The sequence below is a fragment of the Vibrio sp. R78045 genome (genome assembly GCF_042466085.1).
Taxonomy (GTDB): Bacteria; Pseudomonadota; Gammaproteobacteria; order Enterobacterales; family Vibrionaceae; genus Vibrio; species Vibrio cyclitrophicus.
The window spans coordinates 1,095,761-1,153,431 of the sequence record NZ_JAXHBS010000008.1 but is presented as its reverse complement, the minus strand read 5'-3'; the positions used below and the strand labels follow the sequence as shown (position 1 = coordinate 1,153,431).

Here is a 57,671-nt window from a genome sequence, read left to right as displayed (position 1 = left end):
AGTCTACTGGTTAACTGAAGAAGATAGCCAACGACTAATTAAAGACAAAGGCTACGACGTAGCACCGGATGCGCCTTTAGCCATCATGGTGATCAGTGACCGTATCTCTGCGTTTGATTGTATCTGGCGCGGTGAAGGGAATCTTAAAGGTGTTCCGGGGAAAGGAGCAGCTCTGAATGCTATCTCTAATCACTGGTTCAAATTGTTTAAAGACAACGGGCTTGCTGACAGTCATATTCTTGATATCCCTCACCCATTCGTATGGATTGTTCAAAAAGCTCGTCCAGTAATGATTGAAGCGATTTGTCGTCAATACATCACAGGTTCAATGTGGCGTGCATACGCAAACGGCGAACGTGAATTCTGCGGCATCGAGATGCCTGAAGGCCTAGAGAAAGACAAGAAGCTACCTGAACTGCTGATCACACCTTCAACAAAAGGGATTTTGAAAGGCATCCCTGGCGTACCAGAAGCTGACGATGTGAACATCACACGTAACAACATCGAAGACAACTTCGCTGCGTTCAACTTTACTCAAGCCAGTGACATTACGCATTACGAAAAACTTCTAAAAGAAGGCTTCAACGTAATTAGCCAAGCACTCGCAAACGTCGATCAAATCTTTGTTGATACTAAATTTGAGTTCGGTTATGTAAACGATGCTCAAGGTAAAGAAAAGCTTATCTATATGGATGAGGTCGGTACACCTGATTCATCTCGTATTTGGGATACTCAAGAATACAACAAAGGCAACATCGTCGAGAACTCAAAAGAAGGTTTCCGTCAGTTCTTACTTAACTACTTCCCTGATGCAGACATTCTGTTGAACAAAGAGCGTATGCCAGAACGTGAAGCTCTAGCTCGTGACAATGAACTTCCTTTGGATGCATTGATGTCTCTTTCTCGTACTTACCTTGATATCGCAGCGAAAATCACCGGTGCAGAGATAGTACTGAGTGAAAACCCTAAGCAAGAGATCATCGATGTATTACGTGCCGACTACGGACTGATCGATTAATTACGCTAGATGACTAATACAGCTTGGATACAAAAAGGGCCTCAACATTGAGGCCCTTTTTATGTCTGTTGATAAGTTGCCGAACACTTTTAGTGTAGGTTAAAACTGATGGCTGAAACTGGTCGCTAAAGCTTAATGGTAAGCTCTTCTCCAGTATTTCCCGCAATCATTAAGTGACTACGTGATTCGATATATTCGATCTGCTCTTCTTCAAGAGAATAAGGCATCACAACTTTGAGTTCGTTGATCCCTTCTAGTTTGGCAAGTTTAAGCAAGGTAACAATATTTGATTCATCGCTTTTACGTGTAGACATTGATTTCAATGCCATCTGCCATAAACGATCTTCTGGGGTGCCCAACTCTTTGATGCTATCTCGCCAGACGGTACTGAACACTGGCGCAATTGTGGTAAGAGCTTCCAGAAAAGTCCACTTTTTACTGCATGAGGCGCCAAGAAATGTTGTGTAATCGAACTCTACACGCGTCTCTTCCTGTTTATCCATGATGTCCCCCGACACTTTGGCAACACAATATACTCAATATCTATCAACTTTTTCTTTATAGCAATAGGATATAGAAGAATAGTCTTTTATGACCTTTTGATTGGTTAAAAAGGCATATAAAAATCAAAACCGTAACATAATAAGCACTGAAAAATAATATATGCGCCTATTTGATTAATATTTTAGAGATAAAACTTATCCATCTATTTTATATCAATTATTCGGCTCGCTTTTTTGTACTGAATACGCCATCCAGACCATGTAGGCAACTCCCAGCGTTTTGGTGATAACTTCCGACTACCCGATTGATAATGCACGTAAATCAGCTTCCTTCCAGTCAAGTATTCCACCTCAAGCTGCAAGTCGGCAAGGCACAATGAAAACGGATATTTTTCTGAGAACTCGTTATACAGCCAAGCAGGTATACCATCAAAGGGAATGTCGTTATGTTCAAACATTTCCAGCTCGCTGACATCCGTCACGCCTAACACTTCCAGTTGTTCTATAAGCCATAGTTCAAAGCTCAATTGCTCGATCTCTGGTGTAAATTGAGTCTGCTCATCTAGCCCGAGTTTGACGTAAAGCTGCCAATGCTTAATCTCTTGAGTACGGGCCTCTGCAAAACCAGGAAGCTGAGCACCGCTTACCACGAGATCAACGATAGGCTTTAAAGACAACGGTCCTTCTGCCTCTACCAGCTTAGTCGTAATCGTGCGGCCAGCGTACACCAATGCCATTTCAGTAAACACGCCCTCGTCATTGACCACGGTTTCACTTTGCTGCCATTCACCCAAATCTGCTTCAACAACGAGTTCTAAAGGAATAGGCGCAGTGGTCGTAGCTAAGATCAGTGTTTGCTTCACACCACGACCCGGTAAGCTGTGAGTGTCCAACACCAACATAGCTTGCGCATTGTCAGGGAAACGATTCTGGCGACCGAGTACTACTTCTAACATCCCGTTGGCAAAGGCTTCTTTCCTCTTCAGTCGGCGCACAAACACGAGCTCAGGATGTAAATTAACAATAGTCTTAAGCAGTTCAATGCGTTGGAAACGTGACGCGACTTCTAACTGAGGAAGCTCAAACACCTCACGCATTTGCGTCGCCAACCCTTGAGCTTCATTCAATGCCTGCTTATCTATTTCTAAATGTGGATAATCACGACCGCGTACAATCTGAATTAACAGGGATAAATCACATCCTTCTTTCTCTTGTTGAGCGAGTGCTTCCAAATGGTCTGCATTATTAGGTAATTGGTATAGACGAGCCGGAACTGAAAGCGCTGCCGTGAGATCCACCATCGCCTCTTTTAATGCTTTGTTTTTAATTCGAGTAACAATATCGGCATACAAGGCATCAATTGGCAGCGGGTAAAGTTTCTTTCCATGCTCGGTAATTTGATGGTCGGTATTAATCGCCTCCATCGTAAGCAAGGTTTGAGTCGCGCTATTTAATGACTTCTCTGGAATAGGGTCAAGGAAGGACAAGCTCTCAAGCGGAGCACCACAACATGCCGCGGCCAACATAGGTTCTGTTAATTCTTCACGTTGCAGTTCAGGTGGTGTGACTAATTCTAACGCCGCATGCTCGCCATATAGACGAACACAGACACCATCCATCACCCTACCCGCGCGGCCAGCTCGTTGCTTGGCACTCGCTCGTGATATCGATTTAAGCATCAGTGTCGTTCTTCCGTTTCGTTGAACGGTGCGTCTTTCTAACCCTGAATCTATCACCACACCTATGTCGGGTATAGTTAGTGAGGTTTCAGCAACGTTGGTCGCCAAAATGACTTTTCGTAAACTGTCGCCGTCATTTTTAGTATCGATATTACGACCAGAGAGCGCTAAACCTCGTTCTTTATCACTCACTGATGCATGCAATTTAACAACTTGGATATCTGGATTCTTTGCCAAGGTTTGCTCACAATGCACGATCTCTTTTTTACCCGGCAGGAAAACCAAAATATCGCCACGAGAAGCGATCAGTTGGTGATTCACTTCTTCAGCAATACGTTGCTCTAGATGTCGAATATCGGGTAATACTCTTGATTCATTCGCCCTATTTTCAATAGCAACTTGATAAGTTCGGCCTTCACAGCTTATTCGATTCGCATTCAGATAGTGAGCAAGGCGCTCACCTTCAATGGTGGCAGAAGTGATCACCAAACGATGACTCGCTTTTTGTTTCAGAATCGCCACCAGCAGATCAATATCCCAGCGCCTCTCGTGAAATTCATCCACCACAATGACATCGAAACTAGCAAGTCCATCTTCAGATAACCAACGCAATGCGATTCCGGGAGTCACAAAAACCACATCGGTTTGCTCGCTATATTCAGATTCAAGCTTAATGGCGTAGCCGACCTTGCTACCCAACTTCTCACCCGATTGCTGTGCGAGGTATTTAGCTAATGACGTACAGGCGATTCGTCTTGGCTCTACCACAAGTACTCGCCCATGCTGAGACGCCCACACCGGTAAACGTGTTGATTTGCCCGATCCGGTTTCTGCTTCGACTACGAGGTGAGAACTGCCGATTTGATCGTGGAATGCATTTTGATAAGAATCGATGGGAAGTAGAGACATAAAAAGGAAGCGTCGCGAAAAAATGTGAGCAAAGTATAACGAATTATGGCATTCAAATTCGATAAGTGTGGGACATAGGTAAGAATATCATTTTGTTTGCTCAGATCGGAGGGAAACTATTTACAATTGAATAACTAAACCGTTATCATTTTTCAGTTACCCTTTCTCCCATATTAGGCATCCAATGAACAACGATAAACGCCCTCTGTATATCCCTTATGCTGGTCCTGCTTTACTAAGTACCCCTCTTCTTAACAAAGGCAGCGCATTCTCTGCTGAAGAGCGCAGTTCTTTCAACCTTGAAGGCTTGTTACCGGAAACAACCGAAACAATCCAAGAGCAAGTTGGACGTGCATACAAACAATATTGTAACTTCGAAAGTGATATGGATAAGCATATTTACCTACGTAACATCCAAGACACTAATGAAACGCTTTTTTATCGTTTAGTTCAAAACCACATCTCTGAAATGATGCCTATCATTTACACGCCAACAGTTGGCGCAGCATGTGAGAACTTCTCAAATATTTATCGTCGTGGCCGTGGTCTGTTTATCTCATACCCGAATCGCGATCGTATCGATGATCTACTGAATAATGCGACAAACCACAACGTTAAAGTTATCGTGGTTACGGACGGTGAACGCATTCTTGGTTTGGGAGACCAAGGCATCGGTGGCATGGGTATTCCAATTGGTAAGCTAGCGCTTTACACAGCTTGTGGCGGTATCAGCCCAGCTTACATGCTACCAATCGTGCTCGATGTGGGTACTAACAACCCTCAACGTCTTGCAGATCCAATGTACATGGGTTGGCGTCATCCTCGTATTACAGGTGCCGACTACGACGCATTCGTTGAAGAGTTCATCCAAGCGGTTCAACGTCGCTGGCCAGATGCATTAGTTCAGTTCGAAGATTTCGCACAAAAGAACGCAATGCCTCTACTTGAGCGCTACAAAGATCGCATCTGTTGTTTCAACGATGATATCCAAGGCACAGCAGCAGTAACGGTAGGTTCTCTACTTGCAGCATGTAAAGCAGCAAACAGCAAACTGTCAGATCAACGAATAACCTTCTTAGGTGCGGGTTCTGCAGGTTGTGGTATTGCAGAAGCGATCATCGCACAAATGGTATCTGAAGGTATCAGCGATGCACAAGCTCGCTCTCAAGTTTACATGGTTGACCGTTGGGGTCTGCTACAGGAAGGCATGCAGAACCTGCTTGATTTCCAACAGCGCCTAGTTCAAACCAACGCGAATACTAAAGACTGGGAAAGCGATGGCACTGGCTTCTCTCTACTAGACGTTGTTCGTCACGCTAAACCAACTGTATTGGTTGGTGTATCTGGTGCGCCAGGTCTGTTCAGCAAAGAAGTTATCAAAGAGATGAACCTTCACTGCGAACGCCCTATCGTGTTCCCACTGTCGAACCCTACTAGCCGTGTTGAAGCAACACCAAACGACATCATTCGTTGGACTGATGGCCAAGCACTTGTTGCAACAGGTAGCCCATTTGAGCCAGTGGTTCACAACGGTACTACTTACCCAATAGCTCAGTGTAACAACAGCTACATCTTCCCTGGCATTGGCCTTGGTGTACTGGCTGTGAACGCTTCACGCATTACTGACGAAATGCTAATGGAATCAAGCCGTGCGCTTGCAACGTGCTCTCCACTAGCAATCAACGGTTCAGGCGCTCTACTTCCACCATTGGAAGAGATCCACACAGTATCTAAGAAGATCGCTTTTGCTGTTGGTAAGAAAGCGATTGAACAAGGTGTAGCGCTAGAGATCACAGATGAAGCTCTTCAACAAGCAATTGACCAACATTTCTGGCAACCGGTTTACCGTCGCTACAAGCGTACTGCGTTCTAATAAATTGAACTGTATTCTAAATAAAGAGCGTTAACGACTCTTACTAGAGCCTCTGCCAATGCAGAGGCTTTTTTCTTTTCACTGTCTTGTCTTTTTAGCTGATTTTTCTCATTTTTATTTGGTATTATCGAGCACTCAAAAATTAATGCTCAGCCAAAGGACCATACCGAGAGTGAAATTTGATTCTCACATTTTCCGTAGCTACTTAAAAAAAGCTTACAAAAAACTACAAGGTTTTCTGTTTGGCGCTTTCCTCGTGTTCTTAGTAGGTAGTGCTGCGGTTATTGCGATTGATTATTGGGTTTCATGGCAAGCAAAAGATCGCATCATCTACCATATCGATGATGTGCCAGAGCGCGAAGTTGCCGTTGTACTTGGTACCAGTAAATACCTAGGTAGAACACTCAACGAATACTACAAACATCGAATTGACGCTGCTATTGAGTTATTCGATCGTGAAAAAGTAGAGCAATTTCTACTGAGTGGCGATAACGCTCATCGTTCTTATAACGAACCGTGGACAATGAAACGTGACTTATTAAAAGCCGGTGTGCCCGATGAACGCATCAATCTCGATTACGCTGGTTTCAGAACTTTAGATTCAATTGTTCGCGCCAAAAAGATCTTCGATACCGATAACTTTTTAATTATCACACAGGAATTCCACTGTGAAAGAGCACTATTGATCGCAAGCTCTTACGATATTCACGCCCAATGTTTAGCAGTTTCAGGTCCGACTCACCACTCTGGAACAACCATACGTTTACGTGAAGTGTTCGCGCGAACTAAAGCGTTCCTTGATTTGTATATTATTGGTACTGCACCCAAATTCCTTGGACCTAAAGAACCAATTCAACCCAGCCCTAAGCAAGAAACACTGCCTATTCCTAGCCCTATCGCAGACCCTTCAGATCCCGATGTGTAGAAACCTACACATTTTGAATTTGTTGCCTCACATTTCCCTACTGTTACACAAAAACACACCAACGCTCCTTTCTTAACTTAAGTAACATTCCCCCAACAAAGTCCGACCCTACATCAAGCTATATACCTCGTACAGAATAAGCACTACTCAATGAAGTCAGTACACCAATAAAACGAGGATAAACAAAAGGAGCGTCTTATGACGGCACTTGTTACTACACTGAAACACTGGTTGTTTACCCGCAACAGCATGATATTAATTGGTAATTTCACACTATTTGCACTCTTGCTCAACACCTTACCATTCGAAGCACAAGTGAATACGGGTTTAAGTATTCTCGTGTTCGTTGCTATTTTATGGTTAACCGAAGCGATTCACGTCAGCATCACCGCTTTGCTTGTTCCTCTATTGGCTGTCTTGTTTGGTGTGTTCAATACGCCCGCAGCACTGGCTAATTTTTCGAACCCAATCATCTTTTTATTCATGGGTGGCTTCGCACTGGCAGCCGCACTGAACAAACAGGAGTTGGATAAAGCGATTGCCGACAAAGTATTACTGATAGCAAAAGGCAGAATGTCGGTCGCCGTATTCATGTTGTTTGGTGTGAGTGCTGGTCTATCAATGTGGATCTCCAACACAGCCACCACAGCGATGATGCTTCCTCTTGTTCTTGGTATCATGAACAAAGTCGACCAAAGTGAAGACCGCAACACCTACGTGTTCGTGCTACTTGGTATTGCTTACTGTGCTTCAATCGGTGGTATTGCAACCTTGGTTGGTAGCCCACCAAACGCTATTGCGGCGGCAGAAGTTGGCCTAAGCTTCACTGAGTGGATGGCGCTTGGCCTACCAATCTCAATGATCTTGTTACCAATCGCGATGATTATTTTGTACGTCATGACTAAGCCGAAACTTGACCACAAATTCGAATTAGACCATGCCCCTGTTGAGTGGACAAACAGTAAGAAAATCACACTGTCTATCTTCCTTCTAACGGTAACGCTTTGGATATTCGGTAAACCAATCAATGCTATGATCGGCGGCTTCTCTAAGTTCGATAGCTTGGTAGCGATTGGCGCAATTGTACTACTTGGCGCTTCTAGAGCGGTTGAATGGAAAGATGTTGAGAAGACAACGGACTGGGGTGTACTTATCCTGTTCGGTGGTGGTATCTGTTTAAGTAACATTCTTAAAGCGACAGGAACGAGTGTATTCCTAGCGCACTCTCTAAGCGGATTTTTAGAAACAGCTGGTGTTCTTCTTACGATTCTAGCGGTGGTAGCGTTCGTGGTATTCCTAACGGAATTTGCGAGTAACACTGCAAGCGCAGCACTGCTTGTCCCTGTATTTGCGACTATTGCTGAAGCGCTAGGTATGTCTCCAGTTATCTTATCGGCGCTAATTGCCGTTGCCGCTTCTTGTGCTTTCATGTTGCCAGTCGCGACACCACCTAACGCAATAGTGTTTGGCTCGGGTCACATCAAGCAGAAAGAGATGATGCGAATCGGTATGGTATTAAACCTAGTTTGTATCCTAGTTCTGACATTGTTCGCTTGGATTTTCTGGTAAGCATAAACGCCTAGTTGGTGATACTCCAACTAAGATGATTACTGTTTCCCTGATACAGCCTTTCTAAAACAGCCCGCTCAACAAAATTCGCTACGAACGAGGGCGTTGAGCGGGCATCGTAAGAAAAATAAACGTTTTTACCTTTTGGTGGCTCTTCGTCACCTTTTTTGCTTTTAGAATGGTAGCCATAGCGATGCCACATACTCACTTATGGTTTTTTCACAATCGGAACAACCTCAGATTAGTGACTCAAGAACACCTGATTTCGACCCGAATGTTTCGCTTGATATAAAGCTTCATCAGCACGAGCAATAGTCTCTGTCACCCGCTCTTGCTTCATCTCGGCAAGACCAACACTGCAAGTAAGAGGGTCGCCATGAACCCATAGGTGTTGACTAACCAAAAGCCTTATTTTCTCTGCCTTTCTTTGCGCTTCTCCAGCGTCTGTCTCAGGACAAAAAACAATAAACTCTTCCCCGCCCCACCTCACCAACTTGTCGGTAGCGCTGATCGAGCTACCCACTACCATGCTAAACTCACGTAAAATATGGTCGCCCATCTGATGTCCGTACTTATCGTTCACACTTTTGAAGTAGTCAATATCGAGGTACAGCATACTTAGCTTCCCATGCCCTTGCTTCACCTGTTGAGACTGCATCTTCAACCAATCACGGATCGCGTGTCGGTTAAGTATGCCTGTTAACTCATCTCGGTGAGCCATCTCTGAAAACTCAAAGTTTTGCTCTCGTAATGCACGGTTAACACTCTTAAGGTGGTGGTGCCTTTTTTCTGCAATCACCATACGCTTGCGTGAGTGATGCAATTCAGAAAGTAAAAATACAGTACCTGTGCCTACCCAAATGAACAGCAAGATTAAGAACAAACTTTCTGCTGATATATAGGATCCTTCAAATTCAATACTGCGAATAACAATTCGATGATGACCTAATTTTGCTCCAGAGGCGGTCGCAAATTCAACCATATTGACATTTGAATATTCTGGAGCCGAATGTTCTAGCGCAATATCGTTATCGGCAAGCCACCATGTCATCACCTGCAGGTTAGCAATAGGAATCTCAATCACACCGCCATCTACACCAGGTGAAAACTCCATACCATTATACTTATGCGTGTATTCGTCATCAGATACAGAGTAAGCAGGATTATAATTGCGTAGATAGGTTCTCAAACGACCGCTAGAATCCGCTTCCGCATGATAATCAATATTGACTCTGAAGGTATGGTATTGGGAAAGATCAAGGCCAGCGGTAATGTCTGGATTGATACGAATTGACAGGCCACAATAAGGCCACGGATACTCAGACTCTTTCAATTCACAGTCGAGAATATACTGGCCATTTTTAAAAGATATTTGAGAGGTACTGATACCCCTGTCAACTTTATCGCTAGTTGCGACAAATTCATATTTATCAGGAGTAATAGCAGTTATCACACGACTCCCGCTCACACGGTAATACTGCACAATGGCAAGCGTTGTGATAACGAGAAAGATAACAATCTTATGAATCCACTTCACGTCTAAACTTCCGGCTAAGGTCCCTATAGTTGGGATTTCACGATATAAAATAAGTTAAGTAAATCAGTGATCTTCATTCCAACAACTCACTGAAAAACGTTATATCACGCCAGAACAAAATGTCATACTATATTTTCATGTGCATGTTGACTGGTAATTATTCACGCCGAGAATCAAGTAATATTGCGTATAAAAACAAACTCTATTTGTTATACTCATCGCATAATCATCGTTAACCGTAGCGCCTGCTTAAAGAGCATCCGAGTCGACGAAATAATAATCAAAATACAACGAGTAATGTCATGTCTTTATTAGCAAAAGGAACACTCAAGAAAATGAGTGCTTCGCTTGATGGTGCGGTTACCTACCGTTTATCTGTCGGTGAAGAATTTGTAGAGCTAAACCCTCTGATTGGTAAAACCATTAACCTCTCTCACACCGGTAATATTTTTTGCTGCTCGTGTGGCAAAAAAACCAAGAAAAGCTACTCGCAAGGACACTGTTTTGTGTGTATGAGAAAGCTGGCAAGTTGCGATATGTGCATCATGAAGCCAGAGACTTGCCATTACGATGAAGGCACTTGTCGTGAGCCTGAGTGGGGTGAAGCGAACTGCATGGTTGATCACTTCGTTTACCTGTCGAACACATCAAGCCTTAAAGTGGGTATCACTCGTCATACTCAAATACCTACTCGCTGGATTGACCAAGGCGCAACTCAAGGCCTGCCTATCTTGAAGGTGAAAACACGTCAGATTTCTGGCCTGATCGAAGTTGAGTTAGCAAAGCACATTGCTGACAAAACTAACTGGCGCACGCTACTCAAAGGCGACGGTGACGATATGGAATTGATAGAAAAAGCCAAAGAACTATTGCCATTGGTTGAGGATAAAATCCAAGAGATCAGAGCGAAGTTTGGTGACGATGCTATCGAGATTCTGAGCGAAAACATCACTTCATTGAGCTACCCAGTTGAACAGCACCCAGTGAAAATTGTATCGCACAACTTTGATAAGAACCCAGAGGTAACTGGTGTACTTCAAGGTATTAAAGGCCAGTACCTAATCCTAGATACTGGTGTGATTAACATTCGTAAATTTGGCTCTTACGAAGTAGAAGTTTCTGCTTAGTAAGCCAACGGTTTTATAAGCAACTGCTTTTATTAGACACTACTTTGATAAGCCAAAGCTGAGTTCATTTAAGCGGTGAAATCTAAACAACTTTGACCAGATTACACTGAACTTATCATGACGATAGAAACTAAAATGCCCTCAGCGATTGCTTAAGGGCATTTTATTATCAATACGATTCTATGCTAGCCGCCTAACTAAACCATGTTTAGTCAACATTAAGATGTGCTCACTTCTCCGCATACACAATTTTTTCCACTCGCTTTAGCTTGGTACAGAGATTGATCCGTTAAGTTCACGAGCGCATCAATGGACACTTTCCCTTCGCACGATCGGCTGTCACTGACTCCAATACTGACGCTCACATTAAATCGAACATGTTTGCTGATGTTAAACTGAGTTTGATTAAATTGCTGGCGAATTTGGTCAGATACTGCGCGTGAAATTTGAGGAGAAGCATTTGGGAGAAACACGATAAACTCTTCGCCACCCCAACGCCCTGCAACACCACCAGCTTGCTCTACATTACGCTTGGTAATACTAGCCAAAGCACAAATAACTTCATCACCTACCATATGACCGTAAGTATCATTGATCGATTTAAAGTCATCGATATCAAGTAGCATACATACAACATGATTATCGGAAGCAAGATACGCTTTCAGCCAATCGTAAATCGCTCTTCGATTGAGCAAATTGGTCATTTCATCGTAATTCGCTTGATGAAGTAACTGTTTCTCCAACATTACTTTTTGAGTCACATCTTCGAGCACCACCTGAACCGCTGGCTGACCTTTCCAAGTAATCGCATTGTCGTAAATATTGAAGAACCGGTGAACCTCGTCGAACCCTATATTTTCAACCACAGTACTAGTTCCTGACAACTCACCAGACACAATCGCTTGATAATGCTTACTGATACCATCCGTATTCTGTTTTGGTACCAATTCAAGAATCGACTCTAGCTCTAATACTTGCTCGATGGACGTGCCGCCTTGCATGTTGACCCAAGATTGATTGACCATCAACGGTTTGAAATCTCGATGAACCAAGATGCCCTGTCCTGATTGCATGATCATATCGTGATACATCTTATCTTGCTCACGCACCGCATTTTGCAACTGAATAGCAGGAGATAGATCGATAACCGTGACTTGCAGTGCAGGTCTTCCCTGCCACTCCGTAACATGGTCGATAGAAAACACTGTGAACTCTCTACCGTTACGATCAACATTGGTATAAGTATGAACCTGAGGATCTCGTTGACCGCTGACCGTTTCAAGGTAGTTTTGATAGGCTAAAACATGAAATTCTTCTGATATAAGATCTAAAAAGCTATCTATATTAAGCAGTAGTTCTTCGGGTGATTGGTATCCATAAATACGCGCATAATTAGCATCAACGCTAACTACATTCATATCTTGAATAGTTATTACACCGTATGTGGATTCGAAATTTATTGACGACATTGCCCACTCCGCACTAGAGCTATACTTCGTAAATTGGAGTATAACGACATATCCTACTAGCGACTTAACACAATCTATCGCACGCCAGACACATTAATATATCAACTAGTATATCGTACTGCTTCACGCTTCTCTACAATTCAATTGCTTACACGAGACATCAAAAGCTAGCAAGAACATCAATCTTGTTACGCGTGTCAAAAAACAAAAAAAGATAACACCTATCAATGTAAACGTTTCCTTAGCCTTGCTCTCGTTTACTAAACCTGGGCCGCTGAAAGCATCAAACTCTTTTCCTTAATCGCTTTCTAACTATTCTTGCCAGTCAGAAAAGTAAGAGACGAGAAAATCGATCGCAAGCCGTGCTCTCTGTGGTAGAAAGCGACGGTTTTGGTAAACAATCCAACTGCTGGTTCCTGCTCCCCAATACTCTTCTAGTACTGGAACCAGTTTTCCATAAGCAAGAGCGCCATTGAAACTGCTTTTTGGTAGGTAGACAATGCCAAGCCCCTGTTCACATGCTTTAATCACTGCGCTTGAGTTATTGCTTCTCCAGCGACCATGCACTCGTACTGCATTAAGCGGTTTTCCATCTTTTTCAAATAGCCACTGATCACTGTTGGCAATGATGCAACTGTGTAATTTCAACTGTTCTGGGTGAACTGGTGTACCAAATTGATCAAGATAAGCTTTGCTGGCTGCTGCCGCCATTGGGCGATCAACGAGCTTTCTTGCCACCAACCCCGAATCATCCAACCGACCATATCGAATCGCGAAATCGATGCCATCTTCGATGAAGTTAACCATCTTGGTATTAAAGTTCATCTCTATAGTTAGATCTGGGTGGTCTTTGGCAAATTCCATCAACGCAGCAGCCACATGATTTTCTGCAAACGCGCCTGCGGCACTCACTCGTAATGTGCCACTTAACTGAGCTTGTTGAGAGGTCACTTGTTCATTTGCCTGTTGCAGCCCAATAACTAGATCTTTGCACTGCTGATAATAGGTGTGACCCGATTCAGTTAAGCTTACCATGCGTGTAGAACGAGCAAGCAAGGCAACACCTACCCTTTCTTCTAACCTTGAAACTTGGCGACTGACATGACTGGTACTGCAACCTAACTGCTTTGCGGCCGCAGAAAAGCCGTGACACTCTGCTACCGCAACAAACTCATTAATACCTTCAAAGCTATCCATACTTCACCTGCTTACATCTAACGAATTCACATCGACTAATTCATATCTAACTATTGCTATATAGCAATAATGTTTTGCCTATTCGGTATATTATCACTCAAATGGTTTGCTACTAGTATTACAGATAACGAAACAGCGGTATCTAAATTGAAAACTTTGGTTTTCTAAATAAAAACCACGATACCTAAAGCAAAAAAACGACGCTGAAACCAAACAAACGTGCTCAAAGGGACGAATCATGAAAAAAATACTAATACCTGTGACTAACCACGCAACACTTGGCAATACAGATCAAGCGAACGGTACTTACGCTCCTGAACTAACTCATGCTCTCAAAGAGATCATTGCTGCAGGTTTTGAATACGACATCGCTTCTATCAAGGGTGGTAAAGGTCCACTGTATGGAACCGATATTGAAGGGGATTCAGTAAACGCCGAGATCTTGGCTGATGATGACTTCCAGAACCGCATCAACAATACGATTCCTGTAAGCCAAATTAATGCAGAAAGCTACGATGCTATCTTCTACCCCGGTGGATTCGGTTTGCTTTCAGATCTAGCAACCGACGAGCAATTCGCAACCATCGCCGCTAAGCACTATGAAGATGGTGGCGTTATCTCATCAGTATGTCACGGCCCTGCAGCACTGCTTCCGATTGTCCTAAGCAACGGCGAGAAGCTATTAAGCTCTAAATCGGTGACAGGCTTTACACGTGAAGAAGAAATCGACTTTGGGACCATCAATGACATCCCATTCCTATTGGAAGAATCGCTTACTCGTAGCGCAGCGCGTTTCAACAAAGTTCAACCTTGGCATGAGCTTGTGATTGTTGATGAGCGAGTGATTACCGGTCAGAACCCAACCAGTGCGCACGCAGTAGGTGCAGCTCTGGTTAAGCTGTTGTCTTAGTTCAATCACGGGCTTAATCGAATAGCGGTTTTAGTCGTAGTAGACTTTGCTAAACAGATATAAGTTCATGAAACAAAAAGAGCAGACTTCCTACTCAATATTATTGAGAGAAGCATGCTCTTTTCTAATTTCTATAACAGCCAAAATTGTTAGCTATTGCTACGTAAAATCCCTTCAAGCACATTGAACAGTAAGTCAATCTCATCAATCGAGTTATAATGCATACATCCAATACGCACCACGCCCTGCTCTTCAATACCCAACTGCTTCACTAGCCCTAATGCATAGAAGTGTCCATTCCACACACAGATATTATGCTCGCCTAACTTCTTAGCGATGAACTCTGGAGAGTGATCTTCAAAGGTAATCGCAAATGTAGGGGTTCTCAGATTCGAATCAAACTCAGTTTTACCATAAAGTTTTGCACCTTCAAGATCGGACAAGCGTTTAAGGAAGTATTCACTGAGTTGGCTCTCATGCTTATTATACAGCGCGTAACTTTGCTCTAAACGAGAACGCAATGAATCGGCTGGATCGCCTAACTGCGCCAAGTAATCCACCGCCGCAATCACACCGGCAAGGCCTTCAAAACTTTGTGTTCCTGTTTCAAATCGACCTGGGCCGATATTGGTTGCAGGTTCAACCTTGTAAGGCTTTAAAGTATGCAGCCATTGAGGCGCAACATAAGCAATACCGACATGCGGGCCGAAGAACTTATAAGCAGAACACGCTAAGAAATCACAATTCAGTTGCTGAACATCGATCAAATGATGAGGTGCGTAATGAACGGCATCGACATATACCTGAGCGCCATGCTGATGTGCAAGCTCAATAACTTTAGCCATATCGACAATAGAACCTGTCGTGTTCGAAGCAAACGTCACCGCGACAAGCTTGGTTTTCTTATTCAGCAGCGATTCAAAATGCGCCATATCCAAACTGCAATCGGATTCGTCGACACTAACTTGGCGAACAATCGCGCCTTTGTCGTCTGCCGCTTGCTGCCAGCTCGATACATTTGAGTAATGGTCTAACGCAGTGACGATAACCTCATCGCCCTCTTTCCAATCGCGGCTGATCGCTCGGCTAAGTTGGAAGGTCAACGATGTCATGTTCGCACCGAACACCACATTGCCAGAAGACTCCGCATTGAGTAGTGCTTGGGCCGCTTCTCGCGCTTGCTGCATTAAGCTTGTGGTCTTTTGGCTAGAAAAGTAGTGCCCGCCTAGGTTTGAATTGAAATGCCCTAGGTATTCCGTCATTGAAGCTAAAACATTCTCAGGTACCTGAGACCCACCGGGACCATCGAAAAAGGTCACAGGCCTGCCGTTATGATATTGGCCTAAAGCACTAAACTGTTGGCGTACATCATTAAGAGTGAAGGACATTACGCGCATCCTTAGCCGTTAGTACAAACACATCCATATAGCCCATCTTACCGTGGTCTATGGTACGAATTGGTTGTGCGTTGTGCCAAAGCTTACTATCAGCAAGCATTGCCACCTCGCCATCGCCTAACACCTTTCTAAAGAATGGTGCTTCGTGGCTATCTTGATAAAGCATCACTTCACCACCCACGATGTTATGGCGAGTAACACCAATAATCGCGATGTGGTCAAAGCCATCTTGATGAACACCTTCTGGTGCTACTTGAGTCTCTTCAAAAATAGCAGCAATGCGAATCTGATGGATTTCGATTTCTTGCCCGTCTTCAAGTCCATTGGTCTCAATAAACAGTTCACACATTTCTTGCATGCCTTCACTGCTTAGAATCTTCGCTTCAATCGGCTCGAACTGGCGAACGACGTCACCTTGAAAGTGATTAATGTCTTCAGACTGAACAAAGTTATGTTTGTCTTGCTCAACGACTTGTCCATTACTGAATTGAACCACCGAGTATCTTCTCAATCGAAACTGGCCATCCGCATGCTCTGTGCTTGGTAGCTGAGAGAATGACGGAGACAACTCCTTAACAGCATGGTTACTGAGATGGGTAATATGTAGGGTATTTTCGTGAGCATGTAACATCATCGACTCCTTAATGATTGTTAATTTACTTTCAATATTTAACGTTTTATTTACATAAAGGATACTTGAAGATCTTGTCAAATCAACATTAAACAATCATTTATCCCGTCAGATTTAATAATTCAGACACTAAATCCAATCTAAAATTAAAAAGCAGTGTATAACACCAGAATAAAAGATGACCAACTCTTAAAACTAGCACACTCCACTAGCTAGTTATAAATCCCTATAAATTTAAATTTAACGACATTATTAACTAGGAAGTGGTGTTTCATATTGTGTCAGCCCTTGCGCTCCAACAAACCAGCCTCCTGCATAAGTTCAGGTATCACGCTCGCCACCATCCATTTCTATGCTTTTGCACAGCGAAATACGACTTACCTATCAGTCACCAAGCTATTGATTATTTACACAACAAACTGAAATTGGTTAATTTATGAGTACGCCAGAAACCAAACGCCTTTGCTTGCGCGTCTGGAACAGGTCGAGTTCGGGGGGAACTCGGCCGCCCTCAAATAGAGTGCTTTCTAATAAAACCTACAATTATAAATGATGCGTTTATTTGGAATATGATGGTCTGCCTTTATGTCCTAACTTAGAATTCGTTAAAAATAGGCGACTATAAAGATTGGGAATGTTCTACACAAAACAGATGAGAGGGTAAGCAAGCTTGAAAGGTTGGTTGCTAAAAAAGCCACCTTTGGTGACATTTACACCAAAAGTCAAAACGAAAATAAGTTAACTAGACTTAAAACGATTCACTTAGAAAATAGGGAATTTAGCTAACACTCAATTTCACTGGACTGATTTTTAAAACCGTTCTTCGAGCGCTTCTGCTGGTACATTCGCTGGTCAGCTAAGCTCAAACACTCAGAAAAATTGACACATTCAAAACTAGATGCGCTTCCAAAACTGAGGCCAGACTGAGGCCAATCAGCACTGCGAATTTGCTCTTCCACCTGAGTCACTCTAAGCTCAATCTGAGAATAGAGAGCCTCAACTTGTTTCTCTTTATCCACTTTCAACAACCAGATAAATTCGTCGCCACCAGCTCGATAAACCATTCCAAGGTCTGTAAATTTTTCTCGCATCATGCGGCTGGTGTATTCTAAAAAGCGATCCCCTTCATCATGACCATAAGTATCATTAATCGATTTAAGGCCATCACAATCGATGAAAACGATACAATAGGAATGATGTACTAATTGTTTACTGGCATCATTAAAATCCAGCCGGTTTCCAAGCCCCGTTAAACTATCCACCCTCGACTGGATATAGGTTTTCTGATGTTGATGTTGTTGAATCCGCAACCATTCAGTCAGTGACAATAAAATGCAGGCACAATCTATTGCTAATGCAACAACAACGATAACTTCTGTCGATCTCTGAGTCGGCAATGGTGCAAAATGCGCAAAAATGTAATATACCAAAGCCGTGCCATAACAAAGACCACCGATCAAATAATATTTAGCGACAAAGTTTCGTTGATAAACCATCAATACGCCAGTCACTATCATTGTCGGCACCCAGATTGCCGCAATCAAATGGGACATAACAAAAGTCAACGAAAACGGGGCAAAGACATTAATAAACCCGATAATGACACACAGCCAACTAAAGGCCTGAAAGGTAAGATTAATACGAATAAAATGCTGCGGAAATCCAAACAATAATCTTGTGTAATAGCAAGAAAAAGCAACCGCAAACGGAAACAATACCATTCCAAAATAAACTGGGTTCCAGCTTTGGCTTGGTAATAAGTACCCCCAAGCGCCTGAAGCGGCGAACCATCCCAGGCCATGTAGCCCAACATAACCAGCACAAGCCAGTGTGACTGGATGTTTAGTTTGAAAGTAACAAAAAAGAGCGAAAACTCCCAACGTTAGCATGACAGTAATAGAAGCTAATGTGAGCGTATTGTTGCGGAAAACGTGAATATAAAATGGATATTCAGGTTGAAGAGTGAAGTTAACTGCCTTTGGAAATTTCTTTGCTTCCAAGTAGAGCCAAAGTGTTCCAGATTCCTCCGCATTCAATATTAACGGGAAGCTTTGCCTATGCAGATGCAAGATACTCTTGTTACTTAATTGGCCAAAATCAAGTATTCGCCTTACTTGACCATTTGTTGATTGCCAGTAACCCCAACCTTGATCCAAATAGTTTGCACGGAGTGTAACTATTTGTTGTGACGACTTGATATCGGAGTTGGCCAAATCAACTCTCAACCCAAACGCCCCTTCACCACCAAATATCGTTTCAATCCTTGGAGAGGATTCAATGTGTTTTTTTAATATGGGAAAATCGACTGGATCAGATAACAAAGGCATTTCATACCATCTTACAGCTTCATTAGCTAACACAGATTGTTCCCCGCTGACCTGCAGCGGAGAAGCAAAAACCGAATTCAGGCACACAATAAACACATTGATAAAAAGGATTAGAATCTGCATAGAGTTCAAATAATTCCGCGCAATATATAAATATCAATAATAACACATACAAAAAAATAACAACTGAGAAACACTCAACAGTTCAAGTATTAACCAACATTACACCTGTTTGTAATCATGCCGTTCATACTAAAAGTGCGTCTTGTGGTCGTTTATCTGCACGCTAATTTTGATGAGTTCTTACAGCGTCTTTTAACTCAAACTTTTTAAAATAAAACATAGGATTCAGGTTCTCTTGTTTTTCTACTCATCAATGTATACGCAAAAAAGTAAATACTGCTATAGAAACACCATGATCAAGAAGACCCTAAAAGTGAGCAATATGCATAGCTGTTTGCAAGAGCACTTTCCTTGACTTATCGCTATTGATCTAAGACACAGGATTACAAGACCATCATTTAGTTCGGTTATGTTCTAACGTATAACGATTAATTACACTTCTACCCTTGTTTAACCTTTTATTGCCTCCATATTTTCCATACAATCCTAATCGATTATAAATAAAAACAAATTCAATTTCGGAGTCCTCATGAGCGACGTAAAGCACTGTAATTTATTGATTCTTGGTTCTGGCCCTGCTGGCTATACAGCTGCAGTTTACGCTGCTCGTGCAAACCTAAACCCAGTACTTGTTACCGGTATGCAGCAAGGTGGTCAGCTTACAACCACAACAGAAGTGGAAAACTGGCCGGGTGATGCTGAAGGTTTAACGGGTCCAGCACTGATGGATCGCATGAAAGAGCACGCAGAGCGCTTTGAAACAGAGATCCTGTTTGACCACATTAACGAAGTAGACCTATCTAACCGCCCTTTCCGTCTTAAAGGCGATTCAGGCGAGTACACGTGTGATGCGTTGATCATCTCAACGGGTGCATCAGCTAAGTACCTAGGTTTAGATTCTGAAGAAGCATTCAAAGGCCGTGGCGTTTCTGCTTGTGCTACGTGTGATGGTTTCTTCTACCGCAACCAGAAAGTAGCGGTTGTTGGTGGTGGTAACACCGCTGTTGAAGAAGCACTTTACCTATCTAACATCGCGTCTGAAGTTCACTTAGTTCACCGTCGTGACACGTTCCGCGCTGAAAAGATCCTAGTGAAACGTTTAATGGACAAAGTAGAGAACGGCAACATTGTTCTTCACACTGATCGCACGCTAGACGAAGTTCTAGGCGACGACATGGGCGTAACGGGCGTTCGTATTAAAGATACTCAGTCTGATAAAACAGAAGAGATCGAAGTAATGGGCGCATTCATTGCTATCGGTCACCAACCAAACACTGAAATCTTCAAAGGCCAAGTCGACATGAAAGATGATTACATCATCGTACAGTCTGGTCTTGAAGGTAACGCAACACAAACCAGCATCCCAGGCGTGTTCGCTGCAGGTGATGTAATGGACCACAACTACCGCCAAGCAATCACTTCTGCTGGTACAGGTTGTATGGCTGCACTGGATGCTGAACGCTTCCTAGATGGCCTTAACGATAAGTAAATCTGAGATTGCAGATTTAAATATCGAAGCCCTCACCTCAATAGATGCAGGGCGTCATCACATTTTGTTGTAAATCCCTAGAGCCCAGCGGTATATCCACTGGGCTTTCTTTTGTATACTAGCCGCCCTCAACAAATAATAATTATCATTAAGCCTTCATAATGGATAAGAAAAAACAACGCAGCTTGAACAAGTGGCTTAAGCAACAGAGTAAGTTAGCGAAACGCTGGCTTATGATTGCGATTGGCCTTGGCGTACTTTCAAGCGTGTTTTTAATTGCTCAAGCAGCTCTTCTCGCCTCTATTCTTCATCAGCTGATCATCGAGAATGTCGATAAATCTGAACTGGTTGGTCATTTCGCAGGCTTGGCACTATCGGTCGTTGGCCGTGCAGGCTGTACATGGGGTCGTGAAATCGCCGGCTATCGCTGTGGTGAGCAGATCCGTATCTACATTAGGCAGCTCATTCTCGATAAGTTACGCGAACTTGGTCCTGCCTACATCAAAGGCAAACCTGCGGGTACGTGGGCAACCCTGTTGCTAGAACAAGTAGAAGACATGCAAGACTTCTTCTCTCGTTATCTACCTCAGATGTCTCTGTCGGTAATGATTCCATTCATTATTTTGGTTGTGGTGTTTCCAGTAAACTGGGCAGCTGGATTGATCTTTTTGCTTACGGCTCCACTGGTGCCGATGTTCATGGCACTTGTTGGTATGAAAGCAGCCGATGCCAACCGTAAAAACTTCAAAGCGCTTCAGCGTCTTTCTGGTCACTTTTACGACCGTTTGCAGTCAATGACAACCATCCGTCTATTTGATCGCACCAACGCTGAAACAGAAGTACTCAAAGGTGCATCTGAAGTGTTTAGAACGCGTACCATGGATGTGTTGAAAATCGCTTTCTTGTCTTCTGCTGTACTTGAGTTCTTCACGTCGATCTCTATCGCGATGACAGCGGTTTACTTTGGTTTCACCTACATCGGTGAGCTTAACTTTGGCCACTACGGCGTCGGCATTACGCTATTCGCTGGTTTGTTTATCCTTATCTTGGCGCCAGAGTTTTACCAACCTCTGCGTGACTTAGGTACTTTCTACCATGCGAAGCAACAAGCGGTTGGCGCTGCGGAAAGTATTGTCGAGTTCTTAGAAACAGACATCACTAAGGTTAAATCAGGCGACACTCAACTCGATCAGGCTCAAGGCATCAATATTGAAGCTCAAGCTCTAAAAGTGTTAAGCCCTGAAGGTGTTCAATTGGTTGGCCCTATCTCGTTTGCACTTAACACTCGACAGTCGACTGCGTTAGTTGGCCCAAGTGGGGCGGGTAAAACAAGTTTGATCAACGCTATTCTTGGTTTCATGCCTTATGAAGGAAGCTTGAAAATCAATGGCATTGAATTGCGTGACCTAGACTTAGCCTCTTGGCGTAAGACGATTAGCTGGGTTGGTCAAAACCCGTTGCTACTGCACGGTACAATTCGTGACAACGTCACTCTAGGTAAGCTCGATATCACTGACCAAGTTGTCGAGAATGCGCTTGAGCAGTCTTTTGCTAACGAGTTCGTTAGCGAGCATGGCTTAGATTATATGATCTCTGATCGCTCTGGCGGCCTGTCTGTTGGTCAATCTCAACGTTTGGCTCTGGCTCGCGCCATGATTCAAGACGGTCAGTTCTGGTTGTTAGATGAACCAACAGCTAGCCTAGATACTCGTAGCGAACAGTTAGTAATGAAAGGAATCAATAGCAATATTGAAAGCCGCACAGCCCTGCTTGTAACGCACCAACTTGCCCCTCTTAAATCAGTCGATAATATTCTGGTTATGCGCGATGGTGGTCTGGTTGAACAAGGTCATTACTCTCAGCTATCGACTGCGGGTGGTTTGTTCGAAAAGATGCTTAACGCGAACTTAGCTCAACAAGATAATAAGGGTAATTTAGATGCGTGATTTACTGCCTTACCTGAAACTCTATAAAAAGCATTGGTTTAGCCTATCGCTAGGCATGCTATTAGCTTTTGCTACTCTTTCGGCTTCTATCGGCTTGTTAACGCTATCAGGCTGGTTCATTTCAGCTTCTGCGGTTGCAGGCCTTACGATTGCACGTGAGACCTTCAACTACATGCTACCGGGCGGCGGCGTACGTGGTTTGGCAATGAGCCGTACTGCGGGTCGTTGGGGTGAACGTGTTGTCAGCCACAATGCCACATTCAAATTGTTAACTGATTTACGTATCTTCTTCTTCAAGAAGCTAGCTCCGCTGATCCCAGGCCGTATTTCGAACCTTCGTGATGCTGACCTTCTCAACCGTTTGGTTGCTGATGTCGATGCAATGGACCACGTTTACTTGCGCTTAGTAAGCCCAGTGACGGTTGGTGTGTTCGGGATCTTCTTCCTTACTATTTTCTTGATGTGGTTCGATAGCTCACTAGGTTTGATCTTGGGTTCTATCCTTCTGATCATGCTGTTGGTTTGGCCAATCTTGTTTTACAAGCTAGGTAAACGTAACGGCGGTGAACTGACACAAAACAAAGCGGATCTTCGTGTTACCACTCTGGATTGGATTGAAGGCTACAGCGAACTGACTCTGTTTGGTGCTGAAGAGCGTTACCGCAATGCGATTCTAGAAACGCAGCAGAAGCTGATGGCGAATCAGTTTGTGAATGCTAACCTAACTGGTATGGCGTCAGCAGCACTGATGCTGTTCAACGGTTTGACGTTGGTTCTTATGCTTTGGCTTGCGGCTGATGGCGTGGGTGGTAATGTACCAGACCCGTTCATCGCGCTAATGGCATTCGCAACCATGGCAAGTTTTGAGCTATTAATGCCAATCGCAGGCGCGTTCCAGCATTTAGGTCAAACTCTGTCTTCAGCACGTCGCTTGAACGAAGTTATTCTGTCGGAGCCTGAAGTTCAGTTTGCTGAAGAGAAACTCGACATCAACAAGCCGCTTGATATTACGTTCTCAAACGTGACGTTCAACTACCCTGATTCTGAACGTAGTGTTCTGAACGCTGTTGACCTAACGATTCCTGCAACGCACAAGGTTGCGATTGTGGGCCAAACAGGTTCTGGTAAGTCGACTTTGATTCAGCTGCTGACTCGCTACTGGGATCCTAAAAAAGGCGACATCTCAATCGCGGGAGTTGAACTGACGCAGTGGAATGAATCACAGCTTCGTGAATCAATCAGTGTAGTAAGCCAACGTGTCGACATTCTCAATGGTACTTTGCGTGACAACTTGTTGATTGCAAGACCAGAAGCAACCGATGATCACTTAGCGAACATCCTTAAAGACGTTGGTCTAGAAAAGCTGCTTGAGAACAACGCGCTTGATAGCTGGTTAGGTGATGGTGGTCGTCAACTGTCTGGCGGTGAGAAGCGCCGCATTGGCATCGCACGTGCCATTCTTCATGATGCTCCTATCCTGCTTTTAGATGAGCCGACAGAAGGCTTAGATAAGCAAACCGAGCAAAGCATCATGACTCTTTTCGAGAAGCACTTCGAAGGCAAGACGGTTATCTTCATCACGCACCGTTTGATTGGTCTGGAATCGATGGATTCTATCGTTCTGATTGAACAAGGCGAGATTGTTGAAAACGGCTCTCATGAGAAACTGTTAAACGAAGCAGGACGTTATTTCCAACTGCGTCAGGCAATCTAGCGCCTTCATCAGTTATAAAGATAACCGTTCAAAGCCCGAGTTTATGCTCGGGCTTTTTTGTGTCTTTAATTATTCTGAGCTACACCCTTCTTCAATCAAGTTTAACCCGTCACTTCCACTTCCACTTCCAATAGGTGGCTGACCTTGATGTAAAAAAGAAAATAGCTTAACAACGACAAGCTAGAGCCCCTGCGATGGTGAAATTTATGGAGCACTGCTTTCCTACTAGCGCGGCCCTCAAAACTAAGTTCCCAGGTTATCCAAACAACTAATTAGGGTTCATAACTTTAACTAGAACGCACAAAAAAGCCGAATGTGATAATCACATTCGGCTTTTTGATAACGTTATCGCGAATTATTCGCTAGTCGTTTTAGCTATCAAGTTATCGCTATTCGCTCAGAACTTAGTACTTAAAGCTTGAAGCGGCTAATTTCGCTTTCTAGCTCGTGAGACAGTTCAGATAACTGAGCAGCTTGTTCCGCAGCTTGGTGCGCTTCGTCTGCTAGCTCATTAGATACGTCACGGATTCCTTCAGTGTTACGAGTGATCTCAGACGTTACTGATGCTTGCTCTTCTGCAGCGGAAGCAATTTGTGTCGCCATGTCGCTAATGCGTTCAACAGCTGCATGGATTTGCGTTAGGCTCGCTGCGGCTGAGTTTGCGTCATCAACACTGGTTTCAGCAAGTGTACGGCTATCGTTCATGATATTAACCGCTTTGCCTGTTGTACCTTGTAGCAACTCAATCGTTTGTTGAATTTCTTGCGTTGAGCCGTGTGTACGTTGGCTCAGAACTCGAACTTCATCCGCTACTACTGCGAAACCACGACCTTGCTCACCAGCACGTGCAGCTTCAATCGCAGCGTTAAGTGCAAGTAGGTTCGTTTGTTCTGCAATACCTTGAATGTTAGACAAGATAGCGTTGATGCTGTTGCCGTGCTCTTCAAGTTCTAGGATAACGTTCGTTGCGATTTGAACTTCTTGAGCAAGGTTTTGGATAGAGCTTTGCGTCTGTGTCACTTGACCAGTACCGTGCTCACACGCGCCAACTGCTTCTGATGAGTTCTGTGCAGTGTGGTCAGCGTTACCCGCGATCTCTTGTGTTGCTGCAGCCATTTCGTTGACGGCTGTTGCTACCATGTTGATCTCGTCTTGTTGCATTTGGATACGAGCACTACGTTCTTCAGCTTGAGAAGCCGTTTGACGTGCTTGGTTGCCTAGCGCAGCAGATACTTCGCTTAGCTTGATCACCATGGTGTGCATATTGCCTACAAAACGGTTGAAGTTTTCAGCAAGCTTACCAATTTCGTCATCGCTCTTAGGCTCAAGGCGTTGAGTAAGGTCACCCTCACCTGAAGCAATTTCTTCAAGTGCCGCTGAAACACGGTTCAAATCACGGAATAGGAAGCTCACTAACCAAGACACTAATACGATTACGATTAACGTAATAATAACAGCCGTTGTGATCAATTGAGTAAGCAGTGTTGAGTGGTTCGCCTCTTCTGTTGCCTTGTCCATCTGAACCGCGAAGATCCAGTTAGTGTTAGGCACCTTCGTGAAATAAAGCAGCTTCTCTGCGCCACGTTGCTTAATAATCTCGATGCTACCCGTACGTACTGCGTTCTCGATAATAGGCATAGAGATATCGTTTGAAAGCTGGCTTACTGGCTTCAAGCTTAGCTCTGAATCTGGGTGTGCTAGGAATGTACCGTCAGAGGCATCAATTAGCATGGCGTAAGCGTTGTCACCAACATCAAGGCTGATTACATCGTTAACCAATTGGTCGATAAGTACGTCAGCACCCACGACACCAACAAGTTGGCCGTTGTGACGAACCGGTTCAGCAATCGTTACAAGAAGAGCTTTGGTGATCGCATCTTGGTAAGCGGTTGTGATGATTTGCTTACCTGCAGCGTTTGCTTCTTGGTACCAAGGGCGTTGACGAGGGTCGTAATCTGCACGATTACGTTCAGGGTGTGAACGGTACATTCCACCTTCTGGAGTACCTAAAAAGATATCGTCAAAGCCACCCGCAACACGAGCTTGCTTAAGGAAAGGAACAACATCATCCTCTCGTGAAAAGTCATTAAATGCTGATGCGATATCTGTACGGATATCAATCCAGTTTTTAATACCTTCAGATGCTGCTTCAGATACGCTTTCAGCTCGTAGGTATACGCCATTGCGAGTCTGTTCGAATAGTTGGTTTGCTGATAGCCAGGTCAACGCTGTTGCCATAACCACAACAGCAGATAGGCTAGCACCTATCAACTTCTGCTTTAGTGTTAGTTTCATGTCAAAGTTTCACGAGTGGTGGGAAATCTCGCGCATACTACCCAAAATCAGTATTAAATTCGAGCGATTTCACAATTTAATATCGGAATATAATTTTAGGTAAACCATAAGCTTAGCTAATGCCAATTCCTTGTCATTTCGCCAAATTTAAGGCGGTATTTTATATATGGTTATTAGAATTTATATCACATCTCATATGTTAAAGAGAGGCGGACACATGATAAAGAAGAAACAAAAAAGGCAGAAGAGTTTCCTCTTCTGCCTTCATACTATTTACCGCTCTATCGCATATAAGCTTCGATAGATTTCGGCTTTAGAGCCTAGCGTTTTTCTGTACGCATACCCATTAGCAAGCTAACACACATCAGCAATAGAATGATGGTGAATGGTAATGCCGTCGAGATTGCACCCGCTTGCAGAGCTTGCACTGCTTCAGTACCACCAACCCACAATAGCGCTACAGCAATCGCACCTTCAAGGAATGCCCAGAACACACGTTGAGGAACTGGTGTATCAACTTTACCACCTGCGGTGATGCTGTCGATAACTAGAGAGCCTGAGTCAGACGATGTAATGAAGAATACTAGAACCAATACAACCGCAATAATTGATAGCAGAGTACCGAACGGCAGAGCATCAAACATTTGGAACATTGCTAGTGATACATCCGTTAGGCCGTCTTGCCCAAGAATACCAACGTTATTCACGATTTGATCAATTGCCATCCCACCGAACACTGACATCCAAATGATAGTCACTGTCGTCGGTACAATAAGTACTGCTGTAATGAACTCACGGACTGTACGACCTTTAGAAACACGTGCGATAAACATACCTACGAATGGTGACCATGAAATCCACCAAGCCCAGTAGAATACAGTCCAACCGTGCAACCAAGCTTCATCTTCACGACCGTGTGGGTTACTCAGCGGGATGATGTTCTCGATGTATGCCATCAATGTTGTCGGGATTGAACCCAGCGTCACAGCATAGCCAATTAATGCCACTAAAATCAGCAGTAAGAAGGCAACCAGCATGTTGATGTTACTGATAACTTTAACGCCGCCATCAATACCGCGAAGTACTGATACTACCGCCAATAAAGTCACCGCAGTAATCACAATAACTTGCAGCCCTAAGCCCGCTTCAATGCCGAATACATGTTGAATACCACTTGCTGCTTGTTGTGCACCTAGTCCAAGCGATGTCGCCAGACCAAACAGGGTTGCAAGTACAGCAAGAATATCAACAATGTGACCCGCCCAACCCCAAGCTCTATCACCTAAAATTGGGTAAAAGATAGAACGGATAGAAAGAGGCAACCCCTTGTTGTAAGAGAAGAAAGCAAGTGACAATGCTACTACGCCATAAATCGCCCAAGGATGCAGACCCCAGTGATACATGGTTGCACCTAGCGCCAACTTAGCCGCTTCTGGTGTATTCGCTGCAACATTAAGCGGAGTTTCGTACCAGCCTGTATAATAAGCAGCAGGCTCAGCCACACTCCAGAACATCAAACCGATACCCATACCTGCGGCAAACAGCATCGATAGCCAAGACATAAAGGAGTAATCTGCCGTCGCATCAACACCACCAAGGCGAATTTTACCATACGGAGAAACAATCAAGCCTAAGCAGAAAATTACGAAAATATTACCCGACCAGATGAAGAGCCAATCAAACGAATTGATAATCTGGCCTTTAACGCCATCTAGTGCAGCCTTTGCTGAAGCGGTATCTGTAATCAGAACCCCGATGAGGAACAAAGCAATAAGTCCCGCACTGATACCAAATACTGGGTTATGAACATCAAAACCCCATTTTTGGACATTATCTTGACCGACAGTGTAATCCGTACTGTCGATACTGTATTTATCTATACCTTTAGTCATTATCCCTCTCTACGGAATATTAATAGGGTCTATTAACCTCAATATCCCTTATTTACCTGTGACCTAGTCAAAACTCGAACGAACGATCCAAGCAGTACAAGTTGTTATCACAATTATTCAAATACTTGGATGTCTGAAGTTTAGCAGGTTAAATTATTGTTTTCAGTAAACCAGAATCAGTTCGCCGAATTTTCAAACAAAATATACGTAATTACCCAAACTACTGACGAAAAAAAGGCCGACCGAGTCGACCTTTAACTAAAAAATACTTTTAACTCAAAGCATTTTGCTGTTGGACTAATTTATTTTCAGTTCGTAAACCTAGCAATAAGCTTAGGCACATAAGCAATAATATGAACGCGAATGGTAACGCCATTGATACCGTTCCGGCTTGTAGTGCTTGGATGGATTCAGTACCGCCAACCCAAAGTAAAACCGCGGCAATCGCACCACCCATCAGCGCCCAAAATACACGCTGTGGCACTGGCGCATCGACTTTACCACCAGAGGTAATGCTATCGATAACTAACGAACCTGAATCCGAAGAGGTGATGAAGAACACCATAATCAGACCAATCGAAACGACTGAAAGCACAGAACTCATTGGCAGCGCATCATAAGTATGGAATAGAGAAAGCGTAATATCTTGCAGACCATTGACACCGATCTCGCCCACCTTGTTCGCCACTTGGTCAATCGCGATTCCGCCAAAAATAGCCATCCAGATGATGATTACTGTCGTTGGAATGAACAATACAGCTACAATGAATTCACGAATCGTACGACCTTTAGAAATGCGAGCAATAAACATACCCACGAATGGTGACCAGGACATCCACCATGCCCAGTAAAATACAGTCCAACCTTGCATCCAAGTTTCATCGTCACGACCATGAGGATTACTAAGAGGAATGAAGTTTTCAATATAGCCCATGAGTGCCGTTGGGATTGCTTTAATACCCGCCAGGCCACCAGCGATCGTTACGAAGATAAGTAGACCCAAAGCAACCAACATGTTGACGTTACTTAAAACCTTCACGCCACCGTTGATGCCACGAACCACTGACATTGTTGCTAAGAAAGTGACCACTGCGATAACAACCAACTGCATGCCAATACCACCATCGGTACCGAATACATGGTTAATACCACTGGTTGCTTGTTGTGCGCCCAAACCTAACGATGTTGCAAGGCCGAACAAGGTTGCCAGTACTGCAACGATATCAACGATATGGCCAAACCATCCCCAAGTTCTGTCACCCAAGATAGGATAGAAAATCGAGCGGATTGAAAGAGGCAGACCTTTGTTGAAAGTGAAGAAGGCAAGTGCTAGAGCAACAACAGCGTAGATAGACCAGCCGTGTAAACCCCAGTTATAGATGGTTGCACCAAGTGCCAGCTTAGCCGCTTCAGGTGAGTAAGCTTCGACACCTAATGGCGTTTGATACCAACCCGTGAAGTAAGCTACTGGCTCAGCAACACCCCAGAACATCAAACCAATACCCATTCCCGCGGCGAATAACATCGACATCCAAGATAGGTTGGAGTGCTCTGCTTTGGCATCATTGCCACCAATACGTATCTTGCCATACGGGGAGACAATGAGGGCAAAACAGAAAATCACGAAAATGTTAGCAGCCCACATGAAGAAGCCATCGAAGTTGCCGATGATTTTCCATTTGATACCATCGAGCGCAGCTTTTGCTGTTTCAGGTTCAGCGACCAGAAGTGCAAGCAGGAAAATAATGATCGCTCCTGCACTGATACCAAATACAGGATTATGAACATCAAAACCCCATTTCTGAACGTTATCTTGTCCTACTGTATAATCGGTATTTTCAATACTATACCTATCTTTTACAGGCTCCATGTTTCCTCTCTAATTTGCAGCGCACTATTTGCAACATTACATTCGGCGCTTAAATTTCGAAAAGAAGCATATCAACCTGTCGCAAAAATACTAAAAAAACCGTCAAAAATCAGGTCCAAATGGCAGTTTTAGTAATTAAATTACACATTTAATGTAATTTAGCGTAAGATCACTCCACAAGCCCAGAATTAACAGCATATTTAGCTAGCTCTGCCGTAGAGTGAATATCCAACTTGTGCTTAATGTTTTGTCTATGCGTTTCAACCGTTCGATAACTGATGTTCAGCGCCTTAGCTACCTCTTTACTGCTCTCCCCTTTTGCGACCAATTTCAACACTGCTTCTTCACGTCTACTTAACGGATTCTTGATGGATGGCGTGGGAGTAATAGGCTGTGTGAACAAATTCTGAGTTACCTTTTCACAGAAGTAGGTCGAACCTTGATTCACGGTTTTGATCGCCTGTACCATCTTTTCAGCAGAAATCTCTTTCAACATATAACCAACAGCACCCGACTGCATCACTTTCATAATGTATTCACGGTTGTTATGCATGGTCAACATTAGCACCTTCGCATCAGGGTCTTCTTCTTTAATTAGATGGGTTGCGTCAATGCCGTTCATGATAGGCATGCTAATGTCCATCAACACCACATCAGGTCGCAGAGTTTTTACTACCTCTACCGCCTCTAAGCCATTGCTGGCAGTACCTATCACGCTAATATCCGGCTCGAGTTCCAATCTCGCCATAAAGCCATCCAATACCACTTGATGATCATCAGCGATCACAACTCGAATAACTTCACTCATTCATTAATCCCTCTAGTGTCAGCAACACGGTAATTTCCGTTCCGAAGCCAATTTCACTCATCAGCTCAAAATCACCACCAATGAATTCAACTCGCTCTCTCATATTACGCAGCCCAATCCCTCGTTTCTCCATCGCTTTGTAGGTATTAAAACCCACACCATTATCTTGGATTAAAAGCTGCAATACATTGCCAATTTGCTGCGCGATAACCGTAACTTTAGTCGCTTGTGCGTGCTTTTCAATGTTATTCAATGACTCTTGAACCACTCGATACAAGGTCGTCGCCGCCTCTGATTTCAACTGACCTGGCTGCGTACTAAACAAGGTTTCCACCTCAATACCAGAGTGCGCCTGAAAGTCTAATAATAGAGAAGACAACGCTGCCTCTAAGCCAATATCGTCCAATGAACTTGGACGAAGTTGGTGGGAGATATGCCTCACCTCTTCAATCGCTCTCATCAGCGAATGCTGTGACTTATCTAGATGCGCTTTGAGGTCTTCACTTTGTAACTTGTTTCCGAGCAACTCTAAGTGACAACGGCTCGATACTAATAACTGGTTAATGCCATCATGTAACTCACGCGCTAAATGCTTTTTTTCATCCTCTTGAAACATCACCGTCTTGTGGGCCAATTCCTTCAGGTTATTATCGGCGATGCGATGCTCGTGCATGTTGATCGCCAAAGTAAGCACGATAATGACCGCAACTGTCACGCTAAGAATCACCACAATCGAAAAGAACGTGGTCTCTATATTCTTGTTAATCGCAGCCTGCATGGAAGCGACTTCTTGGTGTACATCTTCAATATACAGACCCGTGCCAATCATCCAGTCCCAACGTTCTAACCAAGCCGCATAACTTAACTTAGATACCACTTCTCCCGTCGATGGCTTTTGCCACAAATACTGATGAAATCCGCCTCCGGTTTGCGCTTGCCTTAACAGTGCTTCGATAAGAAAGTCGCCATCTTCATCTTGTAACTCAAGTAGGTTTTTTCCAATCAATTCAGGTTGTATTGGATGAACGAGGTTGGTGCCGTGACGGTCGTACGCGAAGAAGTATCCATCTGAACCATACCTAAGTTTAGACAATATGATTCGAACTTCTCTTTTAGCTTGGGCTTCTTGGATATCAGGATCATTGTAGATATGTTCGATGGCATCAAATGCGAGGTCGACAGTGTCTTTGAGGGCATTTTCACGAGACTTGATCAGGCTGTCTCTGAAGATCTCCACTTCTTTTGCACCCAATGTCTTGGTTTGATGCAACGAGATCCAACTAATACTCGCCGTCACAAGCAACAACGGGAGCAGCGTCAGCAAAATCAGCTTAGCCTTTAGAGGCATTCCTTTTCCTCATAAAAAACGGCTTATTGAACACCAATAAGCCGTCTTATTTTAGCAATTTATCGTTAACCGTTGAAACATATCATTCACATTCTTGGCTTCACTCACATTCCATAGAAAGATGGGAAAGCGAGAAGTGATCCAAGCACGAGGATTTGAATCAGAATGAACGGCATTACACCTCGGTAAATATCCTTAGTGGTTACGCCTTTTGGTGCCACCCCTTTTAGATAGAACAAACTAAAACCAAATGGTGGTGTTAGGAATGAGGTTTGTAGGTTCATCGCGATAAGGATAGCAAACCAAGTCATGTTTATGCCCATCAACTCAGCGACAGGTGCAATAATCGGTACGATGATAAAACAGATCTCAACGAAGTCGATAAAGAAGCCGAGGATCAAAATAACCAACATGGTGATAATCAAGAAGCCCCACTTCTCACCCGGTAGCTGTAACATCCACTCTTCAACCAGATAATCACCGCCAGTGTAAGTGAACGCCATTGAGAACGCGGTTGCACCAAGTAAGATAGCAAAGACCATTGCCGTTACTTTTACCGTCTCTTTAGATGCGTCATACACCATCGACCAACTAAACTGACCGTATAGCAAAGCAAGTACCATAGCACCCGCACCACCTAATGCAGCAGACTCTGTCGGCGTAGCAACACCGGCGAAGATAGAGCCCAATACGACAATGATCAGCGCAAGTGGCGGTACGATAGCTTTCAGAGCATTGATGACTTCTTGCTTACGACTAATTGAGTCATCACGTTCAATCGGTTGAGCTGCTTCAGGGTTTAGCTTCGCGTATATCAATATGTACACGATATAAGCACCGACTAACATCACGCCCGGCCAAATCGCCGCTTGGAACAAGTCACCAACTGGCACACCTAGCACATCACCCAATAGAATGAGAACTATCGATGGTGGAATGATTTGCCCAAGCGTACCAGAAGCACAAATGGTGCCGCAGGCTAAGCCTTTATCATAGTTGTATTTCAACATTACTGGCAGAGAAATCAGGCCCATCGCTACCACAGAAGCACCAACTACACCGGTTGAAGCGGCAAGCAATGATCCTACTAATACCGTCGAAATTGCGATACCACCACGAACCCCACCAAACAATCTGCCCATAGACTCAAGCAACTGCTCAGCAAGCTTGGTCTTCTGTAGAACAAGCCCCATGAAAACAAACAATGGAACGGCCATCAGCACCGTATTTTCCATGATCGATTGAATTCGATATGGCATGAAGGCAAACATCTCAATGCCCTCAGCCCAAACACCAAAGATTAATGCGATACCGCCAAAGGTAAACGCTACTGGGAAGCCAAGTAAAAGTGCAAACAAGGCGACAAAAAACATTACTATTCCAATCATGTCAGCCTCTACTAATTCTTTGTATGAATATTATTTGCGTGGATAAGGTGCGGATTAAAAATCTTGTTCAGTGAATGCAGGATCAAACCCACGCCACTGAGCGCCATTAAAAAGAATGACAGCGGGATCATAGCTTTGATGATCCAACGATAAGGCAAACCACCGGGATCGCCTGAGGTCTCACCCAACTCATAACTCTCTTTAGCAACATCGATACCAAACCAAGCCACCAACAAACAAAACGGAAGCAGGAAGACAACCGTGCCAAGCAAATCAATAATGGCTTGAGCTTTAAAACTCAGCTGCTCGTAAAACACATCAACTCGAACATGCCCACCCGCTTTGATGGCATAAGGAACACCTAACAGAAATACGGCTGAGAAAAGGTGCCATTCCATCTCTTGAAAGGCGATTGAGACATCGTTGAAGGCATATCTCATGACAACGTCATACACGACGTTAGCGATAAGTAAAATAAACAACATACTGGAAAGCCATCCCAGTGCATCACCGATACGATTAAACAGGCGTTCAATATAAATTAGACTTCGCATTCCCGACTCCATGGAATTTGAAAAGACATCGCGTATTGAGTTAGTGCAGCTAAAACGAGTAGCGCTAACCAGATTCACGACATAGAAAGGGTTCTTGGGATCGTATACAGGATTTATCCTGCTTAATTATTATGATTTGAATGAACCCGCCGCTTACTCACTCTCAGTTACCTAGTAAAAAAAGCTTTGGGTTCATTTATCTTTAGTTCAACAAATGTCGACTATTTCGCTTGGCTATTTAAATAAGCTCTGTGTGAAATATCCGTCCATGAACGAACTTGTTCTAGGTAGCTTGCTTGTGAAGCTTGGATCTCTTTTGCTAATTCATCTTTCTCAGCATGCTTAGCTAATAGGCGATCATTTGCTTCTTTCAATGCAGCCATAACCTCTGGTGGGAAATCTTTAACTTGTACGTCTGGGAATTCTGTCTTCATTGAAACCCAGTTCTTGCCACTTTCATGCGTTGCTTGTGTGTACATGTCATAAGCAGCAGTACGCATTGCAACTCTAAGGATTTCTTGTAGATCTTCAGGCAACTTGTTCCATGTGCGCTTGTTCACTAGGAATTGAAGCTCTGAACCTGGCTCATGCCAACCTGTGTAGTAATAAGGCGCAATTTTGTGGAAACCCATTCGTAAATCAAGTGATGGACCCACCCACTCTAGTGCATCAATTGTGCGTCGCTCTAGAGACGTGTAAAGCTCACCCGGTGCAATGTTTGTTGGTTTTGCGCCTAGCTCAGCAAGAATCTCACCAGCGAAGCCTGGGATTCTCATTTTCAAGCCTTGTAGGTCTTCAACACTATTGATTTCTTTTTGAAACCAACCGCCCATCTGAATATCAGTGTTACCACCTGGGAACGACATCAAGTTGTGTGGAGAGTAAACCTGCTCCATCAACTCCATACCACCACCGTGATAGAACCATGCGTACTGTTCTGCTGGCGTCATACCGAAAGGCATAGAAGTGAAGTAAAGTGTGTTTGGAACTTTACCTTTCCAGTAATAAGAGCCTGAGTGACCCATGTCGTATTGACCAGACTTAACCATGTCAAATACGCCAAGCGGAGCTTTATGTTTATTGGCTGAATCGATGCGGATTTGCAGTCGACCATTCGACATTTTCTCAGCCATAGCAGCCATATTCTTAGTAGCATCACCAAAAACAGGGAAGTTTGGTCCCCACGTTTCGGCAAGCTTTAAACGGTAAACCTTATCAGCAGCTGTTGCACCAGTAGCGACTAAAGCTAAACAAGCCGCTGCAGTTACCGCAACGTTTTTAAAAACTCGTGTGAGGGAGTTAGAGATGAGACTCATGTTCACGTCCTTTGTTGGGTTAACACTCTTTCATTGAGCATTTTTTATGATTCAACATAAGAGTGCACCGTGATGAAGCAACAAGATATCAGGGAGAGCACGCACGAACGGTTGGTTTAAATGTACGTATTAGACCAAAGGATTACGTATAACTACGTAGGAGATAATTCAATATCACCTACTTTAAAGGAGTTAGGTTATTCACTATAGAAACAGGTATTGATAAATACCTAAGTAGTTATAGTGAATCGAAATTAACAATTGATTCCCATTTCGTGATGAGACTCTATTCCTTGCTACATTCTGGTGATATCAACTAGCGATCTATCACTATGGACGCCCTACTTTGGGGCTTGCTGATTAGGAGCAAGAGTGCCAGGCAAGGGAATCGCTTTCGCAGGACAATAGATTGGAAATGAAGTGGCAAAACTGGGGTTGGCATTATTTGCTAGATACAAAAAAAGCCTCGAAAATCGAGGCTTAAAAACTTAACGAAGCGAATGTAATCCCACAGGATTAGATAGCTTTGTAGATAACCTTGTTACCTGCTAGCTGCTCTTTCGCTACTAGGTTTTCTTCAAGAAGTTTTTTCAATGCGCCTGTTGCCCATGAAGCTGCTTTCGCGTCTTCTTGACCAGCTGCTAGGCCGATACCTTTAGGGTTAATGCCTTCAGCATTGCTAACAACGATGTCTAGAACTTGTTGTTGCTTAGGAGTCAGTGCTACTGCAACTTCTTTCGTTGCTGCTACTGCTTTCTCTACCGCTGGTTTTGCTGCTACAGTTTTTTCTGCTACAACTTTCTCTGCGACAGGCTTCGCTTTTTTCGGCGTTGCCACTGCTTTAACTACAGCCGCTTTAGTGCGTTTCTGCAGTTTAGCCTGCACCTTACGCTTATGAGCAAGTCTCATTGAATATTTCTCCAGTTCACTGCTCTTTTCGCAGTGGTGAAAATTTGAAGCGCGATTTATACCAAAAAACAGGAGCTATTTGTAGAGTGAAGCGCCGAAAGTCGACGAAAAATACCGATATTGTCTATTAGCGTCTATTATTTAAACATCGACTTATCAATTCAGGGTCATATACACTGGTTATCCATCCAGACAAAAATATGAAAACTTGGTGTTGCCTATGGACACTCGTCACCTTACAAACTTCTCTTTGCCTTCATTCACACGCTCGTATCGAATTATCGCCGTCATTTTGGGGTTCGTTTGCTTGATCACTGCGTTATACAGCGACAACCCAAAGCTACTGATCGTGGGGGCATTTTGCATTATTGCGCTTTTGGGTACGGGCTATTATTTAATGTTGCGCAGCAGAGTCATGTTCACGCTCACCCCCACTCACTTTCAGCAGCATTTCTACAAGGGGGGTTGGGTTTTAAAATGGCGCAACATCCAAAAAATTGGCCTTTGTACTTATGAACAAGAAGGCTGGCACCAACCTTTACCTTGGGTCGGTATTAAAATTAAAGATTACTCGCCCTACCTCGATTCAATTTGCCCTAAAATCACTTGCGAGTTATTACTGAGCCAGCGAGCACTTTTGTATCTGGGCGCCAAGCAAGCGGGTAAAGAGTCAAACTTTGAAGATATGGTTCTCGACTCATCGCATTACCATGCACGTCGTACTGAGAACGGTTGTGTTGGACAGAGCAGACATAAAGAGTCGCAAAATTCAGACGACGTTTGTTTCAACGATAGTCAAAAGCAGGGCAACTTGGATACATCTGATGATAGAAATAATAAAGAAACGGTGATTAAGGACTATTCTGGATTACAGGCGATGCTTGCCAATAGGATGAAGTACCAAAGGGGTTTCCACGGTTATGATATTTTCATATCAACTCAAGATTTGAATATGAGTGGGGAAGAGTTCATTGGATTAGCTCGACGTTACTTGGCTGCTGCTGAGCGCTTTTCTGATTAAAGCGAAGACGTTTAGAATAAACGAACACGCATTGAATTAAAAAAGCTTAGCGTTCAAACAAAAGCTAAGCTTCATTTCAATCAACCGCAACACGAATGATCGGCGTGCTAATCACAGACTTAATTAATATAGTGGCATTTCATCGGCTACGAATGGGTTTGATGCGCGCTCACGACCAAATGTAGACTCAGGACCATGACCCGGTACAAATGTCACATCACTGCCTAATGGCCAAAGCTTAGTCTTGATTGAAGCAATCAGCGTATTGAAATCGCCTTGAGGGAAGTCAGTTCGGCCAATTGCGCCATTGAACAATACATCACCCACAAACGCTAAACGAGCTTGCTCACTGAATAGCACGACGTGACCCGGTGTATGACCCGGCGTATGGATCACATCAATCACTTGGTTACCAAAAGTGACTTTGTCACCCTCTTCTAACCATGTGTTTGGTTCAAAAGCTTTGCACAGTGGGAAACCAAACATTTGACTTTGGTTCTCTAAACCTTGAAGCCAAAAGTTGTCCGCCTTATGTGGACCAACAATGTTCACCTTCAAGATTTCAGCAAGTGGTACTGTTCCACCTACATGGTCTAGGTGACCGTGAGTCAATACCAAGTTCACCACTTTAACACCTAACTCTTCGATGATAGCAGCCAGTTGCTGAACATCACCACCCGGATCGACAACGATGCCTTCCATTGTCTCATCACACCACACAATTGAGCAGTTTTGAGAGAAAGAGGTAACAGGAACAACTTGATACTTAAGAGACATATACAAACCTTAGAGGGCAAACTGAAATTTGGGCAAACTATGACATTGGATGTCTACTTTGACAAGTACCTAGCATTCGCTCGCAAATTCAGCTTAACGTTACCAACTGCGTACAGGACCTGTGTCAATATGGATAAAGTTGCTACGCGCATAATAACCGACACCACCCGCGTTCAGGCTTTTGGCTACGTCTCTTAATTCTTTTAGGTTAACGCCATCAATACGGAAATCGATCGCTTTACCCAACATGTGATAACTCTTTTTTGCGACACCATTCGAGTTTGCTCGCAGTGCTTCATTGGTCGCCGGCGAACGGTAACCAGAGATAATTTGAACTTCTTTTTGAATACCTAGAACATTTTGAATCTGAGTGATCTGGTCAAACAAATTCTTGTCCATCGGGTGAATCTCATTGCGGCGGAAGTCACGGCACAATTTGCTTAGGCGAGCCATCTCATCACCAACATAGTTCGTGCCATCAAAATAGCAGGTCTCCAACCTTTCACCAGTGTGAAGATTGTTCATGCTGATCGTTCTAGGCTGATCTGGGTATGAAGCAAAAGCGATAGAAGGTGTGATTGAGGCGACAACAGCAGTACCACCAGCGTAAGTCAGAAACTGACGGCGAGAAAATAAACTTTGAGACATACAGCAAAAAAACCAATTATATCGAACGAAAAATGCACGATACATAATGAAAATTGCTGCGTCAACGTACGAAAAGCACCCAAAACGTTAGTATTTGTAACCTTTGTGCGGTTAGTTATTGATACACATTATAATTTTATCAATAGAAGCTTGGTTGTCATTTTTCGGTCAAGATCACCATTGTTGATTTCGCCGTTTGTTAACCACCCGCTTTATCGTACTGGTAAATATCACCACGGTACTGAATGCCCTCTTCTTCAAACAATACAGTTTGATAGATAATATGCACTGGAATTCTCTTCTTGAGTCGAACCTTGGTATTAGGTGCTAAGTCACCGCCTTGATTAGGAACCTTTCTAACCTTAGTCGCAAATAGCAATTCAGCCAATTGTTCGGCATGTTCGACTCTTATACAACCTGAGCTATAAGCACGAAAGTCATCATTAAACAGGCCTTTACTTGGCGTATCATGTAGATATATCGCACGTTTATTGGGGGTGTTGAATTTATACAAACCCAATGCATTTCGAGAGCCCGCCTGTTGACGCATGCGATATGGGAACGAGTTGAAATTAATGGTTTGCCAATCAATCTCGGTGGTATCGACAGTTTCCATAGAACGCCAACCATCAATCACTTGGAAGTTATGGGTTTCAAGGTAGCTTTCATCGGCTTTCACCTTAGGCAAGATGTCTTTCACCATTATTTTCCATGGCACATTCCAAGTTGGGTTTAAGATCACCGAATCTAGATTTATCTCTAAAAGCGGTGTTTTTCGCGACTTTCTGCCCACGACGACTTTGGACTCAAATACCTCTTCACCATCTTCCCAGTACTTCATATCAAAACTAGGTACATTGACGACGATGAGAGAATCTCTATCTCTTGGCCACAAACGAACGCGCTCTGCATTCAACGCTAATGAATTCAATCGATCATCAAAACTCATGTTGATCCATTTGATCGTGTCAGGCCCTATAATCCCATCAGCTGTCAGGCCATGCATGTGTTGAAAGGACTTAATCGCTTTTTGCAAATCTCGATCGAACACTGGAAGATCAACAGCCACCATTGATGTGTCTACACCCACCAGAGCGATACGTTCTACAAGCGCTACTTTATCTGAAAGATCGTCACCTAAACGTTTCAAACCTTCCTGTCTATATCGCTCGATATTAAGCTCGGATGCAGTTTCTAACACTGAATAGGTCGCCTTGAATTGATCAAAATTCCCAACAGGCGGCGCGTAAGACAGCACCATCTCCAATAAATAATCATTGGCGACGCTGCTCTTTAATCTCATCAAAATATGAGGAGAAGGTGCAGGTAATTTGGAGTGTAGCTTGCCTGAGAAGTACCACTCTTTACCGACCAGTGGCGCATTTTCTACGTAACTCAAGTAATAAATAAAGGTATCGGTCAATAATATGTCCAACTCTTTCCATTGGCGTTGGGCTTGGTATTGACGAATTTGCTTGAGTTGACGCTCAAAGAGCGGTGCCATTTGGGCTTGTTCTAGAAGCGACAATTGGAACTCAAATGCTTTAACAAGTTCAGGAGAGTCCCAAAGAATAGGAAGAGAAGAGTCTTGATAAATACTCTGGGTTAGCTCTGGATAAATGAGCATGGAAGAGAGTTCTGAATCAGCCGGAATAAATCCGCTCTCGTCAGAACTCGTATAGCTCCACGCATGCACAGAGACTAACACCAATAATCCAAAGAAGTACTTCGCTAACATGCTTAACTCCATCACCAACAATCTCATAAGTATGGCAAAGAAATTGGAGTAAGCATGTTATTTTTTAAGGAGTTTTATAAATCAAATTGCACTCCAGTGATTATCCCACTGAATAGATGATTGCTGAATTGATTTTTCATAAGGCTTTCGTTGGCTCACCACACTACCCGCTCCAGAGCTCAATCTAAACTCACCATCAAGCAGCACAGCGCCAGAAGCATCTGATAAAGCAGATAGTTCTACGAGTTCTTTAGTGTCTTTAGACCAAATACCGTAGCAGTTTCCTCTTGGCGAGGTCGCAATAATCCAATCATCTGACGCCGCAATACTCGCGATGTAGTGATTGAACCTTGCCCATTGTTCTGGCTCCGCGTTCAGTGATTCAAATCGTCCACCTTTAGTGTGCATCGCTAAAAGTGAAGGATACTCATCGGGCTCGCCACGATATTGCTGGCCACATAGTACGGTTTCAGCGCCATCATGCGCTAAGTGTCGAATGCTCAGCTTCTTGTCCAGCAATTCAACCTGCTCAAGTAGCACGCCTTCAGGTGAAACATAGCTCAAACTCGGTTGCATCGAATCAAGGTTTTTCGGTGTTCTACCGTCAGTATGAACGCCACCAACACCGATTGCGAGGTTACCGTCAGGCATGATGATGACTTCATGAGGTCCAATGCCAAAACCGGTAAATTCTTCAACTTTACGATACCCTTGCGCGACATCGTAAACGCCAATCACACCTTGGCTGCTGTCAGTTTTACCTTCAGTGGCATACAGTAATTTGCCATCTAATGAATAAATGCCATGACCATAAAAGTGACGATTACGCCCCTTAACGACCATTTTGATTTGTTCACCCTTTTTATAGTCAAACACCATAAAATAATCACCAGGACGACGAGCAAAAACCACCGCATGTGATTGAGTTGGGCAAATAGCGACGCCATGACCACGATCGGGAATCGGCAGCTGGCTCAATGGCATCCCATATTCATCAGCCACAACGGCTGAATATTGGCCTCGTCCATTAAGCGCACAACCGATTAATTGAGGCTCATTAGATGAACTCACGACATTAGAGAGACTAGTACACCCAAATGGAAATACAGGAACCGCTGCACAACCTAGTGCAGCCTTAAGTAAACTTCTTCGTGTAGTATCAGTCACCATCGGTAGCATTAAATCCTATTACCACGCCAAGCTCTATCGCCACTTCTTCATGAATCAGGTACTTCAAACGTTCTAGTTTATTGTATTGAGTCAGTACTTCTCGGTAACCTTCTTTGCTCTGTAGCAGAGTAAACAGGCTTGATTCTGTAGGCCAAGTATCTAGCGTTAGCGTGAACTGGGCAGCAACACGATCAGCAAGATCGTTTAAGCCCTTCTCTCTCAATAAACCATCAAGACCATTACCATCTGCGAGGTAAAGCTTCTCAAGCGCAGCAACATTCGCCTTTAGCTGAATCATTGAGGTTTGTGCGCGCCACGACTCAGAGAAATATGGTCGCGGGTGGCCAATCTTAGCCATTGGGCGACTCAGCTTTTTCATGCTGTAATCAAGTTGGTTGGTCAATAAAGCGATGTATTCCGACTCCCAGCGCATCTCGTCCAGTGCTAGCCAAGGGTTAACCTGCCAGGCCTCAGCAATAGAGGTAGACTTCACAGCCAAGTTTTGTGCGATAGCTTGTGAAGATAGACAACCTGAAGCTTTGTCTTGAAGCAGTGGAGATTGCTCGTCATACAGAGACCACTCTAAGGCACCAAGTCCTTGAACAGTAACACTCTGCTGTGCGATTTCGTCTTGTGACCAAGCTTTCTCTTGCTGAGTCAGCTGACGCATTTTTAAGCCTGTGGTGTTCTTTTTGTCTGGCCAAAACTGAACATTCCAGCTCTCTTCCAGTGCCGCTATTGGGCCTCTTTCTTGACCTTGCAGTGCCATCCAGCTGTTCATCGTGAGCTGCCACTGATTTTTCAAAGCATCCAGCTCAACATTGTTGGTTTCACAGTAACCTTGCATCAAGACTTCCAGTTCACTGGCTTGCCTAGCGAATAGGACGGCTGAATCAAACTCTTGTTGGTACACGCTACGACTGATGTGAGCGGTCATGTCTGCTTGATAAGAAACACCGTTAACCTCAGATGAAGCCGTTTGCTCACCCGATGATTGGCAGCCTGCCATGATTAATACCGACAAAGGCATTAACAAAAATTTATGTGTCATGCTGTTACCTTACTTCCTAGTTTTTCTTTTAATTATATGAATTCAATAAATATGAAACGACCGCTGAGCTCGTATTACTACAAGTTCAGCGGTAGTATGTTTTGGCTAACTCGCCGTTGAGGCGCTAAGCTTAAGACTGCCTATAGCGAGTTCAAAAATGCCAGTAGTGCTTCGCGCTCAGTCGCATTCAAAGACAGAACCTTCTGTTTCGCCATCTCAGCTTCACCACCGTGCCAAAGCACCGCTTCCATAACATTTCTTGCACGACCGTCATGAAGTAAGAAGGTGTGACCATTCACTTCTTTGGTATAACCGAGCCCCCACAATGGTGTTGTACGCCACTCTTGGCCGCTTGCTAAATACTCAGGGCGATGATCCGCTAAGCCTTCACCCATATCGTGCAGCAGCATATCGGTGTATGGACTAATTAACTGATTAGATAACGCAGGCAAACCTTCACGCTCACCCGTACGAATTTCAGATTGGTGACAACTTTGGCAACCAATATCTTTAAACAGTTTTTTACCTTGAACAACCATAGGGTTCCCAACGTTACGGCGAATAGGTACAGCCAAATGCTGTGAGTAAAACTCAACAAAATCTAGAATGTTATCGCTAACTTCTGGATCCCCCCCATTTGGAAAATCATTACAAGTTGATTGTACTGATGTACAGTTCTCATTAGGGAACAGGCGGCTCGTTAAGCCCAAATCACCATTGAATGCCGCAGCATTTTGTTGCATCAGATTTGGCTGTCCTGCTTTCCAACCAAAACGACCTAAGGTTATTTCGTTGGTTTGAACATCCAGAACGTAGTTAGCCTTACCCGACACGCCTTGCTTATCAGCTAATTGCTGCTCAGAAAATCCAAGAATCGTTTCTTTTGAAATGCTCTCAAGCAGACCAAGGCCAATCATTGGCGGCGCAACTCGAGCAGAAAATTCAGTTTTAGGATGCATCTCGCCGAAGGCAAGATCCGTAATCTTTAAAGTAGGTTTACGTAGGGTAACGACGGTGCCGTCTTTGAATTCAACAGGAACATCCTTGTAGCTAATGTTTACTTGGCCCTCCGGTTTTACCCCTTGAAGAGCGAAATCTTGTAGCTGGCCGCCGTAGGTCGGTTCAGGAATACCACCATCACGAATAAAGGCTTGTCTTTGCTCTGGTGTTTCAGCGGGAATACTCAAGCGAACCAACATCGAAACCGCGTTCTCATCACCTTTTTCAGGTGCATGACCACGGCCATCTTTGATGTGACAATTTTGACAGCCGTTTGTGTTAAATAGTGGGCCAAGGCCATCGCGTGCATCAGTCGATGACGGAGCGGGTACCCAAGGGTTTCTAAAGAAGCTATTACCTACACTGAAATCTAAGCGTTTACTCATTGGTAAATTGGCAGCAGGAAGAGAAAAAGCATTCGCTCCCTCTTTCTTTACGGTAGTTTTACCACCAGAGTAGGTTTCATGGGCGTGTAATGGAGATAAGAAAAACAGTGCGGTTAATAGTGAGGCTGATAGATACGACTTCATACATTGCCTTGCTGTGTTTTGATTTTAGTTTTTATTAGGGAATAACTTTCTTGAGTAGCAAACAATTAAGGGCTCAATGAGAGCCCCTACATTGGTTCTATACCAATCACAGTAAGTGATCAGAAATAGCGTAAGAAAAAGGCTTGAGAACAAGGCGTGATTTTCTGATAAGTAGTTATTCTACAATCAAAAATTACAACGCCGTTATCGAGCGTTTTAACTAGCTAGGCTGACCAGTTATTTACTACGATTGGTATTAACCTCGGGTTCTTAGAACTCGTGATCAGCCGTGTCTGGGTTTAGGCTATCAATGCCAATAACACCAGCAGCGCGTTCGATTGCAGCGGTTTGAGATACTAGCGCAACAATTGTTTTGTTCACTAATGCGTTACCCGCAGCGTTGTCGGCAGCGATTAGCTGATCGAAATGCTGGTTGTTTTTCTCTGCAGACGTTACTAATTCACCTACTTGTGCACGTGCTAAGTCAAACTGCTTTTGGATCTCTTTCGCAGCTTGCTCATCTTTTTGCTCTACTAGGTCAAACAGGCTTGGACCTGAAAGTAGAGTACCGTCTTCACGCTTGTATAGGCCCGTGTAAACGTTGTAGATGCCTTGCTCGTTGTAGTAGTGAGAGTTGTGAGTGTTATCAGAGAAACAATCGTGCTCGTCTTCAGTAGAGTTAGCTTCTAAAGCCACCTTCATACGCTCACCCGCTAGCTCACCTAGAGATAGTGAGCCCATTCCAAATAGCATTTTACGCAAACCGTTTTCGCTAGATTCAGCAAGAAGTTCTTGACGGTAGTTGCCTTTCTCGCCTTCAGCCCACTGCTTTTCCATCCACTCTAGATCTTGGATAAGGAGTTCAGCTGATGCTTTTAGGTATGCGCCACGACGGTCACAGTTGCCGTTTGTACATTCAGCACCAACAACAAAATCAGTATAAGCACGCTGACCTGCACCGCTGTTTGTGCCGTTCAAATCTTGACCCCAAAGTAGGAATTCAATTGCGTGATAACCAGACGCTACGTTTGCTTCAGAACCACCGATCTCGTTAAGGTCTGCAATTAGCTCAGGAGTGATGTTCGTTGCATCAACGGTAGTCTGACCAATTTGGAAAGTCTTGTTCGCAACGATGTTTGCGCTTGCGCCTTCGTTACCAAGTTCATATTGGTAATCCGAAGATACGTAATCGATCAAACCTTCATCAAGTGGCCATGCGTTTAATTGACCTTCCCAATCATCAACAACAGCGTTACCGAATCGGAATACTTCTGATTGCTGGTAAGGTACGCGAGACTCAAGCCAAGCTTGTTTTACTTGTTCGAAATTGCCAGCAGAAGGAGAAGCTAAGAAGGTATCAATAGAAGAATTCAACGCTTTTGCTGTAATTACTGAATCAGCGAACACCGCATGAGCAATATCTGCGTAGTGTTCTACAACTTGATCTTGAGTTACTGCAGCGAAAGTAGAAGCCGAGGCAAAAATGAGTGACGAAGTTACCGCTTTTGTCACTAAAGATTTAATGGTCATGAAGCATCCTTGTTGAGCTTTAAATTATTATTCGTAGTAATAGTGCAAACCATTATCATTTACACTACGGATTTGAATAATACAAACTTACAATTTTATTGCAAGATAAATACAAAAAAACCTCACATGAGTGAGGTCTTTAAACATTTTTGTGTTAGGCGCAACAAGTCAATGGATTAGATATCCAGGTTGTGCTTACCGTGTGAGACTTTCGCCTTCAGATAGCTTTCGTTACCTGATTTGATATGAGCAGACGTGTTCACTACTTCTTCAATTTCAATACCAAAAGATTTCAATTCATTGATTTTCTTAGGGTTATTGGTCACCAAGCGGATTTTGGTCGTACCTAAAGCACGTAGCATTTCAGCTGCTTCAGTAAAATCGCGTAAGTCATCACCAAAACCTAAGTGGTTGTTGGCTTCGTAGGTGTTCATACCTTCACTTTGAAGGCGGTATGCATCGATTTTGTTGTACAAACCAATACCGCGGCCTTCTTGACGAAGATAAAGAATCACTCCGCCCGTTTCGCCCATAATTCTTATAGTTTCGTCTAGCTGCTCGCCACAGTCACAGCGAGAAGAATGGAATACATCACCAGTAAGACACTCAGAGTGCATACGAACAAGAGGTATGTCTTGTGTCTTATCTGCTGACTTAAATATCACAGCAACATGCTCTTTATCTGTTTTCAACCCATGAAAAGACAGAAGTTCAGCATCAATGCTGCTTGTTACCCCTACTTTGAAATCTATTCTGGCACGTACTTCCGCCATAGCTATACTCACTTGAAAATTCTATGTATTTAACAACACTACGCTATATGTCTAGGCAATATTTTGTAGCGAACTATCTAATGATAGACACTATGAGGCTGTTAACAATTTTTTTCAAGGTCGACCACGCACAAATTGTTATATTATAACAATTATTTTTCAAGCAACAAAAAACCCCACATTGGGATGACCAACATGGGGTTATAAATTTATCTGGTGCGGCTAAGGCGATACTTTTTACAGCACGATCAACTTACTTGGGTTTGCTTCCAGATGACAAGTTGCACCCAAGCATTCTCAAGTTCAGTCAGTTCTTCCTGCGTAAGCGTAGAAATGCTCGATTTAGCACTGTATTTTTTTGCCCATTTGTCAGATCGGACATGAGTATAGAACTCTTTCTTTAAATTTGAGATTACGTTGTCCACAGATACATCCTTATATAACAGTGCTTAGCCTTTATAATCCTTTAATGTTACAAAATACAGGTCAATTCGTAAACAGTAATACATAATTTTTATGAGCTCTTTCTAACGCTTTTTATTGATAAATATATAAATAGAAAAAAAAGAACACTTGGCATCAACCAGAGCAATAAGTTAGAGGTGTTCATTGCTGGTTTATAAAGCACAAATTCACCAAACCTTTCCGTCATATATTGAGTAATTTCATTATTACTATGCCCTGCTTTCACCATATTGAACACAATAAGGCGTAAGTCTTTTGCTATCGGTGAGTTGGATTCAATCAGATTTTGGTTTTGACATTGTGGACAGCGTAACGTTTTCGCCAAGCTGATAGCACGTTGCTGTTGTTCTGGGTTTTCAAACTCAAACAGTTCAACTTGAATACTCGTATCTTTATTACTGGCAGTAAACAACTCTTCAGCCATGGTAGGAAGGCTAATCACTACAAGAGCTGACAGCATAAACAACGTTTGTATTAGAGACTTCATCATCCATTCACACCATCAAAATACATCGCAAGTTCATCTTTCCATACCGTTTCATTAATCACGCCCAATAGCTTTTTAATGATCTGGCCATTGGCATCGACTAGATACGTTTCAGGGGTTCCAATTACGCCCAACTCTAGCGCCAGTTTACCTTGAGGATCACTGATCACTACTGAGTACGGATTGCCGTCGCTCAATAACACATTGATCGCTGTCCCTGAATTATCCCGATAATTTAGCCCAACAATTGGAATGCCTTTCTTTCGCAACTCGGTCAGAAAAGCATGTTCCGTTTTACAAATACCGCACCATGAAGCCCATACATTGACCAGTTGGTAAGGATGCTGTGTGACATCAGCGAGCGTAATTTCCTGCTGACCACTGACGCTTTCACTATTCACTAACGCAGTAGATATGAATTCTGGAAATGCCCTTTTTTGCTCTGAAACGCTGGTCGTTTGTTGCTTACTGTCAAGCGCAAAGACAAATCCCAACACCACTATTAATGCCAAGACAATGAGAGTAATTAGCTTGTTACGAACGCTGGTATGCATACTGTGCAGCCTTATCAGTTTTCTTTTTACGATGAGTCAATGAGAGTAAAGCGCCGATAATGGAGAACAACCCGCCAAACCAGATCCAGCGCGCATACGCCTTGTATTGAACACGAAATGCATAGGCTGCTGAGTCTATTTTCTCGCCCATGGTGATATACACATCGCCATGCCAGAACCATTTCATTGCGGGCTCGCTCATGTTCATCACTCGAACTTGGTAATGTCTTCTTTCAGGTGTAATGGAAAAACTTTGCTCGCCAGTTTCTAGCTTAAGTATCGCCTTCTCTGCGGTAAAATTTGAGGCGACATAAAGCTCAGTATCCCGATGAGAAAGCGTCCAACCCATGAACTCTACTTGTGTACCTGGGCTTAGTTTATAGCTGCGCTCAAACGAGTGGTAACTGTTCATTGCAGCGCCTATAGCCAAGACCGCAATACCAACATGAGCAAATGTCATCACCCAGACTTTGCGTTGGAACTTGGAACTGCGCGTTACCGCTAAGCCATAAACATGAGTAAGTAAAACCCAAAATGCGAGTGACCATGTCATCAAAACCATCACTTGTCGTTGGACTTGTTCCACTTGCCATGAATAACAAACGTAACCCAATGCCAACGACAACACAGCTAACAATAAAATAACACCTTTGGTTGCTTGAGGTTTAACGCTCAACAATGGGGCTAAACCAATCACACCAAGTGCGAGCAAAGCCAAAGGCGCAATCAGTAGGTTAAAGTAAGGCGCACCTACCGATATGTTCCCTAACCCAAGCAGTTCAAAGATCATTGGATAAAACGTACCAAACACCACAACTGTCGTTGCCAAAACAAAAATGAGCACGGCGACTAAACTCAAAAAGCTCTTACTGGCGAAACTCGTAATCGGACTTGATTCAAAAGACTCCTCTCTGATGATAAGCAGAGAAAATGAACTCACCAGCACCAGCACTAATATAAGTAGTAGTGCGATACCTTTGGTTGGGTCAACTGCAAAAGCGTGTACCGATGTAAGTACGCCAGAACGAACAATAAACGTGCCTAAGATACTCAAGCAAAATGTAATGAAAGCAAGGCTAAGAGACCACTTAAGAAGCTGTTGCTTACCCTTGGCAACGCCTAGACTATGCAGTAAAGCTGTCGAAGTAAGCCATGGCAGCAAGCTGGCATTCTCAACCGGATCCCAGAACCACCAGCCGCCCCAGCCTAATTCGTAATACGCCCACCAAGAGCCAAGAATGATCCCTGCAGTTAAAAAGATCCACGCAACAAGACACCCACTTCGGCAATGGACAACCCAATCAAATTCTATTGGATCAACCAGCAAAGCAGCAACTGCAAATGCCAGCACCACAGAAAAGCCGACATAGCCAAGGTAAAGCAATGGCGGGTGAAAAATCAGACCGACATCTTGCAACATTGGGTTAAGGTCACGCCCTTCTAGCGGCAAGATCGAATTCATTTCAAACGGATTTGATGCGAATAACGTGAACCAAGCAAATATCGCGAGCAGTAGGTTCATCACCCACAGCACTCGGCTTTGGTATTCATTCGAATAGTGTTTTTGTAAGGCGATCACGCCAGACCAGACGCTGATCGTCAGTACCCAAAACAACAAGGAACCTTCATGTCCTGCCCATACGGCCGCAAGCTTAAAAAATGAGGGTAATTGGGTATTTGAATGTTCAGCGACATAGAGAATAGAGAAGTCATCACTGACAAAGGCATAGCCAAGCAATGCGACAGAAGTGAGAGAAAAAAATGCACTTGAAAGAGAGAAACTGCGGATTAAGCCTAGATTTTGCGCCCGTTTATTTAGCATTTGATAAAACGAATGCACGCCAATAAGGCTACTGAGCACAGCAACCAACACTAAACTAAACAGCCCCAAAGAACCGACCATATCACCTCAATAAGACTCTACCGGAGCAGAGCCAAGTTAAACCGTTATTCGCTTTTATTGACCAACTAGCTCCTGTTACTCAACTAGCTTCTGTTGCTCAACGAAACGGTATCTAGTGAGCAGATGTCAATTGTCCAACATCCACTCACTAACAAACTTAAGCGAGCGTTAATTGCCCTGCGTAAAGAACAAAAGTTCGCAGCATTAATACGCCCATTAGACTTAGCGAAGTCACGGAGAAAATATACACCGAGCTATGGCGAATTGAAGTTGGTGTCACTGCATTCAACAACAATGGTAAAACCATGCCAACACCGATGACGCCGTACCAGAACCAGTTCGCCCAGAATCCACTGCCGATTGCGTTCCAGACTGCTTGCTCACTTTGACCACCAGCGAAGATCAGCCCAGTAAAGAAAGTAATAAGAACAAACAACTCAAACATCACGACCGGGCGTTCGAATCCGTGGATCCATGAAATACTCGGGCTATGAGGTGATTCTTTAAAGACCAACACACCAAATAAAATACACGCCGCCGCACCCGAAGATAAACTCGAGAACAAGAACAAGATCGGCAGTACTGGGTTATTCAATAGTGGGAAGGTATTTAAAGCTGACAGCAAGAAGCCCGTATAAGCAGCAAGCATCAATGCGAGAACCGCTAGGAATATTTCCAAAGCATTCTCAAACACCTCTAATTTGCCAATCCAGTTACCGACAAAATCAAGTCGCCCTTTTAGCCATGCTTGATCATTCAAAAACACGACTATTTGATCTCTAAATATAATGCCGATCCAAAGGAATAGGATCACCATATATACTTGGAATAAGATCACACCCATCGACATCACAGACGTTGGATTATAGAAGATCATGATCTTCCAAAAGGATAACGGTTTTGTCAGGTGGAAAACCAAGATAAGCAGACCTGAAATGATCCCAAATGGCGCAAGAAAAGCCGTGGCCTTTAGCACACCATTATGAGCAGGATCGCCTTCAATGACCTTACGTTTTAGGTAAATGGAGATCATTACGGCACCCGCCGACATCCCCGCGAGAAATAGATAGATTGCTATAATCCAGTCCCATACCACCGTACCAGACTGAAAAGCTGCGTCCCATGCACTCATAATCAAATCTCCCCTTTTTGGTGTGGCACTTTATAGAGTTTTGGTTGAGTGCCTAGATAGGCTTTATCTCTGTAAACCACCTCGGATTGAAGTACTCGGTTTATCTCACTCTTAGGGTCATTCAAATCACCGAATGTCAGCGCTTTGGTTGGGCAAGATTCGACACAAGCCGGCAACTTCCCTTGTGCTAAATTAGTGTCTCGACAGAAGTTACACTTATCTGCGGACTTGTTTTCTGGATGGAAAAAGCGCACTTGGTATGGGCAAGCCAATAGACAATAACCACAACCGACGCACTTCTCTTGATGCACATCGACAATGCCCGTTTTTTCATCTTTGTAGGCCGCGCCTGTTGGGCAAACCATCACACAAGGTGCGTTATCACAATGCTGGCAAGAGTTACGAGTAAAACGGTAATCAACATTGGGATATTCGCCTTGGGGCTCACTCTTAATAATTTCTAAGCGCGATACACCTTCAGGTACTTTGTTTACTTCACGACATGCTTCGGTACAGGCGGTACAACCAATACAAGCGGTTTCGTCATGAATCATTCCATAACGTTTAGTGCCATCTTCTTGAACATTAGCTAGCGTCTTGCGACTTGTTACCGCCGCAGTTCCCGCTACACCTGTGGTAAAAATAACGGCACCCGCGCCTGCTAAAAAGTTTCTTCTTGAGCAACTCATAGATTACTCCTCTTCTTTCTTCTGGTTGAAGTCTGAATGGCAATCCACACACAGCTTGATGGTTTGCTTCTTATCTAAGCCCAACACCTTTGCTTCAGTCGCATGAACATCATGGCAGTTTGAACACGTTAAGTTTTGCGCGTGAACATCGTGAGTCCAACTCGCTTCGCGGAGATCATCAGGTTGGTGACAATCGATACATTGGCTATTGGCATCTAGGATTAATTTAGGGTCTAAGAAAACCTTCTCGGTTCCAGGTTGTGATTGAGCCTCACGATACTTCACCACTTTAGGTGCACCTTCACGGTGATCGGGGCTAATAGAACTATGACAGTCGGTACAATTTACTTCGCGGCCAAGCAAAGCGTGTGCACTTTCACCATGTGAACCCAATACCGTTTCTTTTGAATCTTTATGGCATTGAACACACTTGTAGTCTTTGTCGCGGATTAATTCGACTTCATGTCTTGTTGATTCTCCTACTGGCGTAACAGCAGGCTCAGCAACAGCATGAATGGAATAACCATAGAGGCAGAATGCTAGAAGGGATTTAAGCATTATGACTATGGCCAATTTAATATTGCCCATTTTATCCTTTCCTTATACCGGCATTATTTAACTCTCAACTAAATAATATTCCGGTTAAACAAAAGTACCCTTAAACGATATTATTACCGCTTAAATGATATCAATTCTTATTTTGGATAAGCCACAACGCTTTCTATTGTTAGAATATACCTCTAATTGGGTAACATGAAATTTCGACAGGTTAATTTGTGAACGCAATCACCCTATTTACATCATGGTCAATTTAGGTAATTGTTTGTTATATATGATAATAATTCTCAGTTAAATTCTAATCAATCTAACTTTAAATACCACTTTAGGGTTATATAAACTTCAGCGTGATTAAGGTCACTGTCATAAATTGATCTGGGACAATCTATATCCAACACGTAACAAAATGTGTTCAATTATGAATTAATATAAACAGGAATTCTCCAGTTCTTAATTTGAATAGCAAACTCACAACGCTTGGTATAAAAATCAGTATATTGGAGATATCACTGTGAAAAAGCATTGGATACGTAATTCGGTCACAGCACTATTAATGGTTAGCGCATCACTAGCAAGCGCGACCAGTTTTGCTGCGCCTGAACAAAAAGAAATTGGCGATCCTCGTAACGATCAGTTCGAGCAAAATCACCCAGATCAATATCATTCATGGAGACAGACGTCAGAAAGCGAAACCATTGAAGACGCACTAAAAGAAGATCCGAACATGGTTATCATGTGGGCTGGCTACGGCTTTGCAAAAGATTACAACAAGGCTCGTGGTCACTTTTATGCGATTGACGATGTACGACAAACACTTCGTACTGGCGGACCGACGGACGAAAATTCTGGCCCTATGCCAATGGCGTGTTGGAGCTGTAAGAGCCCAGATGTAGCGCGTGTTATCGAAGAGCGTGGCGAAGATGGTTACTTCGAGGGTAAATGGGCGCGTCTTGGTAACGAGATCATTAACCCTATTGGATGTTCAGACTGTCACGATACCCAAAGCGAAGGCTTCAAAAATGGTGAGCCAGCACTGAAGGTCACTCGTCCTTATGTTGAACGTGCATTTGAAGCAATTGGTAAAAAGTTTGATGAGCAAAGCCGTTTAGACCAACAAGCTTCAGTTTGTGCCCAATGTCATGTGGAATACTACTTCACCGGGCCAACCAAAGGCGTGAAATTCCCTTGGGACCAAGGTACAACCGTCGGCGATATGGAACGTTACTATGATGCGATCAACTTTAAAGATTGGACTCATAAAGTATCGAAAGCACCAATGCTGAAAGCACAGCACCCTGGTTTCGAAACATGGCGTGAAGGTATCCACGGCAAAAATAAAGTCGTCTGTGCAGACTGTCATATGCCGAAAGTGACCAAAGAAGATGGCACTGTTTATACCGACCATAAAGTGGGTAACCCATTCGACCGCTTCGAAGATACATGTGCAAACTGTCACACTCAATCGAAAGAAACCATGCGTAACATCGTTTCAAGCCGTAAAGCACAAGTTCTGAACATGAAGCTGACTGCTGAGAAGCAAATCGTAGCCGCTCACTTTGAAGCAGGTGCGGCATGGGAAGCCGGTGCGACAGAGCAAGAGATGGAGCCTATCCTACTGGATATCCGTCACGCTCAATGGCGTTGGGACTACGCTATTGCGTCTCACGGTATTCATATGCACGCACCTGAAATCGCTCTAGAAGTACTAGGTACTGCCGTTGATCGCGCAGCGGATGCTCGAACTAAAATTGTTCGTCTACTGGCGAAGAAAGGCATCACCGATCCAATCGAAATTCCAGATATCTCGACCAAAGAAGCGGCTCAAAAAGCGCTTGGAATGGACATGGATAAGATGAACGCAGAGAAACAGCACTTCTTAGACACGGTTGTTCCTAAATGGGAAGAGCAAGCTGAAAAGCGTGAAGCCAACTACGAATACTAGTTTCTTCAAATAGACCGTTAGGTAAAAACCAGTCACACTATTGTTGTGTGGCTGGTTTTTTGTTTTAAATATTCAGTGTTGGGTTTGAAGCATTCAAATCAATACGTACTTTCCAATGACCGTTTGCTAATTCAAGGAGTCAAAAATGAAGACCTTATTTTCGCTTTTAGCATTATGCATTACACTACTCAGTTCAGGCGTTAACGCATCAGAGCGCGCAGAGACAGGGTGGGAGTTGATAGAGAAAGGTGCATTAGTCATTGATGTAAGAACACCTGCAGAGTTCGAACAAGGGCATCTAGACAACGCCATCAACTACCCTCTTTCAGAAGTAGCGACTCACTTTGCTAATATTGAGAAAGACCAACCGATCGTTTTGTATTGCCGCAGTGGTAATCGCTCAGGGCAAGCTTATCAGTTCTTGCGTGATCAAGGATTTACTCAAATCCATAACGCAGGTGGTTTAACTGAAATGATCGAAAGCCAATAGATACGGAAAATAATGATTTTAGAAATTAATCACTTTAGAGTCGAATTACTTCAAAGGTAAATAGTTTCAAAATTTATTCAGGAACAACAAGCTTATTGACCAAGCCTAGCGGATCATCTCTTTGGCTTGGTTGATCGAATGAATAATCGAAACACGATCAATGCCCTTTTGATTGGAATCGAGGATTTGAGTCCACGCATCGATCGCTTGTCGATAGCGCATACTAATGAAGTGATCGGTCGCAATCAACATTAAGGCGGTACGATCGTTTGGATCAAGCTGCATCGACTGATTTAATAGCCTCTTGACCTCATCACTCATCGCCTGGGAGCTAAGGTAATAAAGTGCAGTAGCTTTAGCAGCATAAATACCAGAAGGTGCTTGAGGATCTAATCGAATCGCATAATCGTAGCAAGTGAATGCCGCATCAAACTCCCCTTTTTGCATGTACACACCACCAAGCTTAAACCACAAATCGGATTGATTTGGGTCTTGCTCAAGGCTCTGCTGAAGCTCATCTTGGAAATCTGTTGCCGTGTAGCTATCGCTATCATCTAAAGGAAATTGAGGTAACTCTTGTTTAAGCTGAAACCAGACAAGCACACTCAAAACCACAGCGATAAGCGAAATCATCGCATTGCCTTTTAAATGACGGCCATTTTTGCTCGCGGCAATAACAAACGCGATAAAAAACAGACTCATTAATAGTAAAGCAACCAACAACCAGATATCCATTCCACATCCTTTTATTTAGCTTTATCTCCTACTCTATCGCTTTCGTTCTGCCTCGTTATTGATCAAAGTTTAGCGTTCGAGATTTAGTGCTCAAACTTTTGCATAAAAGCGACAGGTTAAGGTCTGCTCTAAGACCTAAACGAACTGATAAGAAAAATGAAATGACAGGTAATAAAAAACCGAGCACTTAGGCTCGGTTTTTTCATTGGTACTCTTAATTACTTAGTGTAATCGAGATTACTCAGTATCTTGCTCGCTATCACTCTCAGAGTCAGAAGCATCGGATGCTTGCTCTTCATTTGATTCAGAAACGACCTTTCCTTCTGCATTAACTGTTTCTGCGTTTACTGCGTCAGCATTTGCTTCTTCAGTTTCTTCGCCTTCAACAATCTCAGCTTCTTCTACTTCGTCGATACGTTGTAGACCTACAACATTCTCATCTTCAGCAGTACGGATCAGTGTTACACCTTGAGTGTTACGACCAACTTGGCTGACTTCCGCCACGCGAGTACGTACTAGTGTACCTGCGTCGGTGATCATCATCATTTCATCGCCTTCTTCAACCTGAACAGCACCAACTACTGGGCCATTACGATCAGAGACTTTGATAGATACTACACCTTGCGTTGCACGGCCTTTCGTTGGGTATTCAGCCAACTCAGTACGCTTACCGTAACCGTTTTGAGTCACAGTTAGGATATCGCCTTCATTTGAAGGAACAATCAGTGAAACCACTTGATCGTCTTCTGGAAGCTTCATACCACGAACACCAGATGCAGTACGACCCATTGGACGTACTTTGTCCTCGTTAAAGCGAACAACTTTGCCCGATTTAGAGAACAGCATGATGTCGCTATTACCATCAGTAATATCAACGCCAATCAGTGAATCATCGTCACGTAGGTTAACTGCGATTAGGCCGTTAGCACGTACGTTTGCGAATTGATCCAGTGATGTCTTCTTAACTGTACCGTCGCCTGTTGCCATGAAGATGAATTTCTCGTTAGAGAACTCAGAGACAGGCAGGATAGCCGTAATACGCTCACCTTCTTCTAGAGGAAGAATGTTAACGATAGGCTTACCACGAGCGGTGCGGCTTGCTTGAGGCAGTTGGTAAACTTTCAGGCGGTACGTCTTACCACGAGTAGAGAAACATAAGATGTTATCGTGAGTATTAGCAACAAGCAGACGCTCAATGTAATCCTCATCTTTCATCTTAGTTGCACTCTTACCTTTACCACCACGACGCTGAGCTTCGTAGTCGCTTAGAATTTGGTACTTAACATAACCTGCGTTAGAAAGCGTTACTACAACGTCTTCTTGAGCAATCAGCTCTTCCATGTCGATGTCATGAACCGCTGCTGTGATTTCTGTACGACGAGCGTCGCCATAGATTTCACGTACCGCTTCAAGTTCTTCACGGATAACTTCCATCAAACGCTCAGTACTTGCAAGAATGTGCATTAGCTCAGCGATTTCTTCTAGAAGCGCTTTGTACTCGTCTAGAATCTTCTCATGTTCAAGGCCAGTTAAGCGATGAAGACGAAGCTCTAGAATAGCTTGTGCTTGTGTTTCCGTTAGGAAGTATTGGCCATCGCGGATGCCGTATTGATCTTCCAACCAATCAGGACGAGCCGCATCAGTACCTGCACGTTCAAGCATTGCTGCAACGTTACCAAGTTCCCAACCGCGAGCTACTAAACCAGCTTTTGCTTCAGCAGGCGTTGGAGCGTTACGGATAAGCTCGATGATTTCG

46 protein-coding genes (2 of these 46 running past the window's edge) are annotated in these 57,671 nt (G+C 43.6%); 12 read left to right on the top strand and 34 right to left on the bottom strand.

What is annotated here, in order from left to right; translation table 11 throughout:
• Positions 1 to 1,018, top strand: partial view of a phosphoribosylaminoimidazolesuccinocarboxamide synthase gene (locus SJY39_RS07650; RefSeq protein WP_010438225.1) — the 3' portion only. Its footprint begins 86 nt before the window's first position; 1,018 of the gene's 1,104 nt are visible here — the last part of the coding sequence; its start codon lies beyond the left edge, outside the window; its stop codon occupies positions 1,016 to 1,018.
• Between the two features lie 125 nt (positions 1,019 to 1,143).
• Here SJY39_RS07650 and SJY39_RS07645 read toward each other — a convergent pair whose 3' ends face one another.
• Both SJY39_RS07645 and SJY39_RS07640 read right to left on the bottom strand, forming a co-directional pair.
• On the bottom strand, positions 1,144 to 1,521 hold the full coding sequence (locus SJY39_RS07645) for a hypothetical protein (protein ID WP_010438222.1): 378 nt from the start codon (positions 1,519 to 1,521) through the stop codon (positions 1,144 to 1,146).
• A 203-nt stretch (positions 1,522 to 1,724) separates the two neighbouring features.
• Entirely contained in the window at positions 1,725 to 4,109 is a 2,385-nt protein-coding gene (locus tag SJY39_RS07640; RefSeq protein ID WP_016768355.1) for a helicase-related protein, read from the bottom strand.
• 184 nt (positions 4,110 to 4,293) lie between these two features.
• On the opposite strand from SJY39_RS07640, the gene SJY39_RS07635 reads away from it, so the two are divergent.
• The 3 genes from SJY39_RS07635 (at position 4,294) to SJY39_RS07625 (ending at position 8,476) form a co-directional block, all read left to right on the top strand.
• Positions 4,294 to 5,982, top strand: a complete 1,689-nt coding sequence (locus SJY39_RS07635; protein ID WP_016788526.1) for an NAD-dependent malic enzyme — start codon at positions 4,294 to 4,296, stop codon at positions 5,980 to 5,982.
• 172 nt (positions 5,983 to 6,154) lie between these two features.
• Complete coding sequence (locus SJY39_RS07630) at positions 6,155 to 6,907, top strand: vancomycin high temperature exclusion protein (RefSeq protein ID WP_016783897.1); 753 nt, start codon at positions 6,155 to 6,157, stop codon at positions 6,905 to 6,907.
• A 198-nt stretch (positions 6,908 to 7,105) separates the two neighbouring features.
• Positions 7,106 to 8,476, top strand: coding sequence for a DASS family sodium-coupled anion symporter (locus SJY39_RS07625; protein WP_010438212.1), 1,371 nt, complete (start codon positions 7,106 to 7,108; stop codon positions 8,474 to 8,476).
• 241 nt (positions 8,477 to 8,717) lie between these two features.
• On the opposite strand, the gene SJY39_RS07620 is transcribed toward SJY39_RS07625, so the two are convergent.
• Positions 8,718 to 10,013, bottom strand: a complete 1,296-nt coding sequence (locus tag SJY39_RS07620; RefSeq protein ID WP_010438209.1) for a GGDEF domain-containing protein — start codon at positions 10,011 to 10,013, stop codon at positions 8,718 to 8,720.
• Between the two features lie 302 nt (positions 10,014 to 10,315).
• Between SJY39_RS07620 and SJY39_RS07615 the strand changes: the two genes are divergently transcribed.
• Complete coding sequence (locus tag SJY39_RS07615) at positions 10,316 to 11,140, top strand: DUF2797 domain-containing protein (protein WP_016792954.1); 825 nt, start codon at positions 10,316 to 10,318, stop codon at positions 11,138 to 11,140.
• A gap of 218 nt (positions 11,141 to 11,358) precedes the next feature.
• Here the strand turns inward: SJY39_RS07615 and SJY39_RS07610 are convergent, their stop codons facing one another.
• On the bottom strand, positions 11,359 to 12,558 hold the full coding sequence (locus SJY39_RS07610) for a GGDEF domain-containing protein (protein WP_016783896.1): 1,200 nt from the start codon (positions 12,556 to 12,558) through the stop codon (positions 11,359 to 11,361).
• Positions 12,559 to 12,921: 363 nt separating this feature from the next.
• Positions 12,922 to 13,806: a LysR family transcriptional regulator gene (locus SJY39_RS07605; protein WP_010438203.1), complete on the bottom strand. Its 885-nt coding sequence runs from the start codon at positions 13,804 to 13,806 to the stop codon at positions 12,922 to 12,924.
• A gap of 238 nt (positions 13,807 to 14,044) precedes the next feature.
• On the opposite strand from SJY39_RS07605, the gene SJY39_RS07600 reads away from it, so the two are divergent.
• Positions 14,045 to 14,716 (top strand): type 1 glutamine amidotransferase domain-containing protein, encoded by a 672-nt coding sequence (locus tag SJY39_RS07600; RefSeq protein WP_010438200.1) that lies wholly within the window; start codon positions 14,045 to 14,047, stop codon positions 14,714 to 14,716.
• Between the two features lie 149 nt (positions 14,717 to 14,865).
• Here SJY39_RS07600 and SJY39_RS07595 read toward each other — a convergent pair whose 3' ends face one another.
• The 3 genes from SJY39_RS07595 to SJY39_RS07585 form a co-directional block, all read right to left on the bottom strand.
• Positions 14,866 to 16,104, bottom strand: a complete 1,239-nt coding sequence (locus tag SJY39_RS07595; RefSeq protein WP_016783894.1) for a cysteine desulfurase-like protein — start codon at positions 16,102 to 16,104, stop codon at positions 14,866 to 14,868.
• Positions 16,088 to 16,744, bottom strand: coding sequence for a 2OG-Fe dioxygenase family protein (locus tag SJY39_RS07590; protein ID WP_016768359.1), 657 nt, complete (start codon positions 16,742 to 16,744; stop codon positions 16,088 to 16,090). Before SJY39_RS07590 ends, SJY39_RS07595 begins: the two co-directional genes overlap by 17 nt.
• Before the next feature lie 782 nt (positions 16,745 to 17,526).
• A complete protein-coding gene (locus SJY39_RS07585) occupies positions 17,527 to 19,194 on the bottom strand; it encodes a diguanylate cyclase (protein WP_010438195.1) in 1,668 nt (555 codons plus the stop codon).
• A gap of 529 nt (positions 19,195 to 19,723) precedes the next feature.
• On the opposite strand from SJY39_RS07585, the gene trxB reads away from it, so the two are divergent.
• From trxB to cydC, 3 genes are all read left to right on the top strand, one after another.
• Positions 19,724 to 20,683 (top strand): thioredoxin-disulfide reductase, encoded by a 960-nt coding sequence (trxB, locus tag SJY39_RS07580; RefSeq protein WP_010438193.1) that lies wholly within the window; start codon positions 19,724 to 19,726, stop codon positions 20,681 to 20,683.
• Positions 20,684 to 20,844: 161 nt separating this feature from the next.
• Positions 20,845 to 22,629, top strand: a complete 1,785-nt coding sequence (gene cydD / locus SJY39_RS07575; protein WP_016768362.1) for a cysteine/glutathione ABC transporter permease/ATP-binding protein CydD — start codon at positions 20,845 to 20,847, stop codon at positions 22,627 to 22,629.
• Entirely contained in the window at positions 22,622 to 24,343 is a 1,722-nt protein-coding gene (gene cydC / locus SJY39_RS07570) for a cysteine/glutathione ABC transporter ATP-binding protein/permease CydC (RefSeq protein ID WP_016792955.1), read from the top strand. Before cydD ends, cydC begins: the two co-directional genes overlap by 8 nt.
• A 411-nt stretch (positions 24,344 to 24,754) precedes the next feature.
• Here the strand turns inward: cydC and SJY39_RS07565 are convergent, their stop codons facing one another.
• From SJY39_RS07565 to SJY39_RS07525, 9 genes are all read right to left on the bottom strand, one after another.
• Positions 24,755 to 26,638, bottom strand: coding sequence for a methyl-accepting chemotaxis protein (locus tag SJY39_RS07565; protein WP_016768364.1), 1,884 nt, complete (start codon positions 26,636 to 26,638; stop codon positions 24,755 to 24,757).
• A 320-nt stretch (positions 26,639 to 26,958) separates the two neighbouring features.
• Positions 26,959 to 28,530, bottom strand: coding sequence for a BCCT family transporter (locus SJY39_RS07560; RefSeq protein ID WP_010438176.1), 1,572 nt, complete (start codon positions 28,528 to 28,530; stop codon positions 26,959 to 26,961).
• Between the two features lie 271 nt (positions 28,531 to 28,801).
• Complete coding sequence (locus tag SJY39_RS07555) at positions 28,802 to 30,400, bottom strand: BCCT family transporter (protein WP_010438175.1); 1,599 nt, start codon at positions 30,398 to 30,400, stop codon at positions 28,802 to 28,804.
• A gap of 169 nt (positions 30,401 to 30,569) precedes the next feature.
• Entirely contained in the window at positions 30,570 to 31,208 is a 639-nt protein-coding gene (locus SJY39_RS07550) for a response regulator transcription factor (protein ID WP_016769284.1), read from the bottom strand.
• Positions 31,201 to 32,556, bottom strand: a complete 1,356-nt coding sequence (locus SJY39_RS07545) for a cache domain-containing protein (RefSeq protein WP_010438173.1) — start codon at positions 32,554 to 32,556, stop codon at positions 31,201 to 31,203. Before SJY39_RS07545 ends, SJY39_RS07550 begins: the two co-directional genes overlap by 8 nt.
• Positions 32,557 to 32,660: 104 nt before the next feature.
• Entirely contained in the window at positions 32,661 to 33,944 is a 1,284-nt protein-coding gene (locus SJY39_RS07540) for a TRAP transporter large permease subunit (RefSeq protein ID WP_010438172.1), read from the bottom strand.
• A gap of 11 nt (positions 33,945 to 33,955) precedes the next feature.
• Positions 33,956 to 34,498 (bottom strand): TRAP transporter small permease subunit, encoded by a 543-nt coding sequence (locus SJY39_RS07535; RefSeq protein WP_010438170.1) that lies wholly within the window; start codon positions 34,496 to 34,498, stop codon positions 33,956 to 33,958.
• Positions 34,499 to 34,719: 221 nt separating this feature from the next.
• Entirely contained in the window at positions 34,720 to 35,814 is a 1,095-nt protein-coding gene (locus SJY39_RS07530) for a TRAP transporter substrate-binding protein (RefSeq protein WP_010438168.1), read from the bottom strand.
• 516 nt (positions 35,815 to 36,330) lie between these two features.
• The gene (locus SJY39_RS07525) at positions 36,331 to 36,723 is read right to left on the bottom strand and encodes a hypothetical protein (protein ID WP_004733388.1); all 393 of its coding nucleotides are present in this window, start codon (positions 36,721 to 36,723) and stop codon (positions 36,331 to 36,333) included.
• A 220-nt stretch (positions 36,724 to 36,943) separates the two neighbouring features.
• Here SJY39_RS07525 and SJY39_RS07520 point away from each other — a divergent pair, with 220 nt between their 5' ends.
• On the top strand, positions 36,944 to 37,744 hold the full coding sequence (locus tag SJY39_RS07520; protein WP_010438164.1) for a DUF2982 domain-containing protein: 801 nt from the start codon (positions 36,944 to 36,946) through the stop codon (positions 37,742 to 37,744).
• A gap of 123 nt (positions 37,745 to 37,867) precedes the next feature.
• On the opposite strand, the gene SJY39_RS07515 is transcribed toward SJY39_RS07520, so the two are convergent.
• The 15 genes from SJY39_RS07515 to nrfB form a co-directional block, all read right to left on the bottom strand.
• Complete coding sequence (locus tag SJY39_RS07515; RefSeq protein ID WP_010438163.1) at positions 37,868 to 38,521, bottom strand: MBL fold metallo-hydrolase; 654 nt, start codon at positions 38,519 to 38,521, stop codon at positions 37,868 to 37,870.
• Positions 38,522 to 38,620: 99 nt separating this feature from the next.
• A complete protein-coding gene (locus SJY39_RS07510) occupies positions 38,621 to 39,169 on the bottom strand; it encodes a YcbK family protein (protein WP_010438161.1) in 549 nt (182 codons plus the stop codon).
• A gap of 199 nt (positions 39,170 to 39,368) precedes the next feature.
• Entirely contained in the window at positions 39,369 to 40,907 is a 1,539-nt protein-coding gene (locus tag SJY39_RS07505) for a murein L,D-transpeptidase (protein ID WP_016792956.1), read from the bottom strand.
• Between the two features lie 81 nt (positions 40,908 to 40,988).
• Entirely contained in the window at positions 40,989 to 42,077 is a 1,089-nt protein-coding gene (locus SJY39_RS07500) for a DUF1513 domain-containing protein (protein WP_016769288.1), read from the bottom strand.
• On the bottom strand, positions 42,067 to 43,128 hold the full coding sequence (locus tag SJY39_RS07495) for an imelysin family protein (protein ID WP_010438154.1): 1,062 nt from the start codon (positions 43,126 to 43,128) through the stop codon (positions 42,067 to 42,069). The genes SJY39_RS07500 and SJY39_RS07495 overlap by 11 nt, the downstream gene beginning before the upstream one ends.
• Positions 43,129 to 43,268: 140 nt before the next feature.
• Positions 43,269 to 44,657, bottom strand: a complete 1,389-nt coding sequence (locus tag SJY39_RS07490; protein ID WP_010438153.1) for a di-heme oxidoredictase family protein — start codon at positions 44,655 to 44,657, stop codon at positions 43,269 to 43,271.
• Positions 44,658 to 44,927: 270 nt separating this feature from the next.
• On the bottom strand, positions 44,928 to 46,187 hold the full coding sequence (locus SJY39_RS07485; RefSeq protein ID WP_016769290.1) for an imelysin family protein: 1,260 nt from the start codon (positions 46,185 to 46,187) through the stop codon (positions 44,928 to 44,930).
• Positions 46,188 to 46,363: 176 nt separating this feature from the next.
• Complete coding sequence (ribA, locus tag SJY39_RS07480) at positions 46,364 to 46,960, bottom strand: GTP cyclohydrolase II (protein WP_009848836.1); 597 nt, start codon at positions 46,958 to 46,960, stop codon at positions 46,364 to 46,366.
• 248 nt (positions 46,961 to 47,208) lie between these two features.
• Positions 47,209 to 47,385, bottom strand: a complete 177-nt coding sequence (locus SJY39_RS07475) for a hypothetical protein (protein ID WP_010438149.1) — start codon at positions 47,383 to 47,385, stop codon at positions 47,209 to 47,211.
• Between the two features lie 89 nt (positions 47,386 to 47,474).
• Positions 47,475 to 47,915, bottom strand: a complete 441-nt coding sequence (gene nrfF / locus SJY39_RS07470; protein ID WP_016788537.1) for a heme lyase NrfEFG subunit NrfF — start codon at positions 47,913 to 47,915, stop codon at positions 47,475 to 47,477.
• Positions 47,912 to 48,466, bottom strand: coding sequence for a DsbE family thiol:disulfide interchange protein (locus SJY39_RS07465; RefSeq protein WP_010438146.1), 555 nt, complete (start codon positions 48,464 to 48,466; stop codon positions 47,912 to 47,914). Before SJY39_RS07465 ends, nrfF begins: the two co-directional genes overlap by 4 nt.
• The gene (locus SJY39_RS07460; protein ID WP_016790981.1) at positions 48,447 to 50,369 is read right to left on the bottom strand and encodes a heme lyase CcmF/NrfE family subunit; all 1,923 of its coding nucleotides are present in this window, start codon (positions 50,367 to 50,369) and stop codon (positions 48,447 to 48,449) included. Before SJY39_RS07460 ends, SJY39_RS07465 begins: the two co-directional genes overlap by 20 nt.
• Positions 50,370 to 50,526: 157 nt before the next feature.
• Entirely contained in the window at positions 50,527 to 51,501 is a 975-nt protein-coding gene (gene nrfD / locus SJY39_RS07455; RefSeq protein WP_016791333.1) for a cytochrome c nitrite reductase subunit NrfD, read from the bottom strand.
• A gap of 2 nt (positions 51,502 to 51,503) precedes the next feature.
• On the bottom strand, positions 51,504 to 52,190 hold the full coding sequence (nrfC, locus tag SJY39_RS07450; RefSeq protein ID WP_010438136.1) for a cytochrome c nitrite reductase Fe-S protein: 687 nt from the start codon (positions 52,188 to 52,190) through the stop codon (positions 51,504 to 51,506).
• A 3-nt stretch (positions 52,191 to 52,193) separates the two neighbouring features.
• Entirely contained in the window at positions 52,194 to 52,778 is a 585-nt protein-coding gene (gene nrfB, locus SJY39_RS07445; RefSeq protein ID WP_010438133.1) for a cytochrome c nitrite reductase pentaheme subunit, read from the bottom strand.
• Positions 52,779 to 53,259: 481 nt separating this feature from the next.
• Between nrfB and nrfA the strand changes: the two genes are divergently transcribed.
• Positions 53,260 to 54,690: an ammonia-forming nitrite reductase cytochrome c552 subunit gene (gene nrfA, locus SJY39_RS07440; protein WP_010438130.1), complete on the top strand. Its 1,431-nt coding sequence runs from the start codon at positions 53,260 to 53,262 to the stop codon at positions 54,688 to 54,690.
• A 145-nt stretch (positions 54,691 to 54,835) separates the two neighbouring features.
• Positions 54,836 to 55,180 carry a rhodanese-like domain-containing protein gene (locus SJY39_RS07435; protein ID WP_010438127.1) on the top strand — a complete coding sequence of 115 codons (345 nt, stop codon included), beginning with the start codon at positions 54,836 to 54,838 and terminating at the stop codon, positions 55,178 to 55,180.
• Between the two features lie 105 nt (positions 55,181 to 55,285).
• Here SJY39_RS07435 and SJY39_RS07430 read toward each other — a convergent pair whose 3' ends face one another.
• Positions 55,286 to 55,915: a tetratricopeptide repeat protein gene (locus SJY39_RS07430; RefSeq protein WP_010438125.1), complete on the bottom strand. Its 630-nt coding sequence runs from the start codon at positions 55,913 to 55,915 to the stop codon at positions 55,286 to 55,288.
• Between the two features lie 237 nt (positions 55,916 to 56,152).
• Positions 56,153 to 57,671, bottom strand: the 3' portion of a protein-coding gene (gyrA, locus tag SJY39_RS07425) for a DNA gyrase subunit A (protein WP_010438123.1). Its footprint extends 1,169 nt past the window's final position; only the last 1,519 of its 2,688 coding nucleotides appear in the window; the start codon falls outside the window, past its right edge; it ends in the stop codon at positions 56,153 to 56,155.

Bases quoted from the DNA above. Each gene is read 5' to 3' on its own strand.
- SJY39_RS07645 (WP_010438222.1), bottom strand. From the start codon at position 1,521: ATGGATAAACAGGAAGAGACGCGTGTAGAGTTCGATTACACAACATTT.
- SJY39_RS07640 (WP_016768355.1), bottom strand. From the start codon at position 4,109: ATGTCTCTACTTCCCATCGATTCTTATCAAAATGCATTCCACGATCAA.
- SJY39_RS07635 (WP_016788526.1), top strand. From the start codon at position 4,294: ATGAACAACGATAAACGCCCTCTGTATATCCCTTATGCTGGTCCTGCT.
- SJY39_RS07625 (WP_010438212.1), top strand. From the start codon at position 7,106: ATGACGGCACTTGTTACTACACTGAAACACTGGTTGTTTACCCGCAAC.
- SJY39_RS07615 (WP_016792954.1), top strand. From the start codon at position 10,316: ATGTCTTTATTAGCAAAAGGAACACTCAAGAAAATGAGTGCTTCGCTT.
- SJY39_RS07610 (WP_016783896.1), bottom strand. From the start codon at position 12,558: ATGAATGTAGTTAGCGTTGATGCTAATTATGCGCGTATTTATGGATAC.
- SJY39_RS07605 (WP_010438203.1), bottom strand. From the start codon at position 13,806: ATGGATAGCTTTGAAGGTATTAATGAGTTTGTTGCGGTAGCAGAGTGT.
- SJY39_RS07600 (WP_010438200.1), top strand. From the start codon at position 14,045: ATGAAAAAAATACTAATACCTGTGACTAACCACGCAACACTTGGCAAT.
- SJY39_RS07595 (WP_016783894.1), bottom strand. From the start codon at position 16,104: ATGTCCTTCACTCTTAATGATGTACGCCAACAGTTTAGTGCTTTAGGC.
- SJY39_RS07590 (WP_016768359.1), bottom strand. From the start codon at position 16,744: ATGTTACATGCTCACGAAAATACCCTACATATTACCCATCTCAGTAAC.
- SJY39_RS07585 (WP_010438195.1), bottom strand. From the start codon at position 19,194: ATGCAGATTCTAATCCTTTTTATCAATGTGTTTATTGTGTGCCTGAAT.
- trxB (WP_010438193.1), top strand. From the start codon at position 19,724: ATGAGCGACGTAAAGCACTGTAATTTATTGATTCTTGGTTCTGGCCCT.
- cydD (WP_016768362.1), top strand. From the start codon at position 20,845: ATGGATAAGAAAAAACAACGCAGCTTGAACAAGTGGCTTAAGCAACAG.
- cydC (WP_016792955.1), top strand. From the start codon at position 22,622: ATGCGTGATTTACTGCCTTACCTGAAACTCTATAAAAAGCATTGGTTT.
- SJY39_RS07565 (WP_016768364.1), bottom strand. From the start codon at position 26,638: ATGAAACTAACACTAAAGCAGAAGTTGATAGGTGCTAGCCTATCTGCT.
- SJY39_RS07560 (WP_010438176.1), bottom strand. From the start codon at position 28,530: ATGACTAAAGGTATAGATAAATACAGTATCGACAGTACGGATTACACT.
- SJY39_RS07555 (WP_010438175.1), bottom strand. From the start codon at position 30,400: ATGGAGCCTGTAAAAGATAGGTATAGTATTGAAAATACCGATTATACA.
- SJY39_RS07550 (WP_016769284.1), bottom strand. From the start codon at position 31,208: ATGAGTGAAGTTATTCGAGTTGTGATCGCTGATGATCATCAAGTGGTA.
- SJY39_RS07545 (WP_010438173.1), bottom strand. From the start codon at position 32,556: ATGCCTCTAAAGGCTAAGCTGATTTTGCTGACGCTGCTCCCGTTGTTG.
- SJY39_RS07540 (WP_010438172.1), bottom strand. From the start codon at position 33,944: ATGATTGGAATAGTAATGTTTTTTGTCGCCTTGTTTGCACTTTTACTT.
- SJY39_RS07535 (WP_010438170.1), bottom strand. From the start codon at position 34,498: ATGCGAAGTCTAATTTATATTGAACGCCTGTTTAATCGTATCGGTGAT.
- SJY39_RS07530 (WP_010438168.1), bottom strand. From the start codon at position 35,814: ATGAGTCTCATCTCTAACTCCCTCACACGAGTTTTTAAAAACGTTGCG.
- SJY39_RS07525 (WP_004733388.1), bottom strand. From the start codon at position 36,723: ATGAGACTTGCTCATAAGCGTAAGGTGCAGGCTAAACTGCAGAAACGC.
- SJY39_RS07520 (WP_010438164.1), top strand. From the start codon at position 36,944: ATGGACACTCGTCACCTTACAAACTTCTCTTTGCCTTCATTCACACGC.
- SJY39_RS07515 (WP_010438163.1), bottom strand. From the start codon at position 38,521: ATGTCTCTTAAGTATCAAGTTGTTCCTGTTACCTCTTTCTCTCAAAAC.
- SJY39_RS07510 (WP_010438161.1), bottom strand. From the start codon at position 39,169: ATGTCTCAAAGTTTATTTTCTCGCCGTCAGTTTCTGACTTACGCTGGT.
- SJY39_RS07505 (WP_016792956.1), bottom strand. From the start codon at position 40,907: ATGTTAGCGAAGTACTTCTTTGGATTATTGGTGTTAGTCTCTGTGCAT.
- SJY39_RS07500 (WP_016769288.1), bottom strand. From the start codon at position 42,077: ATGGTGACTGATACTACACGAAGAAGTTTACTTAAGGCTGCACTAGGT.
- SJY39_RS07495 (WP_010438154.1), bottom strand. From the start codon at position 43,128: ATGACACATAAATTTTTGTTAATGCCTTTGTCGGTATTAATCATGGCA.
- SJY39_RS07490 (WP_010438153.1), bottom strand. From the start codon at position 44,657: ATGAAGTCGTATCTATCAGCCTCACTATTAACCGCACTGTTTTTCTTA.
- SJY39_RS07485 (WP_016769290.1), bottom strand. From the start codon at position 46,187: ATGACCATTAAATCTTTAGTGACAAAAGCGGTAACTTCGTCACTCATT.
- ribA (WP_009848836.1), bottom strand. From the start codon at position 46,960: ATGGCGGAAGTACGTGCCAGAATAGATTTCAAAGTAGGGGTAACAAGC.
- nrfF (WP_016788537.1), bottom strand. From the start codon at position 47,915: ATGATGAAGTCTCTAATACAAACGTTGTTTATGCTGTCAGCTCTTGTA.
- SJY39_RS07465 (WP_010438146.1), bottom strand. From the start codon at position 48,466: ATGCATACCAGCGTTCGTAACAAGCTAATTACTCTCATTGTCTTGGCA.
- SJY39_RS07460 (WP_016790981.1), bottom strand. From the start codon at position 50,369: ATGGTCGGTTCTTTGGGGCTGTTTAGTTTAGTGTTGGTTGCTGTGCTC.
- nrfD (WP_016791333.1), bottom strand. From the start codon at position 51,501: ATGAGTGCATGGGACGCAGCTTTTCAGTCTGGTACGGTGGTATGGGAC.
- nrfC (WP_010438136.1), bottom strand. From the start codon at position 52,190: ATGAGTTGCTCAAGAAGAAACTTTTTAGCAGGCGCGGGTGCCGTTATT.
- nrfB (WP_010438133.1), bottom strand. From the start codon at position 52,778: ATGGGCAATATTAAATTGGCCATAGTCATAATGCTTAAATCCCTTCTA.
- SJY39_RS07435 (WP_010438127.1), top strand. From the start codon at position 54,836: ATGAAGACCTTATTTTCGCTTTTAGCATTATGCATTACACTACTCAGT.
- SJY39_RS07430 (WP_010438125.1), bottom strand. From the start codon at position 55,915: ATGGATATCTGGTTGTTGGTTGCTTTACTATTAATGAGTCTGTTTTTT.